Origin of the sequence: Terrabacter sp. NPDC080008, assembly GCF_040702505.1 — a bacterium.
GTDB lineage: Bacteria > Actinomycetota > Actinomycetes > Actinomycetales > Dermatophilaceae > Terrabacter.
In genome coordinates this window covers 221,169-276,543 of sequence record NZ_JBFBLC010000002.1, presented here as the reverse complement: position 1 = coordinate 276,543, position 55,375 = coordinate 221,169, and the positions used below count along the sequence as shown (strand labels likewise).

Below are 55,375 nucleotides of genomic sequence, written 5' to 3'. Positions count from 1 at the left end.
TCAACCTGGTCTACTCAGCCCGCAACCGCTCGGCCTGCGTGCGCATCCCGATCACGGGCACCTCGCCCAAGGCCAAGCGCATCGAGTTCCGCGTGCCGGACCCGTCGGCCAACCCGTACCTGTGCTTCGCCGCGCAGCTGATGGCCGGCCTCGACGGCATCAGGAACCGCATCGAGCCGCCGGAGCCCGTGGACAAGGACCTCTACGAGCTGCCGCCCGAGGAGCACGCCGCGATCCAGCAGGTGCCCGGCTCACTGCCGGCCGTGCTCGACGCGCTCGAGGCCGACCACGAGTACCTCCTCGAGGGCGACGTGTTCACCGAGGATCTCATCGAGGCGTGGATCGACTACAAGCGCAAGAACGAGGTGGACCCGATCCGCTTCCGCCCGCACCCGCACGAGTTCGAGATGTACTTCGACATCTGACGGAGCGAAGCGGTGTCAGATGTCGAACGAAGGGTTCAGTGACATCTGACGCAGCGAAGCCGAGTCGATGCGACGCCCACGTTGGGACCCACGGTCCCGGCGTGGGCGTCGCGCTGTCTCGACTGCGTTGACCGGCACTGGTTCCTGCTGCCCGCAGCTTCGCTGGGCAGTGCCAGCGCGGCCTCCCGCGGATCCGCGGGGCACACCCTTCGGCCGATTCGTGGTGGCTAGGGGCGAGGCCACCCGCCTCACCGTCGACCACCAGGACTAGCTGCTACCGCTCCAGGGGGCAGGGGTCAGCACCCAGATGACCTCGGCGCCACGCGAGGCACTCGGGTTCTCCCACGTGTGCGGTTCCGTGCCGCGCAGGGTGAGAGCGTCGCCCGCCGTGAGCCGCTCGCGCCGGTCGGCGAAGACGACGTCGATCGTGCCCTTGATGACGTAGACGATCTCGATCTCGCAGTTGATCGTGTAGAGCTCGGGACCGCCGGTCGCGCCCGGTTCGGCGCTGGTGTGCACAACCTGGACTCGGGGCTGGCCCCTGGGCGTCATGAGCTTCTCGCTGACGCCGGTGCCACCGAGGTTGATGGCCGGTGCCGAGTCGCCCCGGACGAGCTCGACGTCGGGGGCGGTGAAGAGGGAGCCGGGGTTGATGCTGATCACCTCGCAGAGGGTGACCAGCGAGGTGACGCTGAGGGAGGTCTCGTCCCTTTCCACACGGCTGAGGAAGCCCTTGGTCAGGCCGGCCGCCGTCGCCAGCTGCTCGAGGGTGTAGCCGTGTGCCTTGCGGGCGGCACGTAGGCGGGCGCCGAGCCGGGCGCCGTCGGCAGTGGGCGAGATGGGTAGCGGCCGCATCGCGCTCCTCTACAGCTCGGTGGGTGTGATTTGCGAGCCAGACTAGTTGGCTGCTTCGACCTCGACCTGCAGGGCCACGGCACGCACGGGTGCCCCGTCGGCCGACTCGAGCGCGATCGGGAAGCACGAGACCACCGGGTCGGGCCAGTCGATCGCCCCCAGGTTGCGGAAGTTCTCCCCGATCACGCCGCCGGCCTCGGCGATCAAGTGATGCACCGGGAAGCCCTCGCCGGGGTGTTCGTCGTCCGGGGTCTCATCCAGGTTGATCGCGTCGATGCAGATCGTGCGCACCCCGGAGGCCAGGATGCGGCGTGCAGCGTCGGCGTCGAGGTAGGGGTGTTCGAAGTAGGCCGGGGTCCCGTAGTGCGCGGACCAGTCGGTGCGCAGCAGCACGATGGTTCCGGGTCGCAGGAGCGCAGCTACGGGCTCGATGTGCTGGTCCCACGTGATGCGTCCGCGCTCGCCGAGGCCGGTGGCGTCGACGACCACCGCCGGGCCGAAGAAGCGCTCCAGCGGCAGCTCGTCGATGCGTGGCGTGTCCTCGTCGAAGTGGAAGGGCGCGTCGACGTGGGTTCCGGTCTGCGAGCCCATCGCCACCGAGAGCAGGTTGAAGCCGTCACGCTCGATCGTCGAGTGCGGGGTGAGCCGCGGCTCCGGGTCTCCGGGGTAGACGACGGTGCCGGGTCCGACGGTGACCGACAGGTCCACCACGCGAGTGATCCTCATGGGAAACAACTATTGCATCTCATGCAACTTGCTCGCTAGCCTCGGGCGCGTTCACGGCGCAACGATGCGCCTCGGGAGAGGAAGTCCTCATGAGCGACCACCAGCACGATCTGCCGCCCGGCGCGACGTCGGCAGCCGCCCGGCCACGCATCACCGAGGTGGAGCAGCACGGCATCGACACCATTCCGGCCGAGCACCGGCACTCTCGCCCGCTCGACCTGTTCCGGATCCAGTTCGGCGGCGCCAACACGTTCGCCACGATCATCCTCGGCACGTTCCCGGTGCTGCTCGGCCTCTCCCTCTGGCAGGCGGTCGCGGCGACCGTGGTGGGTGTCGTCGTGGGCGCGCTGTTCCTCATGCCCATGGGCCTCTTCGGCCCACTGACCGGCACCAACAACGCCGTGAGCTCCGGTGCCCACTTCGGAGTGCGCGGGCGCATCGTCGGATCGTTCCTGTCCCTGCTGACGGCGATCGCGTTCTACTCCATCTCGGTGTGGGTCAGCGGCGACGCCGTCGTGGGCGCCCTCGTCCGCCTCACCGGCATCTCGGACTCGGACCTGCTGCGCGGCATCGTGTATGCCGTCCTGGGTGCCATCGTCATCGTCGTCGTGATCTACGGCTACGCGTTCATGCTCCTGGTCAACAAGATCGTCGTCTTCGGCAACACCGTGCTGATCCTGCTGGGCGCCTTCGCCTACAGCGGCAAGGTCGACCTCGGCTACGACCCGGGCGCCAAGGCATACGCCCTCGGCTCGTTCTGGCCGACGTTCGTGCTCTCGGCGCTCATCGTCATGGGCAACCCGATCTCGTTCGGCGCCTTCCTCGGCGACTGGTCGCGCTACATCCCCAAGGCGACCTCGGCCGCGCGCCTGCTCGGCGCCACCTTCGCCGCGCAGCTCATGACGCTCGTGCCGTTCCTCTTCGGTGTCGTCACGGCCACGCTCGTCGCCGGCAACGCCGACTACGTCGTCGCCCTCATCAACGCCTCGCCCGCCTGGTATGCCGTCCTGCTCATCGTCGTCGCCTTCCTCGGAGGCCTGTCGACCGGCATCACGTCGCTCTACGGCACCGGGCTGGACTTCTCGTCGGTCTTCCCGCGCCTCTCCCGCGTGCAGGCATCGCTCTTCATCGGCTCGCTGGCCTTCGTCTTCATCCTCGTCGGGCGTCTGGCCTTCGACCTCATCGCGAGCGTCAACGCGTTCATCGGCGCCATCGTCATCTGCACGACGCCGTGGATGGTGATCATGACGATCGGCTACGTCGTGCGGCGCGGCTACTACCGCGAGGGCGACCTGCAGGTCTTCAACCAGGGCCGGCTCGGCGGCGCGTACTGGTTCCACGCCGGCACGAACTGGCGCGGCATGGCGGCCTGGATTCCCGCAGCCGTCCTGGGCCTGCTCTTCGCGAACTACCCGCCGCTGATCCAGGGGCCGTTCCGCGATGTCGCCGGCGGCGTCGACCTCAGCCTCGTCGTTGCCATCGGCGTGGCGGCTGTCGCCTACGTCGTCCTCCTCTACGTCTTCCCGGAGCCTCGGTACGTGTTCGGGCCGGACGGGCCGCGCGGCGTCCCGGCCGCGGACGGCCCGATGCCCGAGGTGACCGACGACCACCGGGCATCCGAGCACCGCGCCCGCAAGCGTGCGGCGGCGGCGCAGTCATGACCAACGAAGGAGAGAGAGCTGTGAACAGCGAACCGAACGGACTGCCCCGCGTCACCACCGGCGGTCGCGTCGGACAGGTCGACGCGACCCTCGTGCCGCGCTACGCCGGACCGCCGACGTTCGCCCGGCTGCCTCGGATCGACGAGGTGTCCGACATCGACGTGGCCGTGGTGGGGGTGCCCTTCGACACGGGTGTCTCCTACCGCCCCGGCGCGCGGTTCGGCCCGGCACACGTGCGCGAGTCGTCGCGGCTGCTGCGGCCCTACAACCCGGCCGCCGACGTCGAGCCCTTCGCCACCCAGCAGGTCGTCGACGCCGGTGACCTCGCCGTCAACCCCTTCGACATCGAGACCGCGATCACCGAGATCGAGACCGGCGCCCGGGCGCTGCTCGAGCGCGCCGCTCGCCTCGTCACCATCGGCGGTGACCACACGATCGCGCTGCCCCTGTTGCGCGCGATGGCGGCCAAGCACGGCCCGCTGGCCGTCGTCCACTTCGATGCCCACCTCGACACCTGGGACACCTACTCCGGTGCGCGCTACACGCACGGCACCCCGTTCCGCCGCGCCTCGGAGGAGGGGCTGGTCGACCGCAGTGGCTGCCTGCACGTGGGCACCCGAGGCCCGCTCTACGCCCGGCAGGACCTCGTCGACGACCGCGACCTCGGCTTCCAGATCGTGCCCAGCGTGGAGATCGACGACCTCGGCGCCCGTGGCGTCCTCGAACGCATCAGGGCCCGGGTGGGTGACCGCCCCGTCTACCTGTCCGTCGACATCGACGTCCTCGACCCGGCCTTCGCGCCCGGCACGGGCACGCCGGAGGCGGGAGGCATGACCAGCCGTGAGCTGCTCGCCGTCCTCCGCGGCTTCGCAGACCTCAACCTGGTGGGAGCAGACCTGGTCGAGGTCGCACCCGTCTACGACCACGCCGAGGTCACGGGCATCGCAGCCTCGCACATCGCGTACGAGATGCTGTCGGCGATGAGCCCGCCCAGCGACACCGAGCCGGCGGTCCGCTCGTGAGCGGGGAGGACGACGTGCTCGCGGCGGCGCGTGCGCTCGTGGCGGCCTTCGGACGTCACGACACGGACGCGTACTTCGACGCATTCGCTCCCGAGGCTACGTTCCTCTTCTACACCCACGACACGCCGCTGCGCTCGCGCCAGGCGTACCGCGAGGTGTGGAGCTCCTGGGAGAACGAGGGCTTCCGAGTCCTCGCCTGCGAATCTGACGACCAGCACGTACAGGCCCTCGGGGACGACGTGGCCGTGTTCACCCACAGGGTCGAGACCACCGTTCGCTCGGGGGCAGTGGAGGAGCGGCTCGACGAGCGCGAGACGATCGTCTTTCAGCGCGGATCCGATGGCCGGTGGGTCGCCGTGCACGAGCACCTCTCCCCCAGCCCGACAACCTGACATCCCAGGAGTCCCAGATGAGCGAGTACGCAGTCGTCAACCCCGCCACCGGCGAGCGGCTCAAGGAGTACCCGACCCACACGGACAGTGAAGTCGCCGACGCGGTCGCTCGGGCCCACACGACGTACCGCGAATGGGCCCGGAACGCGAGCACTGCTGACCGCGCCGCGCTCGTCAAGCGCGTGGCGCAGCTGCACACGGAGCGGCGCGAGATGCTGGCCGACATCATCGTGCGCGAGATGGGCAAGCCGCTCGCGGACGCACTCGGCGAGGTCGACTTCAGCGCGGCCATCTACGACTACTACGCCGAGAACGCCGAGCGCTTCCTCGCCGACGAGCCGGTCGAGGTGCTGGAGGGCGAGGGCACCGCTGTGATCCAACGGCGGCCCGTCGGCGTTCTGCTCGGGATCATGCCGTGGAACTTCCCCTTCTACCAGGTGGCCCGCTTCGCCGGTCCCAACCTCACGGCCGGCAACACGATCGTGCTGAAGCACGCGCCGCAGTGCCCGGAGTCCGCCGCGGCCCAGGAGCAGATCTTCCTCGACGCGGGATTCCCCTCCGGTGCCTACGTCAACATCTACGCGACCAACGCGCAGGTGGCGGACATCATCGCCGACCCGCGCGTGCAAGGCGTCTCCCTCACCGGGTCGGAGCGGGCGGGAGCCGCCGTGGCCGAGATCGCGGGTCGGCACCTCAAGAAGGTGGTGCTGGAGCTCGGCGGCTCCGACCCCTTCATCGTCCTCAGCACCGACGACCTCGACGCCACCGTCGACGCAGCCGTGGCCGCACGCCTAGACAACACCGGGCAGGCCTGCAACGCCGGCAAGCGCTTCATCGTCGACCGCCGGCTGCACGACGACTTCGTGTCGCGCTTCACGGAGCGGATCCTGCAGACGCCCCCGGCACCGTTGTCGTCCGTGGCGGCGGCCGAGCGTCTCGAACGCCAAGTGGCACAGGCCGTCTCCGACGGAGCCACCCTCGCATCAGCCGGCGAGCGACGCGGGGCGTGGTACCCGCCCGGCGTCCTCACCGGCGTACGGCCCGACCAGGAGACCTACCGCGAAGAGCTCTTCGGCCCGGTCGCGATGGTCTTCGAGGCCGCCGACGAGGACGATGCCGTGCGCATCGCCAACGACACCCCCTACGGCCTCGGCTCGTACGTCTTCACCACCGACCCTGAGCAGGCCCGCCGGGTCGCAGACCAGATCGAGGCCGGCATGGTCTTCGTCAACGGCGTCGGCGCCGAAGGCGTCGAGCTGCCCTTCGGCGGCGTCAAGCGCTCCGGCTTCGGACGGGAACTGGGCCGCTTCGGGATCGAGGAGTTCGTCAACCGGAAGCTGGTGCGGACAGTGCGCTGAGCCGCGCACCACGGCTGTTCTGCGGCCCGTTCGGACTTGGCGGCGGCGGGCCTCGCGCACTTCTTTATTCAGCACTTGGCTCTGGTTCTCGGAAGGTCGACCGCGGAGGTCGATCTGTCGGCACGGACGATGTGCGCATGCCCTTCTCCGGTCAGGCACACACCCACTGCAGCCAGCTTGCCGTCTTGGGCTTTGGCGCTTGAAAACACCACCGCACCTGTGGGCGGGTCGAAGGTGATGGTGGCGCCGTGCAGGCAGTTCGGCGTCAATTTGATGAAGACGGCGGATCCAGCAGTGGGGACGCCCGCGACGTGAGTCTCGACGCTGGCATCTGTCAGGACTGCACCTGCTGGAGTGTCGGAGATGACTTGCCCGCACACCTCGAGCGGAGGAGCGGCGCTCGAGATCCTCGGCCCGCCGCATGCCGCGAGGGCGCAGCCCGTTGTCATCAGCACCAGCCCCAGAAACCGTGTCTTCATCCTCCAACCCCAGTGCTGTCGGGTGCTCCGGCAATGGTCGCACGTCGCTCGGCCACGGCACGGATCGAACCGTTGTCAGGGCAGACCGAGGAGGCTGCCCTACACCTGCCGACACACCAAAACGTGCGCAACGTTGCGCCGATGGCGCAGCGGATTCTCAGCAGTTCCGAGGATGAACTCATCCCAGACTGCTCCATCGCAGACTGGCTCCTCCTGCGCCGGCCCACCGGCGGCTCTGGAGCCACCGTTCACGTCAGCGGACGAGAGCCCTCTGCTGTCCGAGGGTCATCGCTCGAAACGGCCTTCGGGGAAGACGCAGCACGCGAGGGGCAGAACCAGTCCGATGAGCGCGACGATCACCCACTGCTGGAATGTGGCTTGCGCCTCGACTGCGAGCGGGCCCGTGGTCGGCGGGCTCTGCTGAGCACCGACTAACGCGGTCGAGCGCCAGTTGTTGTGCCAGTTGATCGCGGCGATGATCGAGCCGACGGATACGAGGAGCGAGATCCCACTCAACCCGCGAAGAAGTTGCCTCGTGTGGTAGCCCATGGGGCTCACGGTAGCGGTCGCGCGGCAATTTCACGCCGGACGCGGTAATGCCGTCGCCGCGGCAACAAAAAAGGGCGCGCTCCTTTCCTTGCCCTGAGTGCTCCAGAAATCGCGAAAGGGCGGCGACGATGCGTTCGGACGATCCGCGATGCCCATCGCGGTGGACGGATCGGCATTCGCTTTCCCAGCTCGTCTCACGGGATGGATCAAAAGATCTCCCGCACGCCGGATGCGTTTCGGGATGCGGCTCTTCGATCGCCTCACGGTTGAGGAGTTCGAAATGCTCCATCACCAACAGGCCGAGCCCCTCGACACCGACTCGGAGCTGGATGTGTCCGGCATGAGGCTGGAAGCTCAAGTGGACGCCGTACGTCTTCAGTGGCGGAGCCGCTCTCAAGGCTCCCGAGTGCGTTGACTGCGGCCCGCAGCGTTCACTCCCGGGTGGGTGTTATCGCAGGATGGGGGGCTCGTGTCGCCGTCCCGGATCAGTGCGGCCGCAGTGGCCTGCGGTACGGTTCACGCGCCGCCTGCAGGGGGCGGTGGCTCACAGGGGAGCACAGATGGTCGACGCGAAGGAAGCGGTTGTTGCCGCGCCGGTAGTGGGGCTGCACGGGGTGACGGTGCGCTACGGCCGCGCGACCGCCCTCGAGGAGGTGTCGGTCTCGTTCGGGCCCGGCGTCACCGGTCTGCTGGGCCACAACGGCGCCGGGAAGTCCACGCTCATGGGGGTGCTGACCGGAATGGTCCGGCCCACCCTGGGAGACGTCCGCCTGTCGGGGGCGCCGGTGACCACGCGCAGCTCCCGGATGCAGCTGCGGCAGGCGCTGGGTGTGCTGCCGCAGAGGTTCGAGGCGTTCCCCGCCTTCCGCGTGCGCGACTTCATCGGGTATGCCGCGTGGCTGCGGCGGCTGCCGGCCGCCGAGACCTCCGCCGCGATCGACCGGGCCCTGTTCCTGGTGGGCCTCACGGCGCTGGCCGACCGGCGCATCAAGGACCTCTCCGGAGGGATGCTGCAACGGGTCGGGATCGCGTGTGCCGTCGTGCACCAGCCACGCGTACTCGTCCTGGACGAGCCCTCGAACGGGTTGGACATCGAGCAACGTGCGGCCTTCCGCGACATCGTGCGCTCCCTCGATCCGACCACCACCACGATCATTAGCTCCCACCTCGCCGAGGACGTCGCCGCCGTCTGCCAGCGTGTCGTGGTGCTGCAGCAGGGCCGGGTCGTGGCCGAGGACACACTCGCCGGACTCATCGCGGGAACGCGCCCGCCAGAGGGACCGGGTGAGCACTCCGATGGTGTCGGCCCGCCCACGGTGGACGGTCCGAGTCTCGAGCAGGCCTACCTGCGGGTGCTGGCGGCGAACGGGAGATGAGCACGCACACCCGCACCCCGGCACAGCCCGCTACGCCAGCTGTGCACCACCGCCCGCGGCACTGGCTGCTGCCCGAGCTGCGCACCACGCCGGCCCGGTGGCCGGCGCTGGCGCTCGCCCTCGCCGGCTCCGTCTCCGCGCTGACCGGATCGCCCCACTGGGTGGGACGCTGGAACGACACGACGCTCTTCGCCCACATCTACGGCTCCATCGTCATCGGCATCATCAGCGGCATCGTCGCGGCCCTGATCGTGGGCCGGTCCGCGGCACGGGGCGTCGCGACGCTCGAGCGGACGGGTCTGCGCACCGGCCTGGCGGTGGTGACCCGGGCCGTCCTGCCGGTGTGGCTGCTCGCGGCCGCGGCGTTCCTCCTCGTCCTGGCGGTCGCCGCCGTCCGCACGGCAACGACCGCCGGCAGTGGTTCCCCGGCGTGGGGCGTGGTCGTCCTCACTCTGGCCCTGCTGGCGTTGCAGGTGGCCGTCGGCGCGTTCCTCGGGGCGTGGCTGCCGCGGTGGGTCGCGGTCGTCGGCACCGGGGTCCTGCTCTACGGGGCGCTCGTGCCGGTGTACCTCCCCGATGCCGAACGCACCTGGGGACGCCTGTACCCGGTGATCCAGCAACGGTGGGACGACGACGTCGTCCAGCACGCGCCGCGGATGCTCAGTGCTGCCGCCTGGCTCGTGGCAGCCGCGGGGCTGCTGCTGGTGATCGCCGGGTGCCGGCATCGCGCGACCCGTCCCGGCGCCGGAACGCTCGCGACCGCGGCGCTCCTCGCGGGCGTCACCGCCGCCGGCGTCCTCGTGCCCCAGGTCGCGCGCGGCCAGCAGTGGATGTCCACCGCCGCGGCGGTGCGTCCGCTCCACTGTGCCGGCCCCGCTACGACCCGCGTCTGCGGGTACTCCGCCAGCCCCGAGGACCTCGCGACGCTCGCCGCGGCCTTCGCCGACCTGCGCCGGGCCGGGGCCGCGCTCGACTTCCTCCCCGCCGAACTTGTCGAGTACGGCGCAGCGATCGCCCCCGGGGAGCCCGGAGCTCCCGCCGAATCATGGGACACCAGCCGCCACCGCACCGCCGCCTGGAGCCCCGTCCCCTCCGGGATGATCGACCGCTCCCGCGCGGTGGAGCTCGTCACCGCCGCCGCCGTGCCCACTCTCGACGAGGACTGCGCCCGCAGCGACCTGGCCGCTCGCACCGACCTCGACGCCAGCCGGGACGTCGCCGCAACGCTCACCGACCGGATCACCTCGACCGTCTCCATGCCCCTCGACGCGCCGGCTCACGACCAGCTGGTTCAGCTGTCGCCCGACCTGCAGGACTCGTGGATGAACCAGGCCGTGTCGGCCGCAGCCGCCTGCCGGCCCCTCCCACCCGTGCCGGCGCCGTGACCCGCCCCTCGATGCTCTCCGCCCGCCGGCCTCGACCAGGCCTTCTCGCCGGGTCCGGGCTGCGTGGCCCTTGGCTGATGGCCCGGGGCCTCGGCATCCCGAGCACCCTCGTCCTCTCGGCCCTCGTCGTGGCGGCGTTCGCACTGGCTTCGGCCCTCACCCTGCCCGTCGGGGTCCTCACGAGTGCCAGCCCCACCGTGATGCCGCTCTACCTCGTCCAACCCATCCCGCTCGCCATGCTCCTGGGACGCAGCTGCCTCAGCCCCGCGGCAGCTCTGGAAGCCACCGCGCCGCGCCCGGCCCGCGCCACCCACGCGGCCCTCCTCGCCGCCGTCATGGCCCTCACCCTCGCCATGCTCGCAGCCAACCCCGCCCTGAGCAGGGACACCTACGCCCTCGTCACCGCGTCGTACGTCGGCTCCGTCGGTCTGCTCCTCATCGGCGTCGCCCTCCTGGGGCGGCTCGGCGTCCTGCTGCCGGCCGCCTACCTGTGCCTGCTCACCGTGTTGGGCACCTCCGACGACGGGCAACCGGCCCCGTGGGCGTGGACGCTGCAGCCCACCCCGACTGCCCTGACCACCGGTGCCACCCTCCTGGTCCTCGGCTCCGTCGCTCTCGCGGCCCGCTGGCGCAGAACGATCCGCCACAAGGAGTGACCACCAGCACCACGACGCCCGAACGCGACATCGACGGCGCCGGAAGCGCCGCCGCGCTCCTCAGTCGCGACTGCCCTCGTCGCCCAGCACACGCACCGAGTGGACACTCGCCAGGTCAGCGATCTCGTCGAGGAGGTCGCTGACGACATGGGGGCTCGCCTCGAACTGCACGGTTGCGCTCACGGTCGTCTCCTCACCCTCCTCCCGCACGGTCTTCGCGTCGAGGACGGTGGCGGTGACGCCTTGCTCGGCAGCCAGACCCAGGGCCACCGGCAGGGTGCCTCGACCTGCCGTGTAGCGCATGAGAAGCGTGGTGCTCACCGGGTTGGCCTGCATCCGCCGGCCGAGTTTCGCCAGGACGGTCACGGTGAGCAGGTGGCAGGCGGTCGCCATGACCGCCAACGGCGGCATGCCTGCACCGCAAGCCATCCCGACCGCTGCGGTCAGCCAGATCGAGGCTGCAGTGGTCAGCCCTGACACGCTTCCACGGCGGACGAAGATGACTCCCGCGCCGAGGAAGCCCACACCCGACACGATCTGCGCAGCGATGCGCGAGGGGTCGACGGGGCCGCGGCCGGTGACCTCCGCGAACCCGTAGGCGGACACGAGCGTGAAGACCGCCGAGCCGACCCCCACCAGCGTGTGCGTCCGCAGCCCGGCGCTCTTGAAGCGCCGGTGGCGTTCGAGACCGATGATCGCCGACAGCACGAACGCCAGGCCGAGCAGCGTCGTCTCGGTCGACGTCGTGGCACTCGCCCACGTCATGTGCATCCCCTACCCACGCGACGACGCAGGTGACGGGCGAACCGGGCTGCTCCCTGCCACGCGACACGTCGTAGCGTGGGCCTGTGTGCACCCCGGCCGACCGTGACAGCGACGACGGCTTCATCCGGGTCCGCGGCGCCCACCTGCACAACCTCCGGCACGTCGACGTCGACCTCCCGCGTGACCGGCTGGTCGTCGTCACCGGAGTGTCGGGCTCAGGCAAGTCGTCGCTCGCGTTCGGGACCGTCTACGCCGAGTCGCAGCGCCGCTTCCTGGAGTCGGTGGCGCCCTACGCGCGCCGCCTCATCAACCAGGTCGAGTCGCCCCGCGTCGACTCGGTGAGCGGGCTCCCCCCGGCCGTCGCACTCCAGCAGCGGCGCTCGGGCGCCGGCGCCCGCTCGAGCGTCGGCACGGTCACGACCCTGTCCAACACCCTGCGCATGCTGTTCTCCCGCGCCGGGAGCTACCCAGCGGGTGCGCCGCGCCTCGACTCGGACGCCTTCTCCCCCAACACCGCTGCCGGGGCCTGCCCGACCTGTCACGGGCTGGGTCACGTGCACCACCCCACCGAGGACCTCATGGTCCCGGACCCCACGCTGTCGATCCGGCAGAAGGCGATCGCCTCGTGGCCCGGCGCCTGGCTCGGCAAGAACCTGCGCGACATCCTCGACACCCTCGGTCACGACATCGACCGGCCCTGGCGCGACCTGCCACCGGCCGAGCGCGAGTGGATCCTGTTCACCGACGAGGAGCCGGTCGTCACCGTGCACCCCGAGCGCGAGCCCGGCCGCATCCAACGCCCCTACCAGGGGCAGTACGTCAGCGCCGCCAGGCACGTCCTGCGCACGCTGTCCGAGTCGAAGAGCGCGTCCGCACGCCGCCGCGCGCTCACCTTCGTCGAGACCCTCCCCTGCCCTTCGTGCGGCGGCCGACGCCTGCGCCCTGAGCCCCTCGCCGTCACGGTGGCCGGCCTACCCATCGACCGGTGGTGGCGTATGCCGCTGGGCGAGCTGCGTGGCCTCGTGCGCCAGGTGCATGGCGAGGCCGAGGAGGGCGACGTCACCGCCAGCCTCGCCCCGGAACTGGAAGCGCGGCTCGACGTCCTCGTCGAGCTGGGCCTCGGCTACCTGTCGCTGGACCGGCAGACCCCGACCCTGTCGTCGGGCGAGCTGCAGCGGTTGCGGCTCGCCACCCAGCTGCGGTCCGGGCTGTTCGGAGTCGTCTACGTCCTCGACGAACCGTCGGCCGGGCTACACCCGGCAGACCGCGAGCCCCTCCTCACCGTTTTGGATCGGTTGGTGGCAGAAGGCAACTCGGTCATCGCCGTGGAGCACTCGATCGACGTCATGCGCCACGCGGACTGGCTCGTCGACGTGGGGCCGGGCGCCGGCGAGCTCGGTGGCCGGCTGCTGCACTCCGGACCGGTCGCCGCCATCGCCGACGCCCCCGAGTCGCTGACGGCGCCCTTCGTCCTCGGCACGACCGCGCCCCACGAGGATCGCCCGGCACGGACGCCCACGGGTGCGCTCACCCTCCACGCCATCGAGCGCCACAACCTGCGCGGCACGGACGTGACGATCCCTCTCGGGGTGCTCACTGCCATCACCGGGGTGTCCGGCTCGGGCAAGTCGACCGTGCTCGCGGTGCTCGGCGACGTGCTCGGCGACGTGCTCGGCGACGTGCTCGGCGCCGCTGCCAGACCCGACTCCCCCACGGAACCAGGCACGGACGACACGGACGAGCAGGACGCGGCTGACGGCATACGCACCCGTCTCCCGCATGCCACCGGCACCGAGCACGTTCGCCGGGCCGTCGTCGTCGACCAGCGGCCGATCGGGCGCACCCCGCGGTCCAACCTCGCCACCTACACGGGCCTGTTCGACGCCGTCCGCAAGCTGTTCGCCGGGACGGACGAGGCGAGGCAGCGTGGATACGGCGTCGGGCGGTTCTCCTTCAACGTCAAGGGCGGTCGTTGCGAGACCTGCCAGGGCGAGGGCTTCGTGTCGGTCGAGCTGCTCTTCCTGCCGGGCACCTACCGGGTGTGCCCGACCTGCCACGGGGCGCGCTACAACGCCGAGACCCTCGATGTCCGGTGGCGCGGCCGCACGATCGCCGAGGTCCTGGCGCTCAGCGTCGATGACGCCGTTGCCGTCTTCACCGACGAGCCGGCCGTCGAGCGCAGCCTGCGCACCCTCGCCGACGTCGGGCTCGGCTACCTCGGGCTCGGCCAGCCCGCGACGGATCTGTCCGGCGGCGAGGCCCAGCGGATCAAGCTCGCCACCGAGCTGCAGCGCGCCCAGCGCAAGGGCACCGTCTACCTCCTCGACGAGCCGACGACCGGCCTGCACCCGGCCGATGTCGAGGTCCTGATGCGCCAGCTGCAGGGGCTCGTCGACGGCGGCAGCACCGTCGTGGTCGTGGAGCACGACCTGGACGTGGTCGCCCGGTGCGACCACGTCATCGACCTCGGCCCCGGCGCCGGCGACGAGGGCGGTCGGGTCGTCACGACCGGGACGCCCGCCGAGGTGAGCCGGTGCCGGCAGAGCCAGACCGCTTCCTACCTCGCCGCCGCGCTGACGCCCGAGCCCTCAGGCGCCCGGCCAGCACAGGGTCAGCGCCCCCCGGCCTGACGGGTGATGTAGGTGACGGCGACGAACGAGCGGAACGCCGCGAGGGCGTCGTCCGACTCGATGCGGATCGTGCGGGTGCCCACCCGCTCGGCGCCCTTGACCCAGCTGCCGACCTCCGCCATGTCGGCGGTCTGCACGTCGAGCTCCACTCGCACCGGGCGTTCCAGATCCGGGGCCCGCAGCGCACCGGACCGCGCCCGGCGGACCGCCTCGGCCGCCGCCTCGCCGATCCGCTCGCGCGCGAGCCGGGGGTGCAGGTTCGTGGCGGCGAAGCGGGTGATCGACCGCTTGGTGACGACCGTCGTCGCGTCCGGGGCGTAGGGCGCCGTCTCGGAGATCGTCACCGCGTCACCCGTGACGAGGCCGATGGGCACGCCGAAGTGCGACGCCACGAGGGCGTTGAGGCCGCTCTCGCCGACCTCGGTCCCGCCGACCCGAGCAGCCGAGAAGACCTCGGGGTTGTAGGTGTGCGACAGCGCGGACGGCTCCCCCGAGATCGAGCCGTGGTAGCCGACGAGGAAGGCTACGTCGAAAGAGTGGTCGAGCCCCTCCATCATGTAGAGCGGCTTGTGGCGCCCGGAGACGTACGTCGCGTCGTGGGCCAGGGCGGCCGGGTCGAGGTTGCGCATCTGCCCGTGCGCGTCGTTGACCACGACCTCCGTGGCGCCGGCGCGGACGGCGCCCGTGATCGCCGCGTTGACCTCGCCGAGGGCCAGAGCGCACCCCGTGGCGTAGGCGGCTGTGCCCTCGCGGCACTGCGCCCAGTCCACGATCCCGGCCACGCCCTCGAAGTCGAAGGAGAGGTAGACCTTCACCGGACGTCCCTCAGCCGGCCCCAGGCGTGCCACCGGTCGATCGCCACCCACGCGCTGACCCGGGGGCGGTCGCGCACGGCATACGGCTTGCCCGTGTAGTGCGTCGCGACGCGGTCGATGTCGCGCAGGTCGGTGTCGTCGACCAGTTCGGTCACGTGACCGAGGATGCTGATGTGCGTGATCCAGTCGTCCGGGTCGATGGCGCTCAGGCTGACGCGTGGGTTGCTCCGCAGGTGCTCGAGCCGCTTGCGCCCGGCATCCATGTTCACGAGGATCCGGCCGTCCTCGTAGAGGTACCAGGTCGGCACCGAGACCGGCTGGCCGTCGGGACGCACGGTGCTGATCGTCGCGTGCCAGGGCTTGGCGAGCTCGTCGGCGATGGCTGGGGGCAGCGGTGGCTTGGGCACGTGGGGTCCTCTCGGGTCGCGAGCTCCCACCGTAGCCGCGGCACCGACCCGCGAGACGCTTGCCGTGGCCCGCCGGGATGGGTACTGCTTGGAGGAGGACCGACGATCTGGAAGGGGCGCCCGTGGACTTCAGCGACGCCATCGAGCTGGCGGGCAAGGGCATCGACACCGCGGGGGTGGCCGTGCTGGTCATCGGTACCGTCGTGGCCGCGGTGCGCGCGATCCAGAACTCGCGGGCGCACCTGCCCGACACCTACCGCCGCTTCCGGCAGCAGCTGGGCCGCACGATCCTGCTCGGTCTCGAGCTGCTCGTGGCCGCCGACATCATCCGCACCGTCGCGGTCACGCCGACGCTCTCCAGCGTGTCCGTGCTCGCGGTCATCGTGCTGATCCGGACCTTCCTCAGCTTCTCGCTCGAGCTCGAGATCACCGGCCGCTGGCCCTGGCAGAAGGACCCGGCGGACCAGCGATCGGGTACGACGTCCCCATGACCTCGGACTCCCCCGACCTCGAGCGGTTCGTCCGCGCCCAGGACTCCGGCGGCACGTATGCCGCTGCCCTCGCCGAGCTGCGCGCCGGCCGCAAGCGCGGCCACTGGATCTGGTTCGTGCTGCCCCAGCTCGCCGGTCTCGGCCACAGCGAGATGTCGAGGACGTATGCCGTCTCGGGCCTCCCCGAGGCCCGTGCCTACCTGCGCCACCCCGTTCTCGGACCCCGGCTGCGCGAGTGCACGGACGCGCTGCTCTCGCTCGGGACGAGCGACCCCGTCGAGGTGCTGGGGTCGATCGACGCGACGAAGGTGCGCTCAAGCATGACCCTGTTCGAGCGCGCAGCTGCCGACGCGGGAGAGGCGCAGCCGTTCGCCGCGGTGCTCGACCGCTTCTACGGCGGCACCCGCGACGACGCGACGCTGGGAGCTCTCGGCTCGTGAACGACAGCCCGCAGCACGCCGAGTCGCCCACCACCGACTCCGCCCCCACCCCCTCCATCGAGTCCTCCGACCGCTCTCTGGGCCCGTCGCCGCACTCCTCCCCGGACGAGCCGCGAGACCAGACTCGAGACCGGTCGTCCGAGCGTCACGAGCCCGACCCCCGCCGATGGAAGGCGCTGTGGGTGTGCCTCGTCGCGGGTTTCATGACCCTGCTCGACGTCTCGATCGTCAACGTCGCGCTGCCCTCGATCCAGAAGGGCGTCGAGGCGAGCCCGAGCGACCTGCAGTGGGTCGTGTCCGGCTATGCGCTCACCTTCGGGCTCACCCTCGTGCCGTCGGGCCGCATCGGTGACGCCCTCGGCCGGCGCACCGTCTTCGTGGTCGGGGTCGTGCTCTTCGGCGTCTCCAGCCTGGCGTGCGGGCTGGCACCGAGCAGCGCGCTCCTCGTCGTCGCGCGCCTCGTGCAGGGCGCTGCCGGAGGCATCCTCAACCCGCAGGTCTCGGGCCTGATCCAGCAGATGTTCCGGGGGCCGGAGCGTGGTCGGGCGTTCGGTCTGCTCGGTGCCACCATCGGCATCTCCACCGCGGTCGGGCCCGTCGTGGGCGGCGTGATCCTCAACGTGCTCGGCGAGGAGAGCGGCTGGCGCTGGATCTTCTTCGTCAACCTCCCGATCGCCGTCGCCGCGGTGGTGCTGGCCATGCGCTGGCTGCCGGACCCGCCCGAGCGCGACCGCTCCCGCCGCATCGACATCGACCCGCTGGGAGTGGCGCTGCTCGGTGTGGGCGTGCTCGGGATCCTGCTGCCCATCGTCGAGTCGGGGCGCGGTGGCTCGACGGTCCCCTGGTGGGTCGCCCTCGTCGGTGTGGGCTTCCTCGTCGTCTTCCTCGCCTGGGAGCGGGTCTACACCAACCGGGGACGCACCCCGCTCGTGGACCTGGGCCTCTTCACGGTGCCGGGCTACTCGGCCGGCGCGACGGTCGGCACCATCTACTTCGGCGGCTTCACCGGCATCTTCTTCGTGCTGACCATCTTCTTCCAGGAGAAGCTCGGCTACTCGCCGCTGCTCGCCGGCCTGGCCGTCACTCCCTTCGCTGCCGGCTCCGCCGTCTCGTCCGCGCTCGGCGGACGGCTGGTCGAGCGCTTCGAGCGCTCGCTCGTGACGACCGGCCTCGCCGTCGTCCTCGTCGGTCTCGTCGCCGTGGACGTGGTGCTCACCGTCGTGCACGGCCCGAGTATCGGGTGGTGGCTGGCGGCGCCGTTGCTGGTCGCAGGTGTCGGCAGCGGCTTCGTCATCTCCCCCAACGTGACCCTGACCGTGGCCCGGGTCCCGGTCGAGCGGGCAGGCACCGCCGGCGGCCTGCTGCAGACCGGGCAGCGCATCGGCACCGCGGCGGGCATCGCGCTGGTCGGCTCGGTGCTCTACTCCGGGCTTGCGTCCGGCCGTGGGCTCGACCCGGCGGCCGCGCTGCGGGTGGCCGCGGTGCTCGTGGCGGTGGCGCTGGCGGCCAGCGTCGTGGACCTGCGCAACCGGCGACGTCGGTCCCAGGAGGAGCCCGCCTGACGGCATACGTCTGGGTAAGCGTTTCGCCCGATTTCTCCAAGTTGCTGCGGTGGAACCGGACAAATGGTTCCAATGGTGAGGTCAACCCGGCCCGCCAGCTCGGCGCGGTCGTCGAACCACACGACCCCTGGACGTCCCATGAACCACCACCTGCCCCGGCGCCTGCGAGGGCTCGGCCTGATGCTCTCGGCCCTCGCCTCGCTGGCGCTGCTGTCGACCGCAGCCCCGAGCGCCACCGCCGCCACCACCGCCAGCGTCCGTGTCCCCGCCGTGCCGACGGGCCTGCCCACCGGCATCGAAGGCCTCTCGCCCTACGTCCCGGCCACGGGCTGCGACGTGACGAACCGGCCCGGCACCGTGAAGCTGGCCAAGCTCATCCAGGCGACCTACGCGAACACCTACGGCCTCGCGAGCTCGTGCACGTCGGCCACCTCACCGTCCTCGGAGCACTTCGACGGGCGCGCCATCGACACGTTCTTCTCGGTGCGCAACAGCACGCAGAAGGCCCAGGCCGGCGCGCTGATCAACTGGCTGCTCGCGACCGACAAGGCCGGCAACCCTTACGCCAACGCGCGGCGGCTCGGCGTCATGTACCTCATCTGGGACAACAAGATCTGGAGCTCGTACCGCTCGTCGGAGGGCTGGCGGCCCTACAGCACGTGCGCGACGACGCCGTCGACGGCCTACGACACCGCCTGCCACCGCAACCACATCCACGTCAGCCTCTCCTGGGAGGGCGCGCAGGGCCGCACCTCCTTCTGGACCAAGGCCGTCGCCCCGGTCGACTGGGGCCCGTGCCGACCGGCAGACCTCAACTGGTCGCCCGGCGTGGCCGCCTACAACCCCCGCCGCTGTGCCTCCTTCCCCGTGGTCAAGGCCCCGACGGGCGCCAGCGCCCTGCTCAAGGAGCTGGTGCCCCGCTCCGGCATGGTGCTCCGGACCGGCATGTCGGGACCGGCGGTGACCTCGCTGCAGAAGGCCCTCGGCGTCTCGCCGACGACCGGCAACTTCGGCTCGATCACCTCAAGCCGCCTCAAGGCGTGGCAGACCAGGCACGGCCTGCCGGCCAGCGGCGTGGCCTACGCGTCCACGTGGCGCTCGCTCCTGGCTGCCAACGGCATGCCTCGCTGAACGCCCCCGACCGTGCCCGACGACGCGGCGTCGCATCGGCGGCGCCGCGCCGTCGCTGTTCCCGCTCCGGGTCAGGCCGCGCGCGAGGAGGTCGTGGCGTACGCGCTGTCGACCGCCAGGCGCACCCGACGGTGCGGCCAGGTGACGGCAAGCACCGCGGTGAGCACCAGGCACACCGCGGCGCAGATGGCCACCGCCCCGTTTGGCGTGGCGTACTTCGCCACCCACCCGGCGGCGAGGTAGGAGACGCCGGCGGCGGCCACGGACACGGAGCCGGCGAGGCTGAAGATGCGCCCGCGCATGGCCGGCTCGGTCGTCAGGGCGAAGGTGGCCTGGAGCGGCACCATGAACGCCTGCAGGACGCCGGAGAGGAAGAAGAGCACCATGGTGACCCACAGGGGCGGCTGCAGGGCGGCCAGCAGCAGGGGCACCGGCATGGCGAGGGCCAGCGGCACGATGGTCCGGTTCTGCCTCAGCACGTCCATGCGCCCGATCAGGACGATTCCCACGACGGCACCCACGATGGGCGAGGCCATCAGCACCCCGCCCCACCTGTTGCCATCGGCGATCGGCAGGGCGAGCGCCTCGGGCGCGACGATGCCCACGCACGCGACGGCGCTGAGGCTCATCAGCCGGAAGAGGACCGGGTGGCGGGCCAGGTCACTGGCCGCGCTGGACAGGTCGCGAGCGAAGCCGCGCACCCCGCGACCGCGCTCGCCGTGGACCGGGCGCACCTGCACGACGAAGAGGATGACGACCGCGCTGACGACGAAGGTCACCAGGTCGAAGACCAGCCCGGTCTCGGGACCCACGATCGCGATCAGCCCGCCACCGACCGCCAGGCCAATCGCCTGGTTGAACTGCTCCGACATCGCCCCGAGGGCGACCGCCTTGGCGTAGAGCCGGCGGTCCTCGACGAGGTCGGTGAGCAGCACCATGTAGGAGGCGGTGGAGGCACCGCCGATGAGCTCGAGCACGAAGAGCACGAGGAACAGCAGCCAGTAGCTCGCGTTCTGAAGCACCATCCCCATCAGGACCAGCACGCACGTTGCGCGCAGCAGGTGCGACCAGATCAGGACCCACTTGTAGGGCATCCGGTCGACGAGCGGCCCGAGCAGGCTCCGTCCGAGGAACGTCGGGACGAGGCTCACCGCCAGGGTGCCGGCCGTGGCGAGCGGCGAGCCGGTGCGGTTGTAGACGACCGCGGCGATGGTGATGCGGGCGATGTAGTCGCCCCACATCGACAGGGCGTTGGCCAGGAAGACGGGGAGGTACCGGCGCACGCGGAGGACGGCGGCGAACGTCGGCGCGTCGACGTCGTTCCCCTGGCTCGGACTCACGTGCCGACGCTACCCCGAGGAGGGGAGTCGTAAAAGTTGAAATCAGTGGCATGTCTGGCACGTCTGGCGACGCGCCGCCACAGCTCGGCGAGGGCCGCCCCTTCCCCGGCCGGCCGGCCCATGATGCGGCCGATGCCGTCGAGGTCGCGCAGGTCCGACGGGACGCTGTCGATCGCCTTGCCACGCCACAGCACCCCCGCGTTGCGCATGCGCGCGCCGAGCTGCCACGCCTCCCGCAGGGCCGTGACGTCCTCCGCGGCAACCAGCCCCTCCTCGCCCAGTGCAGCGAGACCTGACATGGTCCCCGTCACCCGCAGGGCCCGGTGGTCGTGGGCGTGGAGCAGCTGGTGCAGCTGCACGACCCACTCGACGTCGGTCAGGCCGCCCCGGCCGAGCTTGAGGTGCGTCCGCGGGTCGGCGCCGCGCGGCAGCCGCTCGCTCTCCATCCGCGCCTTGAGCGTGCGGATCTCGCGGACCTGGCGGGCGTCGATGCCGCCCTCCGGCCAGCGCAGCGGGTCGATGAGTGCCAGGAACTCGTCGGCCAGCTCCTGCGGCCCGGCGATCGGCGTGGCCCGGAGCAGGGCCTGGAACTCCCACGTCAGCGCCCACCGGTCGTAGTAGGTGCGGAACGAGTCGATGCTGCGCACGAGCGGCCCGCCCTTGCCCTCGGGTCGCAGGTCGGCGTCGAGCCCGAGCGCGGGGTCGGCCCCGGGAGCGCCCAGCAGCCTGCGCAGCTCCTGCACCACGAGCGTGGCCCTGGCCTGCACGTCCTGCACGTCCTGCTCGGAGGCACCGGGGTGCGGACGGTGCACGAACATCACGTCGGCGTCCGAGGCGTAGCCGAGCTCGCGGCCGCCGAAGCTGCCCATGGCGACGACGAGGACGTCCCCGCCGATCGGCCCGCCCTCGCGGCGCTCGACCTCCTCGACCGCGGCCGTGAGCGCGACCTGCACCGTGGCGGCGGTGAGGTCGGTCAGCGCCGCCCCCACCCCGCTGAGGTCGGTGACCCCGACGAGGTCGCTGATGACGATGCGCAGCAGCTCATGACGGCGGATGGCGCGCACCGCCGCGACGGCGTCGGCAGCGGAGTCGCGACGACCCGCCGCGGACTGCATCGTGGCAGTCAGCGCCTCCCGGGTGCGCGGGAGAAGACCGTTGTCGTCGCCGAGCATCGACACGCTCTTCGGGGAGCGCACGAGCAGGTCGGCGGCATACCGGCTCCGGGCGAGCGTGTGGGCCAGCCGGTCGGCCGCGCGCCCCTCGTCGCGCAGCATCGCGAGGTACCAGTGCGTGGTCCCGAGCTCGTCGGACACCCGGCGGAACGACAGCAGCCCGGCATCCGGGTCGGCCTCGTCGGCGAACCAGCCCAGCATGACGGGCAGCAGGGTCCGCTGGATGGCGGCGCGGCGGCTGACGCCGGTGGTGAGGGCCTCGATGTGGCGCAGGGCGCCCGCCGGGTCCCGGAAGCCCAGCGCCAGCAGGCGCTGCTGGGCCGCCTCGGGACTCAGCCGCGCCTCGCTCGGGCTGAGCTTGGCGGCGGCGGCCAGCAGCGGCCGGTAGAAGAGCCGCTCGTGCAGCCGGCGCACCTCGCGTGCCGACGCCTGGCGGTCGGCCACGACGGCCTGCGCGGGATGCGTGCGGTGTCCCATGGCGCGACCGAGCCGGCGCAGGTCGGGCTCGGTCACCGGCATGAGGTGGGTGCGCCGCAGCCGGTGCAGCTGGATGCGGTGCTCGAGACACCGCAGGTGACGGTAGGCGCGGTCGAGGGTCGCCGCGTCCTCCCGGCCCACGTAGCCGCCGCGCGCGAGCGATGCCAGCGCCTCCAGGGTCGTGGCCGACCGCAGGCTCGGGTCGGTGCGACCGTGGACGAGCTGGAGCAGCTGGACGCTGAACTCGACGTCACGCAGGCCGCCGGGCCCGAGCTTGAGCTGGCGATCGGCCTCGTTGGCGGGCACGTGCTGCTCGACGCGCCGGCGCATCGCCTGGACGTCCTCGACGAAGTTGGGCCGCCCGGCGGCCTCCCACACCATCGGGGAGATCTCGGCCTTGTAGCGCAGCCCGACCTCCTTGTCGCCCGCGGAGACCCACGCCTTGAGCAGCGCCTGGAACTCCCACGTCTTGGCCCATCGCTCGTAGTACGCCTTGTGGCTGGCGATGGTCCGGACGAGGGGGCCCTGCTTGCCCTCGGGGCGCAGGGCGGCGTCGACTGGCCACAGGCTGCCTTCGGGGGTGGGTGCCGAGCAGGCCCGCATCAGCGACGTCGCGAGCGTCGTGCCGACCCGCAGCGCCGTGTCCTCGTCGACGCCGTCGCCGGGCTCGGCGACGAGGATGACGTCGACGTCGCTGACGTAGTTGAGCTCCCCGCCCCCGGTCTTGCCCATGCCGATGACGGCCAGGCGGCACGCCTCGTGGCCGGGGCCGTACTCCTCGCGTGCGATGACCAGCGCCGCCTCGAGGGCCGCTTCGGCGAGCTCGGCCAGCGCCTCGCCGACCGCCGGCATCTCGACCAGCGGGTCCGGGCAGGTCACGTCCAGGGCGGCGATCCGCAGCAGCTGCCGCCGGTAGGCGATGCGCAGCGCATCCAGGGCGCTGCGCTCGCCCCGCTCCTCGCCGACCGCGCGCACGAGGTCGGCGCGAGTCTGCTCGCTCGTGCGGCGCTGGGCCTCGGCCGCGTCGACCCAGTGCTCGGGATGGCGCACCAGGTGGTCCACCAGGGCGGTCGAGGCACCCATCACGCCGAGGACACGCTCCCGGCCCGACCCCTCCGAGGCGAGCTCGGCCGCGAACGCCGAGATGCCCCACCGCGGCGCGTCCCCCGCGCGGGCGAGGGACTCCGCCACCCGCACCAGCCCCAGCAGGCACTGCTCGGGGTCGGCCGTGTCGGCGACGACGGCCGCCAGCGCGTCGAGCTGCCCTCCGGGGATCGCCGCGCGGACGGGGAGAAGGGCATCGTCCTGGACGAGCTGCGCCGCCCGCTGGGCGTCCGGGAAGCCGAGACGGGCCAGGGCCCCCTCCGTCGTGCTCGTGCGTGACGCCATGCCTCAGAGCCGCGGCAGGTAGCGATCGAGCTCGAAGCGGGTGACCTCGTGGCGGTAGTCGAGCCACTCCTGGCGCTTGTTGCGCAGGAAGAACTCGAAGACGTGCTCACCGAGCACCTCGGCGACGAGCTCGCTCTCCTCCATGACCTCGAGGGCCCGGCCGAGCGAGGCCGGCAGCGGCTTGATGCCCATCGCGCGTCGCTCGGCGTCGGTGAGGCTCCACACGTCGTCCTCGGTCTCGGGCGGGAGGTCGTAGCCCTCCTCGATGCCCTTGAGCCCGGCCGCGAGCAGCACGGCGAACGCCAGGTAGGGGTTGCACGCGGCGTCGAGCGAGCGCACCTCGACCCGGGTCGACTGGCCCTTGTTGGGCTTGTGCATCGGCACCCGCACCATGGCGGAGCGGTTGTTGTGCCCCCACGTCAGGTGGGCCGGCGCCTCTCCCCCGCCCCAGAGCCGCTTGTAGGAGTTGACCCACTGGTTGGTGACGGCGGCGATCTCGGCGCCGTGACGCATCAGGCCGGCGATGAACTGACGGCCCACCTTGCTCAGCTGGTAGGGCGCGCCCGCCTCGTAGAAGGCGTTGGAGTCGCCCTCGAAGAGCGAGAGGTGGGTGTGCATGCCCGAGCCCGGGTGCTCCGAGAAGGGCTTGGGCATGAAGGTGGCGTAGATGCCCTGCGTCAGCGCCACCTCCTTGACCACCGTGCGGAAGGTCTGGATGTTGTCGGCCGTGCTCAGCGCGTCGGCGTAGCGCAGGTCGATCTCGTTCTGCCCGGGTGCGCCCTCGTGGTGGCTGAACTCGACGGAGATGCCCATGTTCTCGAGCATCGTGATGGCGGCGCGGCGGAAGTCGTGGCCGGTGCCGTGCGGCACGTGGTCGAAGTAGCCGGCGTCGTCGACGGGCACCGGCCGGCCGTCGGCGGCACGCCCCTGCTCGAGCAGGAAGAACTCGATCTCCGGGTGGGTGTAGAAGGTGAAGCCGAGGTCGGCGGCCCGGCCGAGGGCGCGCTGCAGCACGTGCCGCGGGTCGGCGAAGCTCGGGGTGCCGTCGGGCAGCTGCAGGTCGCAGAACATCCGGGCCGTTCCCGGCGGGTCGCCGCGCCACGGCAGGATCTGGAAGGTCGACGGGTCGGGCTTGGCCAGCATGTCGGCCTCGTAGACCCGTGCGAAGCCCTCGATCGCCGAACCGTCGAAGCCGATGCCCTCCGCGAAGGCGCCCTCGAGCTCGGCCGGGGCGACCGCCACCGACTTGAGGGTGCCCAGGACGTCCGTGAACCACAGACGGACGAACCGGATGTCGCGCTCTTCGATCGTGCGCAGCACGAACTCTTCCTGACGGTTCATGTGTCGATCCTGCCGCATCGCTGTTTCGGGGATGTTGCGAGACACGGCCTTTCGGGACGAGCCCCCTGCCGTATGCCGTCCGCTCGGCTCTCGTGGGCATGCGAAGGGCCCCCGGGAGAAGTCCCGGGGGCCCGACGCGTCAGAGGGGGAAGGTCACTTGAAGGCGACCTTGACCTCCAGCTCGTCGCCGCCCTTGCGGGTCTTGGCGACGGTCATCGTCGTGCCGGAACCGGCCACCTTGGTGGACGCCCACGGGTTGTCGGCGGTCCAGTAGCGGTTCGGGTCGCGGTCGTCGAAGGTCGGGATGGCCGGCTGCTTCGGGACGGTGGTCGCGACACCGTTGCGGTGGAAGGTGACCGAGTCGGTCTTCTCCTGGCCGAACGTGGCGTCGAACGGCTGGCGGCGGTTGCCGAGCATCGTGCGGGTGCCGTCGGCGTTGTTCAGCATGATCGGCGCCGGGCGGGCGTCGACCGGCAGGATCTCACCGGCACCAGGGTGCTTCGAGGTGTTGTTGTCGGTGTACTCGCCGTTGGCGAACCAGACGAGCATGCCGTTCTGGTACGGGAAGCGCTCCACCCAGTCGGGACGGGTGTTGGCGAAGCCGAAGTTGTACGGGCCGGTCTTCAGCGTCGCGTCGTAGCCGCTGTAGACGCGGTTCTCGGCGAAGTAGAAGTCCTGGACCTGCTTGGTCGTCGTGCCGTTGATGATGGTGAAGCCCTTGGCGGTCCACGCACCGGCACCGGACTCGACGTCGTCGACCGCTCCGGCCTTGCCGTCCTTCGTCACGACGACGTCGTCGATGAAGGCCTCGCTCGAGACACCACCGTCGGTGGCGACGCGGAAGCGCAGCTGGACGCTCTTGCCCGTGTAGGCCGAGAGGTCCCACGTCTTCTGCGACCAGGCGAACTTGCCGGTGTCCTCGCTCAGCGTCTTCCAGGAAGCGCCGTTGTCGGTCGAGATCTCGCCGTAGAGGAAGTCGTAGCCCTCCTCGAGGTTGCCCTGGACCCAGGCGCTGACCGAGGCGGACGAGGTGGCGTCCGTCAGGTCGACGGTGCGGGTCAGGGTCGAGTTGAGGTTGTCGCCGTAGCCGCTCCACCACTCGGCGTTGCCGGAGTGCGGGGAGTTGCGCTTCGTCGACAGGGTGCGCTCCGGCAGCGGGACCACGAGGGCCTGCACCGAGTCGCTCTTGGTGGCCAGGTCGGCCTGGCTCAGCTTGACCGTGGTGTCCTTGCCGTAGGGCACGACCGTGTGGTCGAGCCAGCCGAGCTGCAGCTTCTCCCACGGACCCATGTAGCCGGGCGTGGTGCCGATGGAGTCGGTGCCGTGGTTGAGCCACGAGCCGCCGCTCATCAGGGTCCAGAACGCGGTGCTGTTGTCGCCGCCGGCAGTGTCGTAGAGGTCGGGCAGGCCGAGGTCGTGGCCGAACTCGTGAGCGAAGACGCCGAGGCCGCCGTTCTCGGGCTCGGTCGTGTAGTCGCCGATCCAGATGCCGGTGTCACCGATCTGGATGCCGCCGAGCTTGTTGCCCTCGGGGCCGGTCTTGCCCATGTTGTTGGAGTAGGCGTACCAGCGGTGCGACCAGATGGCGTCCTCACCCTCGGTGCCGCCACCGGCCTCCTCGCCCTCACCGGCGTGGATGGCCTGGAAGTGGTCGATGTAGCCGTCGGGACGGTTGTAGACGCCGTCGCCCTTGGAGTCGTAGCGGTCGACCTTGTCGAACTGCTGCAGGTACGTCCGGATCTCGGCCGTCGTCTTGCCGGCCGCCTTCTGGGCGTTGAACCAGGCCTGGGCGGCGTCGTTGATGTAGTTCCAGTAGCCGTCGGCCTCGCTGGTGCCGTCGCCCTTGACCGGGTTGTGGCCGTAGCGGGCCTCGTTGTAGGGCACGGTCACCCAGTCGGAGACGTCGCCCTTGGCGAGGAATCGACCGTTGGACTGCTTCTGGTAGAAGTCCTTGAAGGACTCACCGTCGCCGAACATCATGTCCATGTAGTGCTGGCGGTTGAAGTCCTTGGTCCAGTACGTCGAGTTGTCGTCGGTCTTGCTGCCGTCCCACTTGCGGTCGGGCTCGGCGATGTTGTTGTGAACCGGGCCGGCCGTGCCGCCCGTCCTGGGGTCCGTCTTGTCGCCGAAGTCGGTGAGGATCGTGAAGATGTCCTCCTCACGGTTCACCGGGTAGTTGACGTACTTCGACTTCTTCGGCTTGCCGTTCTTGTCCTTGCCCGTGGACTTGACCTCGATGACCCGGTTGCCGTTGATCGTCTTGGTGGTGGCCTCACCCTTGAGGAGCTTGGCGACCGCGTCCTTGCGCTCGGCCGCCTGGGCCTCGGCGAGGGGGTTGGGCATGTTGTCCGGGCGGGAAGCCGCGGCGGCCGCGGGGTCTCCGCTCACCGGGGCCTTGGCAATCGGCGTTGCCTGAGCCTGCATCGGGGCGGTGAGGCCGGTGACGACGAGCGCCCCCACGGCCAAGCCCGAGACAGCACTCCACTGGCGCTTGTTCACGTGTTTGTCCTCCTGGTCACAAGGCGCCGCAGGTGGGCGCCTCGGGTATGCAAACACAGATCACAGACAATGTGAGGCTCGCTATCAGAGGAATTGAAAAAACTTGTGCTTCAACGGGGTTCACGTCAAAGAACGTTAAATTCTTCGTAAAGAACTGCACCGCTGATCTTGGCTGCAGACATCTTTCGGCCTATAAGCGGCCGCCTCTTCGACGCCGGTCGCCGTGGTTATGCTCGGGCCATGAGCGGTACAGGCCCCGAGGAGACGAGTCCCTACGGTTCCGGGTCAGCGGCCCCCCGGCCACAGGAGGCGACCGCGACGCCGCGACGAGTCCGCATCCCGCACCTGCACGAGATGAAGGCCCGGGGGCAGCGCTGGGCGATGCTGACGGCATACGACATGTATGCGGCCGAGATCTTCGACGAGGCCGGCATCCCCGTGCTCCTCGTCGGTGACTCGGCGGGCAACAACGTCTACGGCTACGAGACCACCGTGCCCGTGACCCTCGAGGAGATGGTCCCTCTCGTGCGCGCGGTCGCCACGGCCACGCGCCGGGCGCTCGTCGTGGCCGACCTGCCCTTCGGCTCCTACGGCGCGTCCGTCGAGCAGGGCTTCGCCAGTGCCGTGCGCCTGATGAAGGAGGGTCGCGCGCACGCCGTCAAGCTCGAGGGCGGCGCCGCGATGGTGCCGCTCGTCAGGGCTCTGACCGGCGCGGGCATCCCGGTCATGGCGCACCTCGGCTTCACCCCACAGAGCGAGCACCAGCTCGGTGGCTACCGGGTGCAGGGCCGTGGCGACGCCGCCGACGCGCTCGTCGCCGACGCGCTCGCGCTGCAGGGCGCCGGCGCCTTCTCGGTGGTGCTCGAGATGGTGCCCGCCCCGGTGGCCGAGCGCGTCACGAAGGAGCTCGACATCCCGACGATCGGCATCGGCGCCGGTGCGGGGACCGACGCCCAGGTGCTGGTGTGGAGCGACTTCGCGGGGCTGCGCAGCGGCCGCTCCCCCCGCTTCGTCAAGAAGTACGCCGACCTGCGCGGGACGCTCCTCGACGCGGCGAGGGCGTATGCCGCCGACGTGGAGTCGGGAGCCTTCCCCGACGCGGGGCACTCGTTCGAGTCCTGACGGCAACCCAGCAGTGGCACCCGACCGGCCCTCGCCGGACGGGCGCCACCGCCCTTGCACCCGAGTCGGTCGCTCAGTCGTCGCGCGAGCCGCCGCGCTCGTTCCAGTCGCGGTCCTCGGCGTCCCACTGCTCGGTCTTCTGGTGCGCCGTGTCGAGCGCGGCGCGAGCGGCCGCCTCCGTCGGGTACGGCCCGAGCACCTGCTCGCCCCGGCTGCGGTTCTCGTCGGTCTCGACCTGACCGGTGTCGACGTTGTACCAGTAGCTCACGCGTCCACTCCCTCTCACCTGCGCGGATCGCGGCCCCGCCGGCCTGATCGGATCGAGCCGGTCCGGCCCGTGGGCGCCGCGCGTGGACGCCACCCGTCCACGACCTAGACTCCACCGTATGCCGCTGCTCCACCCGCGGGTGTCCCCGCACGCTCTCAGCCCGCGACGTCGCGTCCCCGCGAGCATCGAGCGGCCCCACTACGTCGACGTGGCCAGCTTCCGCGAGGACGGCGACGTCCACCTCAAGGACGCCGAGACCGTCGAGAAGATGCGGATCGCCTCGCGCATCGCCGCCACGGCGATGGTAGAGGCCGCCAAGGCGATCGCCCCCGGCGTCACCACCGACCACCTCGACGCGGTTGCCCACGAGTACATGCTCGACCACGGCGCCTACCCCTCACCGCTGGGCTACAAGGGATTCCCCAAGTCGGTGTGCACCAGCGTCAACGAGGTCATCTGCCACGGCATCCCGGACGCCCGCCCCCTCGAGGACGGCGACATCGTCAACATCGACGTGACGGCCTACATCCACGGGGTCCACGGCGACACGGACGCCACCTACCTCGTCGGCGAGGTCGACGAGGAGTCGCGCCTGCTCGTCGAGCGCACCCACGAGGCGATGATGCGCGGCATCCGCGCGGCCCGTCCCGGACGCGAGATCAACGTCATCGGTCGCGTCATCGAGAGCTATGCCAAGCGCTTCGGCTACGGGGTGGTGCGCGACTTCACCGGTCACGGCATCGGGCTCGAGTTCCACTCCGGCCTCATCGTCCCGCACTACGACGCGGCCCCGAACTACGACACCGTCATCGAGCCGGGCATGACCTTCACCGTCGAGCCGATGCTCAACCTCGGCACGCACGAGTGGAACATGTGGGACGACGGGTGGACCGTCGTGACGCGTGACGGACGGCGCTCGGCCCAGTTCGAGCACACCATCCTCATCACCGACGACGGCTTCGAGATCCTCACGCTGCCCGAGGGCACGCCCGCCCCGTAGGCTTCCCCCGGCCCGGCCACGCCGCGCCCACCCGACACCACCAGCACCACGCACGATCGACCACGTCCTCGACAAGGAAGCAGGGACCATGGCCAAGCACGGCAAGCCGCTCGGTATCGACATCGGCGGGAGCGGCATCAAGGGCGCCCCCGTCGACCTCGTTGACGGCGAGCTCGCCGGCAAGCGCCTGAAGATCCTGACGCCCAAGCCCGCCACCCCGGACGCCGTCGCGGAGGTCGTCGACCAGATCGTCGAGCACTTCGCCGACGTGACGGGCGACTCCCCGATCGGTGTGACCGTCCCGGCCGTCGTCATCCGCGGCACCGTGCTGTCCGCAGCCAACATCGACCCGACGTGGATCAACACCGACGCCGAGGCGCTGATCAAGAAGCACACCGGGCGCGCGGTGACCGTGCTCAACGACGCCGACGCCGCCGGCCTCGCCGAGCTCTACTACGGCGCCGCCAAGGGCGTGCAGGGCCTGGTCATCCTCACGACCCTCGGGACCGGCATCGGCAGCGCGCTGATCCACGACGGCCGGCTCGTGCCGAACTCCGAGCTCGGCCACCTCGAGATCGACGGCTACGACGCCGAAGACCGGGCCGCCTCGTCCGTCAAGGACACCGAGGGGCTCTCCTGGGACGAGTACGTCGAACGCCTCCAGACCTACTACGACACCATCGAGAAGCTCTTCTCCCCCGACCTGATCATTGTCGGCGGCGGCATCTCCAAGGACAGCGACGACTTCCTGCCGAAGCTGAAGCTGCGCTGCCCGATCGTGCCCGCCCAGCTGCGCAACCAGGCCGGCATCATCGGCGCGGCGCACCTGGCCGCCGACCTCGCGGCTGCCCGGGCCTGAACCTGGCTGACAGGCGGCTGATTCGGGCCTGACCCGGGCTGGCGGCCCGCGTCAGCCCCGACGCAGGGCCGCCAGCAGCTCGGGAGCACGCCGGTCGTAGAGCCGCGCACCGACGGCGACACCGCCGAGGGCCACTGCGCCGCCGACCACCAGGCCCACCGGGGCCGCGGCCCAGGCGGCCGCGTCAGAGCCTCGCCAGGCCAGCCAGCCGAGCAGCAGCGCCGGTGAGGCCAGAGCGACGGTGCCGGCACTGGCCAGCGACTGGGCGGCGAGCGTGATCCCGGCAGCCCCGGGTGGCGCGTTGAACGGGCTCTCCCCCGACTCCGGCACCGGGTAGGGCATCACGACGCTCATCACGCTCGAGACGGCATACCCCGCCCCGAGCAGGGCCACGGCGACGCCGAGGACGGCGGGCAGCAGGTCCCACCGCCCCGCCACCCCCACCCCGACGAGCGAGTGGAACGGCACGAGCACAGCGGCGAGGAACAGGTCGGGGGCCAGCCGGCCCCTGCGGTCGTCGCGGCCCGAGATGCCCGAGACCACGTGCAGCCAGAGGGCGTCCGACTCGTAGGCCACGGCGTTGTGGCCGCTCCAGCCGAGCAGGAACGCGACGAGCGGCCCCATCAGCAGCGGCGTCCAGCTGCCGTGCCCCGTGTAGAAGGGGATCAGCAGCGCGAACGGCACGATCGGGGTCATCGCCATGCTGATCTGGAAGCGCGGGTCGCGCCGCCAGTAGGTCAGCACCCGCGCCCCTACCGCGCCCGCAGGGGTCTCCGGCAGACGTGCCAGCAGGCCGAGGTCGTCGCCCACCGAGTCGCCCGAGTCGGAGCGCGACACCGCGCGTGGGTCGTCGACCTCCCGGCGGAGGACCCGGGACCAGAACGAGAAGACGAGCGCGAGCAGGCCGGCGGCCAGGAGCAGCCGCACGGCGCCGGTGACGTGGTGACCGGCGGCCACGTCACCGGGAGCCGCCCAGGCCCAGCCGAGCGGTGACCACGCGACGACGCGCGCGGCGGCGGTGGCCAGCGCCCCGAGGTCGCCGAGGTTGGCCACGACCGAGACCGCCGGCCCGACGACCACCAGCAGGAGCAGCCCGAGGACGGCCACGGCGTCGCGCCCCCGACGGCTCGAGACCGCCTGGGTGAGCACGGCCGAGAGCCACCGGCTCGTGACGATGGCGGTCAGCAGTCCCACCGCGGTGGAGACGACCGCGAAGACGGTCGATGCCGGCGTCTGCGACCAGGCGAGCACCACGCCGACGCACAGCACCATCGAGGCGAGGGCCGGCAGCCCGACCAGCGCCGCGACCACGAGTCCCACGGCGAGGTCGCGGTGCGGCACCGCGAACGTCGCGAAGCGCCCCGGGTCGAGCGTCGGGTCCGAGCCGAAGGAGAAGAGCGGCACCACCGTCCAGAGGACGATGCCTGCAGCGCCGGCGAGGGGGACCACGACGCGCGCCTCCTCGGGCGAGGCCCGCAAGGACGCGAGGAGGATCGCGAGGCCGGCCACGAGGACCGCGAAGTAGACCACGCCGACGACGGCGCCGATGGTCTGGGCTCGACTGCGGCGGAAGACGTTTCGCAGCAGGGTGAGCTTCAGTCGGACGAGGTGCGCAACCACGACAGACCCACCACCTCGGTCGAGCCTCCGACGAGGTCGACGAAGCGCTCCTCCAGCGACCGGCCGGCGCACACGTCGTCGACCTGCCCCGAGGCGAGGACGAGCCCGTCGGAGATGACCGCGACGTGGCTGCAGGTGCGCTCGACGAGGTCCATGACGTGGCTCGAGAGCACGACCGTGCCGCCCGCCTCGACGAAGTCGGCCAGGATGCGCCGGATCGTCGCGGCCGAGACGGGGTCGACGGCCTCGAACGGCTCGTCGAGTACGAGCACCCGCGGGGCGTGCACGAGCGCCGACGCCAGGGTCACCTTCTTCGTCATGCCCGCGGAGTAGTCCACGACGAGCTTGCCCTGCGCCTCGGTCAGACCGAGGGCGGCGACGAGCTCGGCAGCCCGCTCGGCCGCGAGGTCGCGCGGCAGCCCACGGAGCAGTCCGGCATACGTGATCAGCTGAAGTCCGGTCAGCCGGTCGAAGAGCTTGAGCCCGTCGGGGAGGACGCCGACGAGGCGCTTGGCCTCGACAGGGTCGGCCCACACGTCGCGGCCGAGGACGAACGCCTGGCCCGCGTCGGGGCGCAGCAGGCCGGTGACCATCGAGAGGGTCGTCGTCTTGCCCGCCCCGTTGGGCCCGACGAGGCCGAAGAAGGAGCCGCGTGGCACGTCGAGGTCGATGCCCTTGACGGCGATGAGGTCACCGAAGCGCTTGCCGAGCCCGCGCAGCGCGATGGCCGGCCCGCCGCTCGGCCCTCCTTGCGGCGCAGGCAGACTCGTGACGTCGCTCATCGCGCTCCCCTGTCGCCGAGGGTCAGAAGGTCGCGGACTCGGCGTCGCGCAGCGGGGTGTAGGTCAGGCCCTCGACGCCCGAGAACTGCTCGATGTGCCCGGAGTACATGCGGTGGCCGATCTCGCTGAGCAGCGCGTCGTGGATCGGGATGAAGACCTTGGGCGCGATGCGGCCGACGAACTCGATGGAGTCGCGGCTGGCCGCCCACGGCGCGTTCAGGGGGTGCGCCAGCACGTCGACCGGACCCGGCTCGCCGTCGTAGGCGTCGCCGGGGTGGAAGAGCGACGGCTCGCCCTCGGCCCGCAGCACGACCCCGACGTTCGGGATGCGCGGCATCGCCGCGTGGTTGTACGCGTGCAGCTCGCCTACCGGGGAGACCGTGACGTCGCCGACCGCGAAGTCCTCGCCCTGGCGGGAGGGGACGGCGGGAAGCCCCTGCTCGCGCAGCTTCTCGGCGGTGAGCGGGTCGGTGTGGACGCTGGCGGTGGGGTTGGCCCGCAGCAGCGCCGCGACCCGCTCGGGGTCGAAGTGGTCGAAGTGGTTGTGCGTCACGATCACCGCATCGAGGCCGGTGAGCTCCTCGAAGCCCGAGGAGAAGCTGCCGGGGTCGATGAGGATGCGGCGGTCGGCGGCCTCGACGAGGAGGCAGGCATGTCCGAGGTGAGTCACGCGCATGCTGCCACCCTAGCCACGGCGCGTCGTCTCCCCCTCCACCTCCGCGTGGTGCGTCGTCGCGCGGTGGGCACGGAGACGCTGGAGGCGTGCCCACGCGGTGGAGCGGGTCGGCGGCAGGCGAAGGGGGCCGGTGTCGGTGGGCACCGCGGCCGACTCGCGCGCGGACTCGAGCTCTCCCAGCGCGCGCAGCGAGTCGCTGATCAGCGAGCCGTAGACCGACCACTGGTCGGGGTCGGCGAGCGGCGTCCGGCGCACCTCCTCCCGCAGGTCGACGAGGACGATCCGGGCCTCGGCGACGGACTCGTCGAACTTCCGGGTCGCCTCCTCCTCGTGCCGGCCGAGCTGCGACACGGCCACGGACATGGCGGCGAGGGCCTCGGCGTAGCGGGCGAGGAAGGTCGCGGAGGGCGCCGGGTGGTGCTCGGCCCCGTCGGCGGCGTCGACGAGGGTGCGGCCGATGCCGGTGACCTGCCACAGGGCCCGGCGCAGCGTCGTCACCGTGCGCTCGTAGCCCTGCCAGTCGATGTCGGCCGGGCGCAGGTTCTGGCGCAGGTTGAAGCGGGTGCTCTCGCGACCGGTGTGGATGTCGTCGAGCACGAGCGGCGCACGCTCCACCATGGCGGTGCCGGCTCGATACCACTCTCGGGCGGTGTCCCCGTCCCACTCGCCGCGCAGCCCGTCGGCCATCTGCGCCAGCAGGTCCCGCACCTGGCGGGCCAGGGCCGCGACCCGTTGGCGCGGCTTCGTCAGGTGCAGCGGCGCGAAGACGATCGCATTCGTCGCCACGCCGATGACGCCCCCGGCGACCGTCTCGACGATCGTCAGGTAGGTGAACTGCTCGTCGGTGCCCTTGGCGGTGATGAGCGACAGCAGCACCATCGCCGGCACCTGGATGCCGTGGTCACCGAGACGCGACCACCGGCCGATGACGAGCGCGACGAGGATGACCCCGAACATCGTCCACCACGTGACGCCGAGCAGGTTGGCCACGACCCAGGCGACCCCGAGGCCGAGGACCACGGCGGCGACGCGCTGCGCGCTCGCGGAGATGGACCGCACCATGGTGCGGTCCACCACGAGCAGCGCAGCCATCGGAGCGTAGAAGGGCACCGGGCTGTCGAGCACGCGGACGGCGAACTGCCAGGCGGCCACCGTGGCGACCGCCGACTTGAGGAGCAGCAGCAGCGCGTCGCGCTCTGGCCCGGGTCGGTGCACGGCACGCCGGAGCGCACGCACGCGTTCGGTCGTGTCATCGCGCCACTGGCTCATGTGCGGGAACCGCCGGACCTGGGGTGCCGGTCGAGGGGTACCGGTACTGCGTCGTCCACGGGGCTCACTGTAGGGGCCGCCGCCCTCCGCGCGACTTCCTCGGCGGGGTAGACGTGTCCGACCGCGTGGACGCCGCCCGGTGGGCCTCAGTGCGACCGGCGCTCGGCGGCCTCCTCGAGGGCGCGCTTGTCCTGGTCGTCCATCGCGCGCGTGTCGCGCGGCTCGGCGAAGGGCTCGAGGTCCTCGGGTTGGCCCGCGGCGATCGCGCGGCTGCGGTCGAGCTCGGCGTTCACCTCGGCGCCGAGCAGGATCGCGATGTTGGTCAGCCAGAGCCAGACCAGGAAGATCACCACGCCCGCGAGGGAGCCGTACGTCTTGTTGTACGAGGAGAAGTGGGACACGTAGAGCGCGAACACCCCCGAGACCACGAGCCAGATGACGACGGCGATGAGGCCGCCGGGGCTCACCCACTTCACGCCGCCCTGCTTGGCGTTGGGGCTGGCCCAGAAGAGGACGGCGAAGAGCATCGAGACGAGAACGAGGAGCACCGGCCACTTGAGGATGCTCCACAGCGTCACGGCGGTGTCGCCGGCACCGATGAAGTCGCCGAGCTGCTGGGCCACCGGCCCGCTGACGACGACGATCACGGCGCTGACGACCATGACGACCACGGCGAAGACGGTGACTCCGACCCGGATCGGGATGGTCTTCCAGATCGGCCGCCCCTCGGGGATGTCGTAGATGACGTTGGAGGCGCGCATGAAGGCCGCGACGTAGCCGGACGCCGACCAGAGTGCGACGAGGATCCCGAAGATCGCTCCGAGGCCGGCGCCCGTGCGGTTGGCCTGGGCCTGGGTGATGAGGGTCTGCACGAACTGGGCGCTCGACCCCGGCGTCAGCTGCTTGACCTGGTCGACGACCTGCGTCGTGGCATCGGGACCGAGCAGGCCGAGGGCGGCGACGAGCACGACGAGGGCCGGCGCGATCGACAGCAGGCCGTAGTACGTCAGCGAGGCGGCGAGGTCGGTGAGGTTGTCGCGCTTGAACTCGCCGCGGGCTCGCTTGAGCACGGCGACCAGGGATGCCCGGGGCAGCTCCGTCGGGCTGTCGGGAGCGTCTTCGCGACGGGTATCGGGTTCTGTTGCCATGGCGGGGTCGTACCCACTGCAGGGCAGCGCGTGCACGGGACCGGGCGAGCCGGCATACGGCACGGGGGCAACGGGAGGGGCACTCCCAGAGGCAAGGCCCTCCTCCCGCGCGTGGGATGCGAGGATGAGTGGCTCTGCTGGGTAGGAGAGCAGGACCGTCACGTGCCGGACCTGATGATCGTGAGGAGACGCACAGCATGGTGGCCGACAGCGCCGACAGGCCGGAACTGATCGCCGGACGCTACCGGCTCATGGACCGCATCGGCTCCGGCGGCATGGGACACGTGTGGCTGGCCTGGGACGAGCGGCTCAACCGCGCCGTCGCCGTGAAGCAGCTGCACCCGCCGGTCGCGCTCGACGAGTCGGACGCCGCCGTCGCCCGCGAGCGGGCCATGCGCGAGGCACGGAACACGGCTCGTCTGCACCACCCCAACGCCGTCCCCGTCTTCGACGTCGTCGACCACGAGGGCCGGCCCTGCCTCGTCATGCAGTACCTCCCGTCGCAGAGCCTGCAGGCCGTCCTGCACGAGCGCGGCCCGCTGCCGGTCCGAGAGGTCGCGCGGCTCGGCAGCGAGCTCGCGTCGGCCCTCGCCGCCGCCCACGGGGCAGACTTGGTCCACCGCGACGTCAAGCCGGGCAACGTCCTGCTCGCCGAGGACGGCACGGCCCGCATCACCGACTTCGGGATCAGCCACGCACTCGGCGACGCATCCCTCACCTCCACCGGGATGGTCACGGGCACACCCGCCTACCTGGCGCCCGAGGTGGCGCGCGGAGCGCCCTCGACCCCGGCGTCGGACGTCTTCTCGCTCGGAGCGACGCTCTACGCGGCGCTCGAGGGGTCCCCACCCTTCGGCACCGGCGACAACGCCATGGCCCTGCTGCACCGGGTCGCCTCCGGCGCCATCACTCCCCCGTCCGAAACGCCGCTCGCGCCGGTGCTCCTGCGCATGCTCTCGGTCTCCCCGGAGGAGCGACCCTCGATGCAGGACGTCTCGGCCGTCCTCGGCGACGTCGCCGCCGGCCGCAGCGTCCCGGACGACGGCGTCGACCGTACGCGGGTGCTTCCGCCCGCGGCGACCGTGTCGGCAGGTGCGGCGGCGGGCCTCGACCTCGCCGACGGGACCTCGCCGACCGCCCGCACCGCCGTGCAGCCAGAGGCGCAGGCAGATCCGACGGGGAGCGAGGGCGTCGAACCGCGCACAGCGGCGGGTCCACCGGCCCGCGACGGTGAGTCGCGCGGACGCCGGCGAGCCGTGCTCGCGGGTCTGGTCCTGCTGCTGCTGGTCGGTGGCGGGCTTCTCGCGACGTCGCTGTTGCGTGACGGTTCTGCGACCGGCGGCGCGACACCGCCTCCGGTCGTCGCCGGCACGACCCGCTCGAGCCAGGCGTCCCCGTCCAGCAGCTCGAGGCCCACGACGTCGACCGCGCCGCCGCCGTCACCCAGCACACCGGCTGCGACGACGACACCGACGCCGACGACGTCGTCGCCCTCCGCTCCCGCCACGACCTCACCCGGCTCCGCCTCCGACCTCGCCGGCGCGGTGCGCGACTACTACCGCCTGCTCCCCGACAACACCGACGCCGGCTGGGCCCGGCTCACCGACCGCTATCGCGCCACGACGGCCAAGGACCGGGCCACCTACGACCGGTTCTGGGCGTCCGTGGACGCGGTGAGCGTCGGGCAGGCGAAGGCCTCCGGCCCGGGGTCGGTGGTGGCGACGGTGCGCTACGACTTCCGTGACGGGCGCCGGTACGAGGAGCGCACTGCCTTCACGCTGGTGGAGCAGGACGGCGTGCTCAAGATCGACACCTCGAAGGTGCAGAACAGCAGCCAGCTGTAGGAGAGTCGCGGGTCACGCGGGCGCGCAGGACGCTCGCGTCAGACGACGTCGGTCACTGGCAGCGCCACATCACCACGGGGTGAAGGGAGTGGGCCGGGCGGTTGCGCGAGGCGCCTACGGGCGCAACGACGCTCGTCGTGCAGGCCTGGACGAGGCGCTCGAGCATGGCAGCCCGCTCGCTGCCGGTCATCACGGTCGGGGCTGCGTTGTCCTCGGTCGAGGTCACTGTGCTCATCGCGGTTCTCCCTGGTCGTGTCGACCGGCATTTCGCTTCAGCCGGTGTCTCAGGGGTAGGTGTACCAGTCCGCGTGGCCGAAATGGACGTGAATGCCCGTTTTTCGGCAAGAAAGTCCAAAGAAATGTGCAAGAAGACCGGATCGGACAACGGGGTCCGTCAGGTTCCCCGGTGACAGGGCCGGCGGCTCAAGCTTCGGTGGCCTGCCGGGCCCTCACTCGGGCCGGAAGCGCGCCGCCCGCTCGACGAGGTTGGCCAGACGCCGCAGCGCCTCGATGTTGCGGCGGTGCAGCACAGGGTCGCGCAGGAGCCGCGGGATCAGCAGGGCCGGTCCCTTCGTCGCGTCCTCCTCCATCGTCACCTCGGTGCCGTCCGCCACCTCGCGGCAGGTGATGCGAACCAGACCCTCGCCCGAAGGCCAGGCGCGGACCGTGAGCTCGAGCAGGGTGGGCGGCTCCCACCGCACGATGGACGTCGTGTCGTCGATGAGCACCGGCCACGCTCCGACGGAGTGGTGCATGGTCGCGCCGGCGGCCGGCCAGTCGGGAGAGACGTCGCGCACGCGCGAGGCCCCGACCACCCACTGGCTGTAGCTCCATGCGTTGCCGAGGACGTCGAAGACCTCCCGCGGCGTGCCGTGGACGGTCCGGATGGTCGTGCTCACGTGCGCCTCCAGAGATTGCGGGTCTTGTCGTGCCACAGTGCGGCCCTCGCGGCGTTGGCGCCGCAGGCGCCGTGCACACCGCCGCCCGGGTGGGCGGACGCCGACGCGAGGTAGAGGCCCTTGACGGGGGTCTCCGGGCGTCCCGAGCCGGCGACGGGGCGGAAGATGAGCTGCTGCTGCAGGTTGGCGGTGCCGCCGTTGATCGCGCCGCCCACCAGGTTGCGGTCCATCGACTCGAGCTGGTGAGGGCCCAGGACCCGTCGGGCCGTGATGCGGTCGCGGAAGCCCGGCGCGCGGCTCTCGATGCGGGCCTCCATCCGCTCCGCCATGGCCTCGAGGTCGCCCTCGTCCCAGGTGCCGCGGACCTCGCGAACATCGTCGCGGCCGGCTGCGGCGTCGCCGCGGACCTGCTGCGGGACGTGGGTGTACGCCCAGAGCGCCTCTCCGCCCGACGGCGGGACGCGGGAGGGGTCGGCCACACCCATCTGTCCGACGAGCATGAAGGGACGCTCGGGCACCAGGCCCGCAGCGACCTGGCTTCCGCTGAGGGTCACGTCGTCGAGCGAGTCGCCGATGTGCACGGTGCCCGGTGCCGCCTGCGGGGCGTTGGTCCACGGCACGGGCCCGTCGAGGGCCCAGTCCACCTTGACCGTCGACGGGTCCCACTCGAACCGGCCCATGCGGTGCCGCAGCCGGCTGGGCAGCTGCTCCCACGACACCAGGCCCCCGTAGAGCGCTGGTGCCGACACGTCGGCGAGCACCGCCCGCCCGACGGTGATCTCCCGCGACGCGGTCCGCACGGCGACCGCGCGACCCCCCTCGACGCGTACGCCCTCGGCCCGCTCCCCCAGCACGACCTGGCCGCCCTTGGACTCGAGACGCCGGACCATCGCACCCGAGAGCTGCCCGGCACCGCCACGCGGCACGGGAAAGCCCACGGTCTGGCCGAGGAGGACGAGCAGCAGGCCCATCGCCCCGGACCCCGGCGACTCGAAGCTGATGTCGGCGTGGGCGGCGTTGCCCGCCACCAGCATCCGAGCGGCCTCCCCGCGGAAGAGCCGCTCGGTCAGCGTGCGCGCCGGCATGATCATCTGCCGGACCATCTCGAGGCCGCCGGCGCGCAGCACGTGCCGGGCCATGCCGGCACCGCCGCGGACGGGCGGGAAGGGGCTGAGCAGGGAGGTGATGACGGCGTCGCCGACCCGGTCCCACGTGTCGCACAGCGCGAGCCACGCGTCCCCGTCACCGGCGGCCTGCTCCTCGAGCCCCGCGGCGGTCTCGCCACGGTCACGGTGGAGCACGCCCCAGCGGCCGTCGGGGAAGGAGTGCGCGACGACCGAGGGAGCGTGGACCCACTCGAGGCCGTGCTCCTCGAGGCGCAGTCCACAGATCGTGGGCGACCCGGCCGCGAGGGGGTAGAAGGAGCTGAAGGTGTCGTGGACGTAGCCGTCTGCCACGGAGGAGTCGCTGTGCACGGCCCCGCCCGGAGTCTGCTGCTCCTCGAGCACGACCACCGACCAGCCCGCGTCGACGAGCAGGTTCGCGGCCACCAGGCCGTTGGGACCGCTGCCGATGACCACCGCATCCGTCGTCGCCACGATGTCCTCTCGTCCGTGCCTTCGTCGTCCCGCTCGTCGTCCGCTCGGTCTGTACCCGGAGTGCTGCCCGGCTAACCCGACGTTTGGGATGGGCCGCGAGCGGGCACGGCCTCCCCATGGCCCAGAGCTCGCCCGTCCGCGGCACCGACATCGGCACGGATCCTGTCGTCCTCGTCACCGGCGCGTCGAGCGGCGTGGGACTGGCGACCGCGCTCGAGCTGGCTCGCCGCGGCCACCGACTGGCCCTGCTGGCCCGCGGCGAGGAGCCCCTGCAGCGCGCCGCGCACCAGTGCCGGTCCCTGGGGGCCGCCGAGGTGCTCGTCGTGACCGCGGACATCCGCGACGACGCCGCCGTCGCCAGGGCGGTCGCGGACGTGCTCGACGCATACGGCCGCCTCGATGGCGTCGTCAACTGCGCGGGCGTCGTCGCCTACGGCCGCCTGGAGCAGCTGGCCGCGCCACTCTTCGACGCAGTCGTCGAGACCAACCTGCTCGGCTCGGCCAACCTGCTGCGCCACGTCCTGCCGCCGCTGCGCGTTCAGGGCCGTGGCTCGGTCGTGCTGACCGGCTCGCTCATCGGCCACATCGCGGTGCCGACGATGAGCGCCTACACGGTCAGCAAGTACGGCGTGCGCGCCCTCGCGCGGCAGGCCGTCATCGAGAACCGCGACGTCCCGGGACTGCACATCTCCTACGTGACGCTGCCCGGCGTCGACACCCCCATCTACCGCCAGGGGGCGTATGCCGGGGGCCCGGCCGGGCAGCCACCTCCCGTCGTGTGGTCGCCGGAGAAGGCCGGACGGCTCGTGGCCGAGGTGCTGCGGCGACCTCGACGGGTGACCCACGGCGGGGCGTTCGACCCGCTGATCCGGCTCGGGTTCGTCCTGCTGCCCCGGCTCTACGACGCCTGGGTCGGTCCGCTCTTCGCCCGCCTCGCCTCCGACCGGTTCGAGACGGTGCCGCCCGGGCCGGGCAACGTCGAGACGAGCGTGCCCGACGGGAACCGCCTCACCGGCGGGCACGGGTCAGGTCTCGGCGCCGCGGCGGGGCTGCTCGCCCGTCAGGTGCGCCGCGCCGTCGGCTAGGTCGTGCCCTGCGTCAGGCGGTTTCGGTTCCGTTCGATCAGGCTGGCGCACTCGCGATGCTGCTCGGGGTGTCGGCGCCGGCCGGCTCGAGGTCGCCGGCCTCAGAGTCGTGCGGCGCTTCATCGCCGGGGAGGCGCCCGGTGAGCCGCAGCTGGTCGGCGATGTCGCGCAGCTTGACGTTGCGGTTCTGGGACAGCCGGCGCAGGTAGGCGAAAGCGGCCTCGGGCGTCAGGCCGTAGCGCTCCATGAGGATGCCGACCGCCTGACCGACCTCCTGCCTCGTGACCATCGCCAGCTCGAGCTGCTCGGCCTTGCGCGCCAGTCCGAGAGTCGCCGCCGCGTGTGCGGCCAAGGCCGTGGCGAGCACCACCGTCTCGCACGGCAGGCCCTCGCGGCTGTCGCCCGCCAGGGTCATCACGCCCACGGCCTTGCGCTCCCACACCATGCGGACCGCGAGCACCGAGCGCAGCCCCAGGGCGTCGAGGCGCGGTGCGAGCTCGGGCCACCGAGCCGCGTCCTGCGGGCAGCCCACGAGCAGCCCCACCACCGGCTCGTCGCCGTGCAGGACATCGACGCTCGGGCCCTCCCGCAGCATGACCTGCAGCTCCTCCACCCTCCGGGAGACCTGGCCGCTCGCCGCCAGGGGTCGCACCGCTCCCCCGCGTTCGACGAGGCTGATGGAGACGTGGCGCACGCCCGGTACGGCCTTGGTGCTCGCCTGCAGCAGCGTCTCGACAGCAGTCGTCGGCGCGGTAGGGAAGCTCGGTCCGCCCTCCGCGGCGCTCGCGACAGCGCCCGGCGCCGAGACGGCCATGGCGTCGTGGGAGTCCTGCGCCGGGGCGGGCGAGGAGCCCACGAGTCCCTGGGACACGCGAGCAGCGACGGCCGCAGGGCCCTGGCGGCTCGGGTGGCGTCCTGATGAAAGAGTCACAGCACGTCCTTCGCGGGCGTGGCGTCCCCTCGTGCCTTGAAGGTGCCCTACTGAACCGAAACCCCGAGCTGGCCAACGGCCCTTCGGTTCACGTGCCCGTATCGACTCCCAACGTACACGCCTTCTCGCCCGCCGTGCAGGTTGGGAACCGCTGCATACGCACGCTGCTCAGGAAGAGGAGCCGGGCTCCTCCGTACGCCTCAGTTCGAGCGGCAGCTCGAGCATCACGTCGCGCGCCAGGAATCCCGGCCGCTCCTGCGACAGCCGCTCGCCGGCTCTCGCGTGGGCCCAGGCTCCCCAGGCGGCCGCCTGCTCCGGCGTCGCTCCGCGGGCGAGCAGGCCGGTCACGAGGCCGGCCTTGACGTCGCCGGACCCCGCGGTCGCTAGGCCCGGCACGCCGGCGTCGCAGGACCACGCGTCCCCGCCCGGCGACACGACGTACGACACCTCGCCGCCGCTCAGGACGGCCGCCCCGGTGGCCTCCGCGACGGCGCGGGCGGCCCCGAGCTGGTCGTCGCCGACCTCGTCCTCCGACCGCTCCAGCATGGCGGCCGTCTCCGTGAGGTTCGGCGTCAGCAGCACCCGCCCGGCGAGGTGGCGCACACCGTCGAGGCGACCGGTCAGGAAGGCGGTGCCGAGCGCGTCGAGCACCACGAGGTTGTCGAGTCGGGGCACGATCTGGGTGAGCAGGAGGTCGGCGCACTCCGGGTCGCCGAGACCGCTACCGAGCAGGACGACGTCGGCCCCCTGGGCGAGCTCCACCACACGGTCGGCACCGGCGACGGCGAGCTCGCCGCTGTGCAGGACGGGCAGTCCCTGGACGAAGGCCTCCGGGAGTGCCACCGCCACCGCCGACGCGGTGTCGCTGGCCGTGGCCACCTGCACCTTCCCCGCGCCGACGCGCAGGGCTGCCTCGGCCGCCAGCAGGACCGCTCCGGGTGTCTGGCGCGCTCCCCCGACGACGAGCACGGTCCCGCGGTCGGACTTGTTACCGCCCTGCTCGGGCAGCGACCACGACCTCAGCAGCTCGGCCTTGATCGGGGTGGGGGTTGCCTCCGGCATGTCAGCTGGTCCTCTCGTCCTGGAGCTCGGGCTCCTCGGGCACCTCGGCGCCCACCGTGCCCTCGTGGGTGGTCTCCACGTCCGAGGTCTCGAGGTAGCCGGTGTCGGCGAACGTCGCGAGCTGCAGCAGATCGCCGTCCTTGCGGTAGCGGGTCAGGGAGCAGTTGGCCAGCGGCTGCGTGCGGTCCACGTCGAGCAGCGTGGCCTCGTCGAGTCGCTCGAGGGCGAGACGGAAGCTCATGATCACGGCCTGGTGGGTGAACACCCAGACCCGGCGGCCGGCATACAGCTGCGCGAGGTCGCGGAGGACGTCGCGCACCCGCAGCGCGACGTCGGTCCAGCTCTCGCCGCCCGGCGGGCGATAGTAGAACTTGCCCAGGCGGGCCCGGCGCTCGGCCTCCTCCGGGTGGTGCTTGCGAATGCCCAGGCCGGTGAGGCCGTCGAAGATGCCGAGGTCGCGCTCCCGGAGGCGCTCGTCGAGCAGCGGCTCGAGGTCCAGGGCGCTGCACACGATCCGCGCCGTCATCGCCGCCCGCGCGTAGGGCGAGCTGAGGACGACGTCGGGGTGGGGGCCGCTCGTGGCCACGTGGCGGGCCAGCTCGTGGGCCTGGCGCTCACCCCGCTCCGACAGGGGCGTGTCCGGGTCCCGGGTGTCGAGCTGCAGCCGGCCCTGACCGCGGTCGCGCGCCTGCGCGTCCGCGACGTTGCCGAGGCTCTCGCCGTGGCGGACGAGGACGAGCTCCTCCATGTGGGCGGCCCAGGGCGCGCCGCTGCCTCCGATGGCCATGCGTCTCCTTGCCGAGGTGGTCGACGGGTGCGTCAGTGCCCGAGAGGGGACACCGCACCTGTACCCGCCCCCTCGCGGTCGGAAACGCGCCGGCCGCGGGCGCACGCCACCGGCCCCGGAGAAGCGTTTCTCCGGAGAAGCGTTTCTCTGCGACGGCTCAGGGGTACTTCTGACCTGAATCGGTGCATCCGGTGCACCCGAGCAGCAGAGAAGAGGCGAGAATGCGATCTGCGTTCATGGTCATTGCGGCTTCGGCCACGCTCCTGGCGGGGTGTGCGGGAGTCGGTGGGGCGAGCAGCGACTCCGGCGGCAACGCCGGAACCTCCGGGAGCGCTCCCAGCGGAACCCTGAAGATCATGGGATTCGGCGGCGAGGACGAGGTCGGTCAGGCCCGCATCGCCGCTTTCAAGCAGGCGTACCCCGGCGTGCAGGTCAGTAACGCCAAGGGCGACTTCGATGCCCAGCAGTTCCTCACCGCCCTGGCCAGCGGCAACCCGCCCGACCTCGTCTACATGGACCGCAACCAGATCGGCACCTACGCCAAGAAGGGCGCCATCGTCCCGCTCGAGGACTGCATCTCCCAGCAGAAGATCGACACCTCGCAGTACCGCGACGCGGCCATGCGCTCGGTCACGCTGGGCGGCAAGGTCTACGGCATCCCGGAGTTCTACGTCGTCACGACGAACCTCATCGACGCCAAGTCGCTCAAGGCAGCCGGCCTGTCGCCGAGCGACATCCAGACCAAGGACTGGCAGGCGCTCAAGGCCACGTCCGACAAGCTGTTCAAGAAGAACGGCAACAAGCTCGAGCGGATCGGCTTCGACCCGAAGCTCCCCGAGTACTTCCCGCTGTGGGCCACCGCCAACGGCGCGACGATCATCAAGGAGGACGGTGCGCCGAACCTCAACGACCCGAAGGCCGTCGAGGCGCTGGACTTCGCGATCAGCCTGATCAACGACCAGGGCGGCTGGACGAGCTTCAAGTCCTTCCGCGACTCGTTCGACATCTTCGGCGAGAAGAACCCGCTGTCGGCGGGTTCGGTCGTCGCCTTCCCGATGGAGAACTGGTACGTCAACGTGCTGCGCGACTTCATCCCCAAGGGTCTGCAGCTCGACAGCACGCCGTTCACCGACCACGACGGCAAGCCCGTCAGCATGGTCGGCGGCAGCGCCTGGGCGATCCCGAAGGGCTCGAAGAACCCGACCGCGGCGTGCGCCTGGGCCAAGACGCTGACCGACAAGGCCACGTGGATGAAGGCGGCCGACGCCCGCATCGCCAAGGTGAAGAAGGACAACAGCTTCTTCACCGGCCTCTTCACCGCCAACAAGCCCGCCGACGAGGCCATCAAGGCCAAGTACCTCACCAACGTCCCGGACGCCGGCTTCAAGCGCGCGATCGACAACCTCTACGCGACGCTCGACACGGCCACCGCCCTCAACACCTCCCCGGCCGGAGCGGAGATCGACGCCGCCTGGCGCAGCGCCGTGACGCGCGCCCTCGGCGGCCAGCCCGCCCAGCAGGCCCTCGACCAGGCGCAGAAGGAGGCAGAGGCAGCCTTCACGAAGGCGAACGGCAATGGCTGACAAGGCGGTGAGGCTCCGCCCGGGCCGGCTCGAACGCCGAGAGGCCCGGGCGGCCTACCTCTTCATCGCCCCGTGGATCTTCGGGTTCCTCGTCTTCACCGCGGGGCCGATGGTCGTCAGCCTGTGGCTCTCCTTCACCGACTACTCGCTGGTGGAGCCGGGCCACTCGGTGGGGATGGCGAACTACCAGCAGCTGCTGGACGACCCGCGCATCGCCAAGTCGCTGGCCAACACGTTCACGTATGCCGCCATGTTCGTGCCGCTCGGCACGGTCGTCGCGCTGGGGCTGGCGATGCTGCTCCACCGCGTCGGCCGTGCCGCCGGCTTCTTCCGCACCGTCTTCTACCTGCCGGTCATGACGCCGGCCGTCGCCGCCGGAGCGATGTTCCTGCTCCTGCTCAACGGCCAGCGCGGCCTGCTCAACCAGGTGCTGGGCTGGTTCGGCATCAACGGGCCCAACTGGACGACCGACCCGGCGTGGCTCAAGCCGTCCCTCGCCATCGTCAGCCTCTGGACGGTGGGCGGCAGCGTCATCATCTACCTCGCTGCGCTCAACAACGTGCCGCGGCAGCTCCACGAGGCGGCGCTGCTCGACGGCGCCGGTCCGATCCGCCGGTTCTGGAGCATCACGCTGCCGATGATCTCGGGCGCGCTGTTCTTCACGATCATCACGCACACGATCGCGGCGATGCAGATGTTCGACCAGGCGTACACCATGTTCTACGGGCCCCAGCAGAAGGCGACCGCCTCCGACGAGTCCCTCGTCTACATGGTCTACCTGTTCCAGAACGCCTTCGAGTTCTTCAAGATGGGCTTCGCCTCGGCCATGGCGTGGGTGCTCTTCGTGATCATCCTCGTCATCACCGTGGTCCAGGTGCGCCTCGGCAACCGCTTCGTCTACTACGAGGGAGACTCCCCCCGATGAGCGTCGACACCCTGCCGCTGCCGCCCTCGACCGAGCCGCCCGCCGAGCCGGACCTGGCCTCGCGACCGCTGCCGACCGGCGGTCCGGGCAAGGACCGCCGCCGTCTGGGCCCCGCCAGCGTGGTGCGCTGGGTGCTGCTGCTCGTCGCGACGATCGCCTTCACCTACCCGCTGATCTGGCTGGTCAGCGCGTCGCTCAAGCCCAAGTCGCAGGTCTTCGACAACCGCCTGGTGCCCGAGACCTTCCAGTGGTCCAACTTCGTCGAGGTGTGGGACGCCGGACCCGTCCTGCGCTGGCTGCTCAACTCCGGCATGGTCTCGCTGATGGCCGCCGTGACCGTGACGCTGTCGAGCGCCTTCGTGGCCTTCGGCTTCGCCTACTTCCGGTTCCGGCTGCGGGGGCCGCTCTTCGGGCTCGTGCTCGCGACCATGATGCTTCCCGGTGCGGTCACGATGATCCCCGTCTACCTGATCTGGCACCAGCTGCACCTCATCGACACCCAGATCCCGCTGTGGGCCAACAACCTCTTCGGGTCTGCCTTCTACATCTTCCTGATGCGCCAGTTCTTTCTCGGCATCCCCCGCGAGCTCTTCGAGGCCGCGCGCATCGACGGCTGCAGCAACCTGGGCCTCTTCCGCCGGATCGCGCTGCCGCTGTGCCGCCCCGCCCTGATCATCGTCTTCATCTTCGAGCTGCAGGCGAGCTGGTCCGACCTGCTCAAGCCGCTCATCTACCTGCAGACCGAGGACTACTTCACGATGCCGCGCGGCCTCAAGCAGATCGTCGACGGCTTCGCGCTCTCGGGCGAGTACCACTGGGAGATAGCGATGGCGGCGACGCTCGTCGCGACGCTGCCGATGATCGTGGTCTTCGCCTTCTGCCAGCGCTACTTCCTCGAGGGGCTCGCCACGACGGCCCGCCAGGGCTGACCCGGGACCGGGTAAGCACCGAAGAGGACGACCACCAGAACGCCGATCAACGCCGATCGACGCCGATAACAGAGGGGACGCACCCATGGCCGTGTGCGACATGTGCGGGAACGACGACGCCCGGAGCTTCACCATCACCCGGGACGACCGATCGGGCACCTACGACAGCCTCGAGTGCGCCATCTCCGACTGGGCGCCGGCGTGCGGCCACTGCGGCTGCCGGGTGCTCGGGCACGCCGTGGACGTCGACGGCACGCTGTTCTGCTCGGCGCACTGCGCGACCACGTCGCAGCGTGGGCGGCGTCCGATGGGTGTGCGCCCGGCAACCCTGGTCAGCTGACCGAGCGCCACTGACAAGCAGAGGGTCCCGACCGCGTGGTCGGGACCCTCTCTCGTGCGTGCGCCGTGGCGTATGCAGTCGGCTCAGTGGGTGCCGGTGCCTCGCCCCTCGCGCGCGACGGTGGCGTCGTGGCCGGTCACCCCGTTGTGGCGACGACGGCCGAGAAGCGCGCCGAGGGCGATCATCCCGACGCCGAGGACGAAGTGCAGCCAGTCGTCGGCCGAGTTGAGCGGCACGAAGTTCGCCGCCGACTCCTTGTCGATGACGAGGCCGTAGATCCACAGCACGAGGTAGATCACGCCGCCGCCGATGAGGTAGCCGCGCGAGGCGCTCCAGGCTCGCGCCGCAGCGATGCCGGCGATCCCGAAGAGCAGGTGCACGATGTTGTGCAGGACCGATACCTCGAAGATGCCGAGGAGCTTGGCGTTCGAGTGGTGCCCGGCGAAGCTGAGGTCGCTGTAGTTCGACGTGATGCCCGGGATGAAGCCGGCGATGCCGACCACCAGGAACACGATGCCGACGACCAGCGCGACCTTCTGCAGCGTCGAGCGTGCGGTGGTGGCCGCGTGGCCTGCCGTGGTGGAACCGTCCATGATGAGTTGCCTTCCCTGTGGGTGCCGCACCGGCGGCGCCGGTGCGGCGGAGGGCCGGGCGTGGTGCCTGCCCGACCCTCCGCTGGTGCTGGCTCGCCGAGGTGGCGGGTCAGCTCTGTGCCTGCTCCTTGACGTTCTGGGCGGAGTCGGTGGCGCTGTCCCGGACGTCGGAGGCGGCCTGCTGACCCTCCTGCTTGACGTCCTCGGCGGCGGACTGCGCCGTCTCCTTGACGCTCTGGACCGCTTCCTGCGCCGGCTGCCTGAGGTGGTCGGCCGACTCGCTGGCGACGTCCTTGACGACGCCCTGAGCCTGCTCGACGACCGGCTGTGCCTTCTCCTTGGCCGTCTGGGCGAGCTCGCGCTCCTTCTCCGAGGCCGGCAGCAGCGCGCCGATGATCCAGCCGGCGCCGAGCGCGATCATGCCGGCGGCCAGCGGGTTGCCACGGGCCTTGCGCTGCACCGTGTCGCCGGCGCTGGAGGCCGCGTCGCCGACCGAGTGGGCGACGTCGGACGTCTTGTCGCCGGCCGTGTGGGCGAAGCCTGCCGTCGAGCTGCCGGCGTCGGACGCCGAGCCCATGACGCGGTCACGCGCCGCCGAGAAGCGGCCCTTGACCTTCTCCGCCTGCCGGTGGGCCACCTGACCGGGGCTGACCGACTCGCCGAGGGCGTTGACGTCCCGGCTGAGCTCCTCACGGGTGCGCTCGATGTCGGCCCGGATGGCCTCGGGGTCGTTCGTGCTGGTCGTCGTCGGGTAGTTCGTGGTCATCGAATCTCCTCGTTTCCCTTCAGCGCGTCAGGGACCTTCTTGACGGTCTCCGTGGTGCGCGGCAGTCCCTGAATCTCCTTGGTGAGGCGTCGTCCTCGCGCAGCGAGGACGGCCGCGATGATCGCCCAGACCACCATCACGATGACGGCGGCCCACCCCCGGCTGTCGAGCGCGCTGGAGAGGAACTCCCAGACACCGATCGAGAGGAAGAGCACGGTCATGTAGCCGGCGAGGGCAGCGCCGCCGAACATCCCGCCGGCCTTGCCGGCGCGTGTCGCGGACTGCTTCGCCTCGGCTTTGGCCAGCTCGATCTCCTGACGGATCAGCGTGCTGAAGTCGCGGCTGATGTCGCTCACGAGCTCACCGATCGAGGCGTTCTCGGCCTTCTGGTGCGAGTTCTCGTGGCCCACGCCCGAGGCGGCGTATGCAGTGTCGTCCGGGGCGTACGCGTTCGCGTCGGTCGGCGGGAAGCCGGCCTGCTGCGACGAGAGCGAGGGGTCGCCCGCGGCATACGCGTCGGCATAGGGGTCGGTGGCCGGCGCGACGCCCGAGGTGGCGGGGTTGCCCACGCCACCGACGGGCTCGGGACCTGCGCCGCCCTGCGGCCAGGTGCTCATCAGCGCGCCCCGCCCCGGCCTTCGGGGAAGGCCTCGGCGATGGGGTCGACGGGCTCGAGCGACTCCATGGTCTCGGTCGAGTCGTCGAGCGGGTCGGCCGTCACGCCGTCGGTCATCGAGGTGACCGCGTGGGTGTCGCTGTCGCGGACCCCCACCGTGTAGGGCTCGCTGCGCACCGGTGACTCGGACGGCGGGATCGCCCCGCTCGCAGAGGTCTCTGTCGCCACGGTGCCGTAGGTGCCCCCGGGGCCACCGGTGCTGGAGTAGCCGGCGGTCCCCGTGTAGGCGACCCCGGACTGCCCGCCGGTGCCGATGCTCCCGTTGCTGCCCGAGCTGCCGTCGCTGGTGAGGCCGCGGGTCAGGCGGCCCCCGACGACCCCGAGCACCGCGGCGCCGAGGAGGAACGCGCCCGGGCGGCGCCGGGCAAGCGAGCGCAGGTCGTCGAGCATCTCCCGGGGCTGCCGGCTCTCGAGCCAGTCGGCCACCGAGTGGGCACGGTCGGCGACCTGGCCCACGGCCTGGCCGGCGATGCCCTGCTGCTCCGAGCTGGACGCCATCTGGCGCAGCTCGTCGGCCAGGGAGCGCACGCCCTGTGCGGCGCGCTGGCCCTGGGTCGAGGCCTGGTCGTCGAACTCGCTGCGCAGCTGGGTGTAGAGGTTGCGCACCTGGTTCGTGGCCTCGTGAGCGACGTCCTTGGCCCCGGAGGCGGCGGTCTGAGCCACCTGCTGCCCGCTCTGCTTGGCATCGGAAGCCACTGACTTCGCCTCGTCGCCGGCTGCGCCCACCGTGCTGGTGGCGCCACCGCCGGCCGTCCCCTGCGAGGAGGACGTCGAACCCGTGGAGTAGCCGCCGGGGGCGGCTGTGGACGAGGTCGTGCCGACGGTCAGGTCGTCGGGCGCGCTCGTCTCGTACGGTCGTTCGGTCATGGGTCCTGGTTTCCTTCCTGGTCACTGGAACGGGCGCGCCCCTTGCTCGAGCCGCCCGTTCGAGCTCGTGTTGCTGCGTGTCGGGTACCCACCGGCGCGCAGCCCCAAGCACTTTTGCGCGCGTGGGAAAAGTCCGTTGGAACGGGTATGTCGGCCCGTTTCGTCCGCTGTTGAGCGTCGTGCACGCGCGGCACCCACAGCGTCAGTGGACCGCGAGGCGGTCCCTCAGCTCTCGCGCAGAGTGCGCCGCAACGCCCAGCCGGCGCCCGTGGTAACGCACGCCGCCACGCGCCCGGTGACCCACGGCGAGCCACACGCACACCGACCGCTCCAGCACCCACACGGGAGCCCAGAGGGGCACCGACGGCGGGATGCGGTGCACCCCGATGCGGCGCCTGCCGTGCTCGGCGAGCCCCACCGCCGCCAGGGCGAGCAGGCCGGCGAGCCGGGGGCCACGCCGCCCGGCGAGGAGCACCGCCGGCAGGACGGCGAGCTCTGCCACCAGGCGCAACGGCTGCGCCAGGTCGTCGTAGGCCTGCCGCACCCGCTGCGACCAGAACTGGCCCGCCGTCGGCGGCCTGCGCCACACCACGACGTCGGTCCGACCGACCGCCCGACCGCCCACGGCCTCGACCGTGCGCCACAGCTCGAGGTTCTCGAACAGCACGTCCGCGGACCAGCCACCGCAGTGGAGCACCGTCGAGCGCCGCAGGCCGAAGGTCCCCGGCCAGTCCGACGCGAGCACGACGTTGAGCAGGGTGCGGGCGCCGTCCCAGCGCGCGTGCCACGGCCAGGAGTCGAAGACGTTCACCGGCCGGACGAGGTCGGCGTCCTGGAGGGTCTCCACGAGGGCGGCGATGGAGCTGGGCGTGTGCCGGACGTCGTCGTCGGCGAGGACGACCAGCTCGTTCGCCGCCGCCCGAATGCCTGTCAGCGCACCGACGACCTTGCCGTTCGGCCAGCACTTCCGGCCCGGTCCGGTCCCGGCCCCCGACTCCTCCGGCTCCAGGAGGGTGGCGAAGGCACCCCAGGCCTCCTCGTGCTGAAGGCGAGCCGGGGCCGCGCTGCCGTCGACCACGACGACCTCGTCGACGGTGTGCCGGAGGCCGGCGAGGTAGCGCGCCATCTCCTCGACCCGATAGAGCTCCTCAGGGCCGCCGGACCACTTGACAGGGATCACGACGCTCACCGCGAGGCGCCCTAGGCGCAGGTCGGGTGTCGTCACGCTGCCCACGTTCCCGCGGCCGTCAGGCCCAAACACACACTCGCGCAGCGGGATCCGACGATTGGCGCCCGGGGCGCTCAGGTGAGCCGGCGACGGGCCACGCTGCCGCGCCTCCCAGCCGTCAGCAGGCCGTCGGCGACGTGCCTTGGGCGCAGGGCGCAGCCCCCTGCGCCGGCTCCCTGCCGCATCCCCTCGACCAGCTCGGCCAGCACCTCGTGCGCGTCGTGCTCGCAGCTCCAGCCGAGCACATCGCGGGCCCTGCTGCTGTCGACCCAGGGTGCCTGCAGGGCCATGTCGACCCAGCCGGGATCCAACGGGCTCAGGTGGGCCAGCCACACCGCAGCAGCGGCGGCGCTGACCACCTCCTGCCGGAGCCGGACCGGTCGGGCACATAGAGCGGCCGCGATGTCGTGGCCCGACAGCACCGGCTCGGCCGCAACGTTGAAGGCGCCGGCGGCCTCGCGCTCGAGGATGCGGACCACCACGTCCGCGACGTCGTCGGCGTGGACCATCTGGATGCCGAAGCGGTCGTCCACCGGCGACACCGGCACCCGGCGCAGCGCCCCAGCCGGGAAGGCCGCCGGGGCACCGCAGCGCAGCATCATCCCGCCGGCCGCACGCTGGCCCACCAGCGACGGTCGGACCACGCTCACACGGTCGCGCGCTCGGGCAGACGCGGCCACGACGTGCAGTGCCCGTTCCGCCTGCACCTTGAGCCGGCTGTAGGTGGCACCCGGTATGCCGTCGCGCGGCCACTCCTCGTCGACCAGGGCCGTCGATGCCCGCGGCGAGTAGACCGCAACCGACGACAGGTGGACCAGCCGCGCGTCGGAGTTCGCGAGCGTGGCGCGCGCGACGCGCTCGAGGATGCCGACCGATGCCCGGTGCAGGTAGTCGCGCCGGCGCATCGGCTGGAAGGCCCACGCCAGGTTCACAACCGCGTCGGCTCCGGCGACGACGGACTGCAACTCGGGGACGCAGCCGTCGTCGGACAGGTCGAGGCGGCTCCAGGTGACCGAACGTGACGCCGGCAGCGGACGTCGGGCGATCCCGTGCACGGCGTGGCCACGGCCGTCGAGCGCTCGGAGCACCGCGCTACCGATGTTGCCGGTCGCACCCGTGACGACGATCCTCATGCCAACCTCCGGTCGAGTCGTGTCCGGCGATTACCCGATCGGCGTGCGGCCACCCGTCGGCGCGCCGAAGAGCACTCCGCGTCTTCTCCCTGGCGTCGGGCGGCTGTGAACGGGTAGGGGCGGGAACACACGAACCCGACGAAGGAGATCGACCATGAGCGGAACGCTCCCCCGCATCGCCGTGGTGACCGGAGCCGACTCGGGCATCGGCCGCGCGACCGCACTCCTGCTCGCCTCGGAAGGCTTCGACATCGGGCTGACGGTGCACGAGGACGAGGAGGGCGCGCGGCGCACCGCCTCGGACGTCGAGGAGCGCGGGCAGCGTTGTGCGATGGAGCCTTTCGACGCGGCCTCCCCCACCGCCGGGGAGACCGTCGACCGGCTCGCCGACCGGCTCGGCGGCATCGGTGTCCTCGTCAACGTCGCTGGAACGGGCACCTCCTCCCCTGTCATGCTGCTCGACCTCGCCGACTGGAACAGCACGCTCGCGACCGACCTGACCGGCCCGTTCCTCTGCGCCCGTCATGCGGCCAGGCGCATGGTGGCGCAGGGGCAGGGTGGCCGCATCGTCAACGTGACCAGCGTCCACGAGCACGTGCCGCGGTTGGGCTCCGCCGCCTACTGCGCCGCCAAGGCCGGTCTCGGGATGCTGACCAAGGTGCTGGCGCTCGAGCTGGCCGAGCACGGCATCACCGTCAACGCGGTCGCGCCCGGCGAGATCGCCACCGAGATGACCGGGCAGGACGAGGAGGACGCCTGGCGCACCGAGCGCCGGGGCAACCCGCTCGGCCGTCCCGGCCACGTCAACGAGGTGGCCTCGGTGATCGGCTTCCTGGCCTCTCCCCGCGCGACCTACGTGACTGGCTCGTCGTATGCCGTCGACGGCGGGCTCATGCTGATGAGCGCGCACGGACACGACGACGCCGACGCCGGCTGGCGCACCGTCTGACGTCCCACCCCCAGCGGGCGCGCCACAGCGCGAATGCACCAGCGCGGGACAGGCGCGAGGGCGGCTCGCCCCGTCTCAGGAGACCAGCGTCAGCAGGTCGTTCTCCTCGACGGCCTCCACCGACAGGGTGCGGTAGCCGACCTCCTCGAAGAGCACCGTGAGCCGGTCGTCCTCGACCGACATGACGACACCGGGTCCCCACTCCTCGTGCGTGACTGGTGCCTGCACGGTGAACCGGCCGCGGCGGCGCGGGCGCGCCTCGGCGGTGCCCGCCTCGCAGTTGTCGCAGTGGCCACAGGGCTCAGCGAGCTGCTCACCGAAGTAGCCGAGGAGGAACTGGCGCCGGCACCCGGTGGTGTCGGCGTAGCCGCCCATCATCGCCACCCGTGACCGGATGAGCTCCTGGTGGGCCTCCGAGAGGTGCACCGCGTCGGCGACGGCCTGCCGGGTCTCGACGTCGGGGTCGTGCACGATCCGGCCCCGACCCGCCGCCCTGACCGCCCCGACCTGCTCGAGGAGGTTGACCGCCCGGGTGCAGCTCGCGCGGGAGGCGTGCAGCGACCCAGTCAGCTCGCTGAGGCGCACCGGACCGGCTGCAGCGAGCAGGGCCTGGGAGACCGCACGCAGCACGTCCTCCGGGGCGCGGACCGCGGTCAGGAAGGTCTGCAGGTGCAGGTCCTCGCCGCGGTGGAACAGCTCCGTGGTCGCCAGTTCACCGTCGCGCCCCGCCCGGCCGATCTGCTGGTAGTAGGAGTCGAGCGAGTCCGGCACGGCGGCATGGAGCACGAAGCGGATGTCGGGCTTGTCGATGCCCATGCCGAAGGCGGAGGTGGCCACCACCACGTCGACGTCGCCGTCACGGAAGGCCTGGTGCACCTCCTCCCTCCGGTCGGCGCGCAGCCCCGCGTGGTAGCCCATGGCTCGGAGGCCGCGGTCGGTCAGCTCGGTCGACAGGCGGTCGGTCTCCGCGCGGCTCGCGGTGTAGACGAGGCCCCCGCCCGCGAAGCCGGGGGCGCCGACCAGCTCGGCTGCGCGCGACACGAGGGCCTCCCGGCGCTCGTCGGCGTCCGTGCAGCGGACCACGGCGAGCCGC

General features: G+C 71.5%; 53 protein-coding genes (2 of these 53 only partly in view). 23 read left to right on the top strand and 30 right to left on the bottom strand.

The genetic code is table 11. From position 1 onward, the window contains the following. Positions 1-425: the 3' end of a type I glutamate--ammonia ligase gene (gene glnA, locus AB0316_RS07230; protein ID WP_366271787.1), read on the top strand. It extends 1,000 nt beyond the left edge of the window; the window shows 425 of its 1,425 coding nt (coding positions 1,001-1,425); the start codon falls outside the window, past its left edge; it ends in the stop codon at positions 423-425. Between the two features lie 267 nt (positions 426-692). On the opposite strand, the gene AB0316_RS07225 is transcribed toward glnA (AB0316_RS07230), so the two are convergent. Next, positions 693-1,280, bottom strand: a complete 588-nt coding sequence (locus tag AB0316_RS07225) for a helix-turn-helix domain-containing protein (protein ID WP_366271785.1) — start codon at positions 1,278-1,280, stop codon at positions 693-695. Positions 1,281-1,322: 42 nt separating this feature from the next. Then, positions 1,323-2,006 carry a cyclase family protein gene (locus AB0316_RS07220; RefSeq protein WP_366271783.1) on the bottom strand — a complete coding sequence of 228 codons (684 nt, stop codon included), beginning with the start codon at positions 2,004-2,006 and terminating at the stop codon, positions 1,323-1,325. An 89-nt stretch (positions 2,007-2,095) separates the two neighbouring features. Here AB0316_RS07220 and AB0316_RS07215 point away from each other — a divergent pair, with 89 nt between their 5' ends. Genes AB0316_RS07215 through AB0316_RS07200 form a run of 4 tightly spaced genes read left to right on the top strand, consistent with a single transcriptional unit; the run spans position 2,096 to position 6,439 of the window. Further along, positions 2,096-3,667, top strand: coding sequence for a cytosine permease (locus AB0316_RS07215; protein WP_366271782.1), 1,572 nt, complete (start codon positions 2,096-2,098; stop codon positions 3,665-3,667). A gap of 20 nt (positions 3,668-3,687) precedes the next feature. Beyond that, positions 3,688-4,689, top strand: coding sequence for an agmatinase (speB, locus tag AB0316_RS07210; protein WP_366271780.1), 1,002 nt, complete (start codon positions 3,688-3,690; stop codon positions 4,687-4,689). Then, the gene (locus tag AB0316_RS07205; protein ID WP_366271778.1) at positions 4,686-5,081 is read left to right on the top strand and encodes an SgcJ/EcaC family oxidoreductase; all 396 of its coding nucleotides are present in this window, start codon (positions 4,686-4,688) and stop codon (positions 5,079-5,081) included. Before speB ends, AB0316_RS07205 begins: the two co-directional genes overlap by 4 nt. A 17-nt stretch (positions 5,082-5,098) precedes the next feature. After that, entirely contained in the window at positions 5,099-6,439 is a 1,341-nt protein-coding gene (locus tag AB0316_RS07200; RefSeq protein WP_366271776.1) for an NAD-dependent succinate-semialdehyde dehydrogenase, read from the top strand. A 68-nt stretch (positions 6,440-6,507) separates the two neighbouring features. Here AB0316_RS07200 and AB0316_RS07195 read toward each other — a convergent pair whose 3' ends face one another. Then, positions 6,508-6,918 carry a hypothetical protein gene (locus AB0316_RS07195; RefSeq protein WP_366271774.1) on the bottom strand — a complete coding sequence of 137 codons (411 nt, stop codon included), beginning with the start codon at positions 6,916-6,918 and terminating at the stop codon, positions 6,508-6,510. A gap of 285 nt (positions 6,919-7,203) precedes the next feature. Continuing rightward, positions 7,204-7,467, bottom strand: a complete 264-nt coding sequence (locus AB0316_RS07190) for a hypothetical protein (protein ID WP_366271772.1) — start codon at positions 7,465-7,467, stop codon at positions 7,204-7,206. 560 nt (positions 7,468-8,027) lie between these two features. Between AB0316_RS07190 and AB0316_RS07185 the strand changes: the two genes are divergently transcribed. From AB0316_RS07185 to AB0316_RS07175, 3 genes are all read left to right on the top strand, one after another. Beyond that, positions 8,028-8,843: an ATP-binding cassette domain-containing protein gene (locus AB0316_RS07185; RefSeq protein WP_366271770.1), complete on the top strand. Its 816-nt coding sequence runs from the start codon at positions 8,028-8,030 to the stop codon at positions 8,841-8,843. Beyond that, positions 8,840-10,228 carry a hypothetical protein gene (locus AB0316_RS07180; protein WP_366271768.1) on the top strand — a complete coding sequence of 463 codons (1,389 nt, stop codon included), beginning with the start codon at positions 8,840-8,842 and terminating at the stop codon, positions 10,226-10,228. The genes AB0316_RS07185 and AB0316_RS07180 overlap by 4 nt, the downstream gene beginning before the upstream one ends. Positions 10,229-10,305: 77 nt before the next feature. Next, positions 10,306-10,884, top strand: coding sequence for a hypothetical protein (locus tag AB0316_RS07175; RefSeq protein WP_366271767.1), 579 nt, complete (start codon positions 10,306-10,308; stop codon positions 10,882-10,884). A 60-nt stretch (positions 10,885-10,944) separates the two neighbouring features. Here AB0316_RS07175 and AB0316_RS07170 read toward each other — a convergent pair whose 3' ends face one another. Continuing rightward, positions 10,945-11,649: an MgtC/SapB family protein gene (locus AB0316_RS07170; RefSeq protein WP_366271765.1), complete on the bottom strand. Its 705-nt coding sequence runs from the start codon at positions 11,647-11,649 to the stop codon at positions 10,945-10,947. Between the two features lie 83 nt (positions 11,650-11,732). Between AB0316_RS07170 and AB0316_RS07165 the strand changes: the two genes are divergently transcribed. Beyond that, on the top strand, positions 11,733-14,279 hold the full coding sequence (locus tag AB0316_RS07165; protein ID WP_366271764.1) for an excinuclease ABC subunit UvrA: 2,547 nt from the start codon (positions 11,733-11,735) through the stop codon (positions 14,277-14,279). Here the strand turns inward: AB0316_RS07165 and AB0316_RS07160 are convergent. Both AB0316_RS07160 and AB0316_RS07155 read right to left on the bottom strand, forming a co-directional pair. Then, the gene (locus tag AB0316_RS07160) at positions 14,261-15,094 is read right to left on the bottom strand and encodes a M55 family metallopeptidase (RefSeq protein ID WP_366271762.1); all 834 of its coding nucleotides are present in this window, start codon (positions 15,092-15,094) and stop codon (positions 14,261-14,263) included. The two genes, AB0316_RS07165 and AB0316_RS07160, sit on opposite strands and share 19 nt — an antisense overlap. After that, the gene (locus tag AB0316_RS07155; protein WP_366271760.1) at positions 15,091-15,501 is read right to left on the bottom strand and encodes a TIGR03618 family F420-dependent PPOX class oxidoreductase; all 411 of its coding nucleotides are present in this window, start codon (positions 15,499-15,501) and stop codon (positions 15,091-15,093) included. The genes AB0316_RS07160 and AB0316_RS07155 overlap by 4 nt, the downstream gene beginning before the upstream one ends. Before the next feature lie 122 nt (positions 15,502-15,623). Between AB0316_RS07155 and AB0316_RS07150 the strand changes: the two genes are divergently transcribed. The 4 genes from AB0316_RS07150 (at position 15,624) to AB0316_RS07135 (ending at position 19,125) form a co-directional block, all read left to right on the top strand. Continuing rightward, on the top strand, positions 15,624-15,992 hold the full coding sequence (locus AB0316_RS07150) for a DUF1622 domain-containing protein (protein WP_366271758.1): 369 nt from the start codon (positions 15,624-15,626) through the stop codon (positions 15,990-15,992). After that, positions 15,989-16,432, top strand: coding sequence for a DUF1810 domain-containing protein (locus tag AB0316_RS07145; protein WP_366271756.1), 444 nt, complete (start codon positions 15,989-15,991; stop codon positions 16,430-16,432). The genes AB0316_RS07150 and AB0316_RS07145 overlap by 4 nt, the downstream gene beginning before the upstream one ends. Beyond that, positions 16,429-17,994: an MFS transporter gene (locus AB0316_RS07140; protein ID WP_366271754.1), complete on the top strand. Its 1,566-nt coding sequence runs from the start codon at positions 16,429-16,431 to the stop codon at positions 17,992-17,994. Before AB0316_RS07145 ends, AB0316_RS07140 begins: the two co-directional genes overlap by 4 nt. 138 nt (positions 17,995-18,132) lie before the next feature. Next, positions 18,133-19,125, top strand: coding sequence for a peptidoglycan-binding domain-containing protein (locus AB0316_RS07135; RefSeq protein ID WP_366271753.1), 993 nt, complete (start codon positions 18,133-18,135; stop codon positions 19,123-19,125). 71 nt (positions 19,126-19,196) lie between these two features. Here the strand turns inward: AB0316_RS07135 and AB0316_RS07130 are convergent, their stop codons facing one another. From AB0316_RS07130 to AB0316_RS07115, 4 genes are all read right to left on the bottom strand, one after another. After that, on the bottom strand, positions 19,197-20,465 hold the full coding sequence (locus AB0316_RS07130; protein WP_366271751.1) for an MFS transporter: 1,269 nt from the start codon (positions 20,463-20,465) through the stop codon (positions 19,197-19,199). Then, complete coding sequence (locus AB0316_RS07125; protein WP_366271749.1) at positions 20,462-23,503, bottom strand: bifunctional [glutamine synthetase] adenylyltransferase/[glutamine synthetase]-adenylyl-L-tyrosine phosphorylase; 3,042 nt, start codon at positions 23,501-23,503, stop codon at positions 20,462-20,464. Before AB0316_RS07125 ends, AB0316_RS07130 begins: the two co-directional genes overlap by 4 nt. A gap of 3 nt (positions 23,504-23,506) precedes the next feature. Then, entirely contained in the window at positions 23,507-24,844 is a 1,338-nt protein-coding gene (gene glnA, locus AB0316_RS07120) for a type I glutamate--ammonia ligase (RefSeq protein ID WP_366271747.1), read from the bottom strand. Positions 24,845-24,997: 153 nt separating this feature from the next. Then, a complete protein-coding gene (locus AB0316_RS07115; RefSeq protein WP_366271745.1) occupies positions 24,998-27,343 on the bottom strand; it encodes an immune inhibitor A domain-containing protein in 2,346 nt (781 codons plus the stop codon). 240 nt (positions 27,344-27,583) lie between these two features. On the opposite strand from AB0316_RS07115, the gene panB reads away from it, so the two are divergent. After that, on the top strand, positions 27,584-28,465 hold the full coding sequence (gene panB / locus AB0316_RS07110; protein ID WP_366271743.1) for a 3-methyl-2-oxobutanoate hydroxymethyltransferase: 882 nt from the start codon (positions 27,584-27,586) through the stop codon (positions 28,463-28,465). A gap of 73 nt (positions 28,466-28,538) precedes the next feature. Here panB and AB0316_RS07105 read toward each other — a convergent pair whose 3' ends face one another. Next, positions 28,539-28,733 (bottom strand): methionine aminopeptidase, encoded by a 195-nt coding sequence (locus AB0316_RS07105; RefSeq protein ID WP_366271741.1) that lies wholly within the window; start codon positions 28,731-28,733, stop codon positions 28,539-28,541. Positions 28,734-28,851: 118 nt separating this feature from the next. Here AB0316_RS07105 and map point away from each other — a divergent pair, with 118 nt between their 5' ends. Continuing rightward, entirely contained in the window at positions 28,852-29,733 is an 882-nt protein-coding gene (gene map, locus AB0316_RS07100; protein WP_366271739.1) for a type I methionyl aminopeptidase, read from the top strand. 88 nt (positions 29,734-29,821) lie between these two features. Further along, a complete protein-coding gene (gene ppgK, locus AB0316_RS07095; protein WP_366271737.1) occupies positions 29,822-30,592 on the top strand; it encodes a polyphosphate--glucose phosphotransferase in 771 nt (256 codons plus the stop codon). A 51-nt stretch (positions 30,593-30,643) separates the two neighbouring features. Here ppgK and AB0316_RS07090 read toward each other — a convergent pair whose 3' ends face one another. The 5 genes from AB0316_RS07090 to AB0316_RS07070 form a co-directional block, all read right to left on the bottom strand. Then, a complete protein-coding gene (locus tag AB0316_RS07090; protein WP_366271735.1) occupies positions 30,644-32,212 on the bottom strand; it encodes a hypothetical protein in 1,569 nt (522 codons plus the stop codon). Then, positions 32,188-32,994 carry an ABC transporter ATP-binding protein gene (locus tag AB0316_RS07085; protein WP_366271733.1) on the bottom strand — a complete coding sequence of 269 codons (807 nt, stop codon included), beginning with the start codon at positions 32,992-32,994 and terminating at the stop codon, positions 32,188-32,190. Before AB0316_RS07085 ends, AB0316_RS07090 begins: the two co-directional genes overlap by 25 nt. 22 nt (positions 32,995-33,016) lie before the next feature. Continuing rightward, entirely contained in the window at positions 33,017-33,670 is a 654-nt protein-coding gene (locus tag AB0316_RS07080; RefSeq protein WP_366271732.1) for an MBL fold metallo-hydrolase, read from the bottom strand. A 9-nt stretch (positions 33,671-33,679) separates the two neighbouring features. Next, complete coding sequence (locus AB0316_RS07075; protein ID WP_366271730.1) at positions 33,680-34,939, bottom strand: aromatic acid exporter family protein; 1,260 nt, start codon at positions 34,937-34,939, stop codon at positions 33,680-33,682. A gap of 146 nt (positions 34,940-35,085) precedes the next feature. Beyond that, positions 35,086-36,087 (bottom strand): YihY/virulence factor BrkB family protein, encoded by a 1,002-nt coding sequence (locus tag AB0316_RS07070; protein ID WP_366271728.1) that lies wholly within the window; start codon positions 36,085-36,087, stop codon positions 35,086-35,088. 197 nt (positions 36,088-36,284) lie between these two features. Between AB0316_RS07070 and AB0316_RS07065 the strand changes: the two genes are divergently transcribed. Next, positions 36,285-37,931 carry a serine/threonine-protein kinase gene (locus AB0316_RS07065; RefSeq protein WP_366271727.1) on the top strand — a complete coding sequence of 549 codons (1,647 nt, stop codon included), beginning with the start codon at positions 36,285-36,287 and terminating at the stop codon, positions 37,929-37,931. Positions 37,932-37,983: 52 nt separating this feature from the next. Here AB0316_RS07065 and AB0316_RS07060 read toward each other — a convergent pair whose 3' ends face one another. The 3 genes from AB0316_RS07060 to AB0316_RS07050 all read right to left on the bottom strand — a co-directional run bounded on the left by AB0316_RS07060 (position 37,984) and on the right by AB0316_RS07050 (position 40,428). Further along, positions 37,984-38,166 carry a hypothetical protein gene (locus tag AB0316_RS07060; RefSeq protein ID WP_366271726.1) on the bottom strand — a complete coding sequence of 61 codons (183 nt, stop codon included), beginning with the start codon at positions 38,164-38,166 and terminating at the stop codon, positions 37,984-37,986. Positions 38,167-38,380: 214 nt separating this feature from the next. Next, the gene (locus AB0316_RS07055) at positions 38,381-38,830 is read right to left on the bottom strand and encodes an SRPBCC family protein (RefSeq protein WP_366271725.1); all 450 of its coding nucleotides are present in this window, start codon (positions 38,828-38,830) and stop codon (positions 38,381-38,383) included. Continuing rightward, positions 38,827-40,428 carry an NAD(P)/FAD-dependent oxidoreductase gene (locus AB0316_RS07050; protein ID WP_366271724.1) on the bottom strand — a complete coding sequence of 534 codons (1,602 nt, stop codon included), beginning with the start codon at positions 40,426-40,428 and terminating at the stop codon, positions 38,827-38,829. Before AB0316_RS07050 ends, AB0316_RS07055 begins: the two co-directional genes overlap by 4 nt. Before the next feature lie 116 nt (positions 40,429-40,544). On the opposite strand from AB0316_RS07050, the gene AB0316_RS07045 reads away from it, so the two are divergent. Then, positions 40,545-41,513 (top strand): SDR family NAD(P)-dependent oxidoreductase, encoded by a 969-nt coding sequence (locus AB0316_RS07045; protein WP_366271722.1) that lies wholly within the window; start codon positions 40,545-40,547, stop codon positions 41,511-41,513. A 37-nt stretch (positions 41,514-41,550) separates the two neighbouring features. Here AB0316_RS07045 and AB0316_RS07040 read toward each other — a convergent pair whose 3' ends face one another. From AB0316_RS07040 to AB0316_RS07030, 3 genes are all read right to left on the bottom strand, one after another. Further along, the gene (locus AB0316_RS07040) at positions 41,551-42,384 is read right to left on the bottom strand and encodes a GAF and ANTAR domain-containing protein (RefSeq protein WP_366271721.1); all 834 of its coding nucleotides are present in this window, start codon (positions 42,382-42,384) and stop codon (positions 41,551-41,553) included. A gap of 228 nt (positions 42,385-42,612) precedes the next feature. Beyond that, positions 42,613-43,506 (bottom strand): NAD(P)H-hydrate dehydratase, encoded by an 894-nt coding sequence (locus tag AB0316_RS07035; protein ID WP_366271719.1) that lies wholly within the window; start codon positions 43,504-43,506, stop codon positions 42,613-42,615. Between the two features lies 1 nt (position 43,507). Continuing rightward, complete coding sequence (locus AB0316_RS07030) at positions 43,508-44,293, bottom strand: histidine phosphatase family protein (protein ID WP_366271718.1); 786 nt, start codon at positions 44,291-44,293, stop codon at positions 43,508-43,510. Between the two features lie 221 nt (positions 44,294-44,514). Between AB0316_RS07030 and AB0316_RS07025 the strand changes: the two genes are divergently transcribed. From AB0316_RS07025 to AB0316_RS07010, 4 genes are all read left to right on the top strand, one after another. Next, on the top strand, positions 44,515-45,876 hold the full coding sequence (locus tag AB0316_RS07025; RefSeq protein WP_366271716.1) for an extracellular solute-binding protein: 1,362 nt from the start codon (positions 44,515-44,517) through the stop codon (positions 45,874-45,876). Beyond that, on the top strand, positions 45,869-46,801 hold the full coding sequence (locus AB0316_RS07020) for a sugar ABC transporter permease (RefSeq protein ID WP_366271714.1): 933 nt from the start codon (positions 45,869-45,871) through the stop codon (positions 46,799-46,801). The genes AB0316_RS07025 and AB0316_RS07020 overlap by 8 nt, the downstream gene beginning before the upstream one ends. Beyond that, positions 46,798-47,730: a carbohydrate ABC transporter permease gene (locus AB0316_RS07015; protein ID WP_366271712.1), complete on the top strand. Its 933-nt coding sequence runs from the start codon at positions 46,798-46,800 to the stop codon at positions 47,728-47,730. The genes AB0316_RS07020 and AB0316_RS07015 overlap by 4 nt, the downstream gene beginning before the upstream one ends. 85 nt (positions 47,731-47,815) lie before the next feature. Continuing rightward, on the top strand, positions 47,816-48,070 hold the full coding sequence (locus tag AB0316_RS07010; protein WP_366271711.1) for a hypothetical protein: 255 nt from the start codon (positions 47,816-47,818) through the stop codon (positions 48,068-48,070). Between the two features lie 83 nt (positions 48,071-48,153). On the opposite strand, the gene AB0316_RS07005 is transcribed toward AB0316_RS07010, so the two are convergent. The 6 genes from AB0316_RS07005 to AB0316_RS06980 form a co-directional block, all read right to left on the bottom strand. After that, complete coding sequence (locus tag AB0316_RS07005; protein ID WP_366271709.1) at positions 48,154-48,663, bottom strand: DUF4383 domain-containing protein; 510 nt, start codon at positions 48,661-48,663, stop codon at positions 48,154-48,156. A 109-nt stretch (positions 48,664-48,772) separates the two neighbouring features. Next, positions 48,773-49,429: a DUF3618 domain-containing protein gene (locus AB0316_RS07000; RefSeq protein WP_366271707.1), complete on the bottom strand. Its 657-nt coding sequence runs from the start codon at positions 49,427-49,429 to the stop codon at positions 48,773-48,775. Continuing rightward, positions 49,426-49,839, bottom strand: coding sequence for a phage holin family protein (locus AB0316_RS06995; RefSeq protein WP_366272815.1), 414 nt, complete (start codon positions 49,837-49,839; stop codon positions 49,426-49,428). Before AB0316_RS06995 ends, AB0316_RS07000 begins: the two co-directional genes overlap by 4 nt. 206 nt (positions 49,840-50,045) lie before the next feature. Further along, the gene (locus AB0316_RS06990) at positions 50,046-50,972 is read right to left on the bottom strand and encodes a hypothetical protein (RefSeq protein ID WP_366271705.1); all 927 of its coding nucleotides are present in this window, start codon (positions 50,970-50,972) and stop codon (positions 50,046-50,048) included. A 202-nt stretch (positions 50,973-51,174) separates the two neighbouring features. Then, positions 51,175-52,197 carry a glycosyltransferase family 2 protein gene (locus tag AB0316_RS06985; RefSeq protein WP_366271703.1) on the bottom strand — a complete coding sequence of 341 codons (1,023 nt, stop codon included), beginning with the start codon at positions 52,195-52,197 and terminating at the stop codon, positions 51,175-51,177. Between the two features lie 77 nt (positions 52,198-52,274). Next, positions 52,275-53,333, bottom strand: a complete 1,059-nt coding sequence (locus AB0316_RS06980; protein WP_366271701.1) for an NAD-dependent epimerase/dehydratase family protein — start codon at positions 53,331-53,333, stop codon at positions 52,275-52,277. Between the two features lie 154 nt (positions 53,334-53,487). On the opposite strand from AB0316_RS06980, the gene AB0316_RS06975 reads away from it, so the two are divergent. Continuing rightward, entirely contained in the window at positions 53,488-54,282 is a 795-nt protein-coding gene (locus AB0316_RS06975; protein ID WP_366271699.1) for an SDR family oxidoreductase, read from the top strand. Positions 54,283-54,357: 75 nt separating this feature from the next. Here the strand turns inward: AB0316_RS06975 and AB0316_RS06970 are convergent, their stop codons facing one another. After that, positions 54,358-55,375 carry the 3' portion of a RecQ family ATP-dependent DNA helicase gene (locus AB0316_RS06970; RefSeq protein WP_366271697.1) on the bottom strand. The gene runs 629 nt beyond the window's last position, so 1,018 of the gene's 1,647 nt are visible here — the last part of the coding sequence; its start codon lies off the right edge, out of view; it ends in the stop codon at positions 54,358-54,360.

Excerpts from the sequence above, each read along its gene's own strand:
- AB0316_RS07225 (WP_366271785.1), bottom strand. The coding sequence starts at position 1,280 with ATGCGGCCGCTACCCATCTCGCCCACTGCCGACGGCGCCCGGCTCGGC.
- AB0316_RS07220 (WP_366271783.1), bottom strand. The coding sequence starts at position 2,006 with ATGAGGATCACTCGCGTGGTGGACCTGTCGGTCACCGTCGGACCCGGC.
- AB0316_RS07215 (WP_366271782.1), top strand. The coding sequence starts at position 2,096 with ATGAGCGACCACCAGCACGATCTGCCGCCCGGCGCGACGTCGGCAGCC.
- AB0316_RS07200 (WP_366271776.1), top strand. The coding sequence starts at position 5,099 with ATGAGCGAGTACGCAGTCGTCAACCCCGCCACCGGCGAGCGGCTCAAG.
- AB0316_RS07195 (WP_366271774.1), bottom strand. The coding sequence starts at position 6,918 with ATGAAGACACGGTTTCTGGGGCTGGTGCTGATGACAACGGGCTGCGCC.
- AB0316_RS07190 (WP_366271772.1), bottom strand. The coding sequence starts at position 7,467 with ATGGGCTACCACACGAGGCAACTTCTTCGCGGGTTGAGTGGGATCTCG.
- AB0316_RS07185 (WP_366271770.1), top strand. The coding sequence starts at position 8,028 with ATGGTCGACGCGAAGGAAGCGGTTGTTGCCGCGCCGGTAGTGGGGCTG.
- AB0316_RS07180 (WP_366271768.1), top strand. The coding sequence starts at position 8,840 with ATGAGCACGCACACCCGCACCCCGGCACAGCCCGCTACGCCAGCTGTG.
- AB0316_RS07175 (WP_366271767.1), top strand. The coding sequence starts at position 10,306 with ATGGCCCGGGGCCTCGGCATCCCGAGCACCCTCGTCCTCTCGGCCCTC.
- AB0316_RS07170 (WP_366271765.1), bottom strand. The coding sequence starts at position 11,649 with ATGACGTGGGCGAGTGCCACGACGTCGACCGAGACGACGCTGCTCGGC.
- AB0316_RS07145 (WP_366271756.1), top strand. The coding sequence starts at position 15,989 with ATGACCTCGGACTCCCCCGACCTCGAGCGGTTCGTCCGCGCCCAGGAC.
- AB0316_RS07135 (WP_366271753.1), top strand. The coding sequence starts at position 18,133 with ATGAACCACCACCTGCCCCGGCGCCTGCGAGGGCTCGGCCTGATGCTC.
- AB0316_RS07125 (WP_366271749.1), bottom strand. The coding sequence starts at position 23,503 with ATGGCGTCACGCACGAGCACGACGGAGGGGGCCCTGGCCCGTCTCGGC.
- glnA (WP_366271747.1), bottom strand. The coding sequence starts at position 24,844 with ATGAACCGTCAGGAAGAGTTCGTGCTGCGCACGATCGAAGAGCGCGAC.
- panB (WP_366271743.1), top strand. The coding sequence starts at position 27,584 with ATGAGCGGTACAGGCCCCGAGGAGACGAGTCCCTACGGTTCCGGGTCA.
- map (WP_366271739.1), top strand. The coding sequence starts at position 28,852 with ATGCCGCTGCTCCACCCGCGGGTGTCCCCGCACGCTCTCAGCCCGCGA.
- ppgK (WP_366271737.1), top strand. The coding sequence starts at position 29,822 with ATGGCCAAGCACGGCAAGCCGCTCGGTATCGACATCGGCGGGAGCGGC.
- AB0316_RS07085 (WP_366271733.1), bottom strand. The coding sequence starts at position 32,994 with ATGAGCGACGTCACGAGTCTGCCTGCGCCGCAAGGAGGGCCGAGCGGC.
- AB0316_RS07080 (WP_366271732.1), bottom strand. The coding sequence starts at position 33,670 with ATGCGCGTGACTCACCTCGGACATGCCTGCCTCCTCGTCGAGGCCGCC.
- AB0316_RS07075 (WP_366271730.1), bottom strand. The coding sequence starts at position 34,939 with ATGAGCCAGTGGCGCGATGACACGACCGAACGCGTGCGTGCGCTCCGG.
- AB0316_RS07070 (WP_366271728.1), bottom strand. The coding sequence starts at position 36,087 with ATGGCAACAGAACCCGATACCCGTCGCGAAGACGCTCCCGACAGCCCG.
- AB0316_RS07065 (WP_366271727.1), top strand. The coding sequence starts at position 36,285 with ATGGTGGCCGACAGCGCCGACAGGCCGGAACTGATCGCCGGACGCTAC.
- AB0316_RS07060 (WP_366271726.1), bottom strand. The coding sequence starts at position 38,166 with ATGAGCACAGTGACCTCGACCGAGGACAACGCAGCCCCGACCGTGATG.
- AB0316_RS07045 (WP_366271722.1), top strand. The coding sequence starts at position 40,545 with ATGGCCCAGAGCTCGCCCGTCCGCGGCACCGACATCGGCACGGATCCT.
- AB0316_RS07035 (WP_366271719.1), bottom strand. The coding sequence starts at position 43,506 with ATGCCGGAGGCAACCCCCACCCCGATCAAGGCCGAGCTGCTGAGGTCG.
- AB0316_RS07030 (WP_366271718.1), bottom strand. The coding sequence starts at position 44,293 with ATGGCCATCGGAGGCAGCGGCGCGCCCTGGGCCGCCCACATGGAGGAG.
- AB0316_RS07025 (WP_366271716.1), top strand. The coding sequence starts at position 44,515 with ATGCGATCTGCGTTCATGGTCATTGCGGCTTCGGCCACGCTCCTGGCG.
- AB0316_RS07020 (WP_366271714.1), top strand. The coding sequence starts at position 45,869 with ATGGCTGACAAGGCGGTGAGGCTCCGCCCGGGCCGGCTCGAACGCCGA.
- AB0316_RS07015 (WP_366271712.1), top strand. The coding sequence starts at position 46,798 with ATGAGCGTCGACACCCTGCCGCTGCCGCCCTCGACCGAGCCGCCCGCC.
- AB0316_RS07010 (WP_366271711.1), top strand. The coding sequence starts at position 47,816 with ATGGCCGTGTGCGACATGTGCGGGAACGACGACGCCCGGAGCTTCACC.
- AB0316_RS07005 (WP_366271709.1), bottom strand. The coding sequence starts at position 48,663 with ATGGACGGTTCCACCACGGCAGGCCACGCGGCCACCACCGCACGCTCG.
- AB0316_RS07000 (WP_366271707.1), bottom strand. The coding sequence starts at position 49,429 with ATGACCACGAACTACCCGACGACGACCAGCACGAACGACCCCGAGGCC.
- AB0316_RS06990 (WP_366271705.1), bottom strand. The coding sequence starts at position 50,972 with ATGACCGAACGACCGTACGAGACGAGCGCGCCCGACGACCTGACCGTC.
- AB0316_RS06980 (WP_366271701.1), bottom strand. The coding sequence starts at position 53,333 with ATGAGGATCGTCGTCACGGGTGCGACCGGCAACATCGGTAGCGCGGTG.
- AB0316_RS06975 (WP_366271699.1), top strand. The coding sequence starts at position 53,488 with ATGAGCGGAACGCTCCCCCGCATCGCCGTGGTGACCGGAGCCGACTCG.